Origin of the sequence: Burkholderia territorii, assembly GCF_902833055.1 — a bacterium.
Classification (GTDB): domain Bacteria; phylum Pseudomonadota; class Gammaproteobacteria; order Burkholderiales; family Burkholderiaceae; genus Burkholderia; species Burkholderia territorii.
Map to the genome: position 1 here is coordinate 568761 of NZ_CADFEJ010000002.1, position 54340 is coordinate 623100.

Here is a 54340-nt window from a genome sequence, read left to right on the forward strand (position 1 = left end):
GCGAGAATGCAGCCGGCCGAACCCGCGCCGACGATGATGTAGTCGTAGATCATGCTTCGTCCTTCGCGGTCAGCCCTTCGCGGGCGCGAGATCCTTCACGTCGACGGGGTGTTCGCCCATCTGCAGGTGAAGCCGTTCGCCGGTGTAGGGGCTGTGGCGCCGCACGACGTCCATGTCGAGCTCGATGCCGAGGCCCGGTTCGTTCGACGGGATGATGTAGCCGTCCTCCCAGCGGATCGGCGTTTTCACGACCTCCGCATGGAAACCGCCCCAGGTCATGATGCTTTCCTGGATCAGGAAGTTCGGCGTACAGGTCGCGAGCTGAATGCTCGCGGCGGCACCCACCGGCCCGTTGTACAGGTGCGGTGCGATCTGCGCGTAGTGCACCTCCGCGAGCGTCGCGATCTTCTTCGCTTCGAGCAGGCCGCCCACGCGTGCCACGTTCAGCTGCAGGATCGATGCGCCGCCCGCCTGCAGCAGCTTGTGGAATTCGTACTTGGTCGTCAGGCGCTCGCCCGTCGCGATCGGAATCGACGTGTGCTTCGCGACCGACGCGATCGCTTCTTCCTGCCCCGGCGGCACGGGCTCCTCGAACCACAGCGGGTCGTACTTCTCGAGCCGCTTCGCGAGCCGGATCGCCGACGACGGCACCATCTGCCCGTGCGTGCCGAACAGCAGGTCGGCCTTGCTGCCGACCGCTTCGCGCACGCGGCGGCAGAACAGCTCGCAGCGATCGAGCACTTCGAGCGACAGCTGGTGGCCCGAATAGGCCGTGTACGGGCCGGCCGGGTCGAACTTGACCGCCGTGAAGCCGAGCTTCACGTTGTCGGCCGCGCACTCGGCGGCGAGATCGGGATCGTCGTAGTCGTATTCGCCGTTCGCATTCTTCGGATACAGGTACGTGTACGAGCGCAGCCGTTCGTGGATCCGGCCGCCGAGCAGTTCGTACACCGGCTTGCCGGCGGCCTTGCCGATGATGTCCCAGCACGCCATCTCGAGCCCGCTGACGACACCCATCATCGTCAGGTCCGGTCGCTGCGTGAAGCCGCTCGAATAGGCCTGGCGGAACAGCCGCTCGACGTGGTGCGGATCGTGGTTCAGCAGGTAGCGGTCGAACACGTCGTCGATGATCGGGCCCATCGCCTTCGGATGGAACGTCGCCGAATAGATCTCGCCGACGCCTTCGATTCCGCAGTCGGTCTTCAGCGTGACGAAGATCCAGTACATCCCGCCAACGTGCGGCGGCGGTACGGCGACGATATGCGTGTCGAGCGAAACGATTTTCATACGGACTCCTTGATGCGGTCGAGGCGATGTTTGAGGAACGCGGCGGCGCCGGCGCCGCACAGCGCGATGGCCGCGATATAGCCGAAATAGAGCTGGTAGCCGTGCGCGCCGGGCCACGTCTGCGTCACGTAGCCGTTGATCAGCGGCACGAACACGTCGGGCGAATAGCCGAGCACCGAGATCAGGCCGATCGCGAGACCGGCGCAGCGCGTGGGCACGCGGCAGTCGTCGAGCAGCGACCAGTAGAGGCCGCGGATCGCATAGGTGAGGATGCCGATGAACAGCACGAGCACGACGAGCATCGCTTGCGGGCTGTGCGGCGGCGCGGCGATCAGCCCGACGAGCGACAGCGCCGCGAGCAGCAGCGCCCAGAACAGCACGGACACTTTCGATACGCGGTCGCCGAGAAACCCGCCGCCGATGCCGCCGACGGGGCGCATCCACAGCTTGAGCGTCGTGATGAAGCCGGCCGCCGTCGCGCTCAGCCCGAAATTGCCTTCGTGCAGATAGGCCGAGAAGCTGTAGGTCGCCCAGAACACCTGGTAGCCGCAGAACACGATGGCGGCAACGAGCCACAGCTCGGGGATCGCCGCCAGCGTCTTGAGGTCGGTCAACACGTTGCCTCGGCGGCCGCCGTCGCGACGGCGTTGCGCTGCCGTGCGGCCGTCGTCCGCATGCGCGGGATCCTTCACCAGCGCGAGCAGCACGCCGAGCGCGATGCAGAAGAATGCGTACAGATGCACGACGAGCGTGAAGCCGGCCGCATCGGTGCCGCCGCGTGCCTGCGTCACGTACGCGAAGAGCGTGATCGCGACGGTTGCGAGCAGCGCCTCGACGAGCCCGCGCCCGCCGTCGAGCAGCCCGAAGAAGCGGCCCTGTTCGTCGGGGCCGGCGATCATGTTCACGCGCTTGATCACGGCCGCCCAGAACGTGAGACCGGTCGTCAGCCCCCAGCCGCCGAAGATCAGCACGAGCGCGTTGAACGACGGCCCGGTCGCGTAGACCAGGCCGAGCGCGCCGGTCGCAAGCAGCGAAAAGCAGATCAGCCAGCGCGGCGACAGGCGGTCCGCGAGCCAGCCGCTCGGCAGGTAGCTCACGAGGAAGATCGTGCCGAGCGACGAGTACAGATAGCCGAGCTGCACGTCGTCGATACGGAAGAACTGCAGCATCGTCGGCTGGTACACCTGCCGCAGGTACAGCATCGGATAGATCGCGCCGGCGGCAATCACGAGCAGCAGCAGTTGCAGATAGCGTTGCGCGCGCGACTCGTGCGCCGCGCCGGGCGACGCGAGCGACGCGACGGGCGTCGACGGTTGGGTCGTCATGATGTCTTCCTCCATCAGGCGTGCCGGATGCGCACGCCTGCAGATTTGTTATGTGTGGTTCGATCTTTGGGCGGCGCGCGGCGTGGTGCCGTGGCCGCGCGCGACGGAAATGGCGCCGGGGCGCGCGTCAGTACTTCATGACGACGAGGCGCGTTTGCGTGAACTCGAGCATCCCGTGCTTGCCGTCGTCGCCGCCGAGGCCGGAACGTTTCCAGCCGGCATGGAAGCCCTGGTATGGATCCGCCGGCGTTCGGTTCACGTACAGTTCGCCGGCTTCGATCGCGTTCGCCACCTTCATCGCGGTGCGGTAGTTCTCGGTGTAGAGCACCGACGACAGCCCGAACTGATGATCGTTCGCAAACGCGATGGCCTCGTCGATCGTCGCGTAGCGCAGCACCGGCATGATCGGGCCGAAGGTTTCCTCCTGCACGATTTCCATGTCCTGCGTCACGCCGGTGAGCAGCGTGGCCGGGTAGAAGAAGCCGGGGCCGTCGGGGATCGCGCCGCCGGCTTCGAGCGTCGCGCCGGCCGCGATCGCGCGTTCGACCATGCCGTGAATGTGCGCGCGCGCCGATGCGCTCACGAGCGGGCCCATCCGCGTGGCGTCTTGTGCGCGGTCGCCGATGCGCACGGCCGCCATCTTCTCCTTCAGCAGCGCGACGAAACGATCGTGCACGCTGTCGTGCACGTACACGCGCTCGATCGCCGTGCAGAGCTGGCCGCAGTGCGTGGTTTTCGATGCGACGAGCGCGGCGGCCGCGCGTTCGAGGTCGGCGTCCGGCTCGATGATCGCGGGCGTCTTGCCGCCGAGTTCGAGCGACGGCTTCGCGATGTTCGCCTTGCAGTAGTCGAGCACCTTGCGACCGGCGTTCACGCTGCCCGTCAACGTGATCATCCCGACCGCCGGATGCGTGCACAGCGCTTCGGCCGTCGCGTGATCCATCGTCAGGATGTTGACGACGCCTGGCGGGAAGCCGGCTTCGTCGACGGCCTTCGCGATCTCGAACGCCGACACCGGCGTATGGTTGCTCGGCCGCACGACCACGGTATTGCCGGCGATCAGCGCGGGCGCGATCTTGCGCAGCAGCGTATAGACGGGGAAGTTGAACGGGATCAGGCACGCGACGACGCCGATCGGCTCGCGCTGCAGGAAGAGATTCTCGTCGGGTGTATCGCTCGGGATGATCTCGCCCTCGATCCGGCGCGCCCACTCGGCGTGGTAGCGCGTGATCTGGCCCGCGTAGACGGCTTCGTTCGATGCGTCCTCGATGCTCTTGCCGGATTCCCGCGCAAGCGCCGCGCCGATGTCGGGCGCGCGTGCGCTCAGCGCGTCGGCAAGCTTGTGCAGAAAGGTCGCGCGTTCGGTGCTCGGCAGCTTGCGCCACGTTTTCTGCGCGGCGGCTGCGGCGGCTGCGGCGGCGAGCGCGTCGGCCGGCGTCGCGGCCGGCACGCGCGCGAACGGTGCTTCGGTGGCGGGATCGTGGACGACGATCGTCGCGTCGCTTTCCGGGACGACGAAACGGCCGTTCACATAGTTGCGTTCGGTACGCATGAAGTGGCTCCTCCGATGGGTGCGGCGGATCGCTTCTGGCGGCGAAACGCGCGGCACGGGACGGAAGCCATTCTGCTCATGCGTTTATTGCACGACAAACGACTTATTTTCGCGTCGAGCATGAGAAAAACGCACGTTACTCAGTCAATCGGCCGGAATCGCCCGTCCGGCAAGACTGCGAGGCGGGTGGCGGGGCGGCGGACGGCGATCGGGCCGCCAACGCAGCCGAGGCTGACTGCACACGCGCGTGGAAGCCGCTTGGGCGTTGCCCGCGCCCGTGGCCAACGCTCGACCGGGCGGCGCCAGGCGGGGACGGATCGCCCGTCAGGCCAGGGGCACCTGCGGCAGCGGCGACGACGGCTCGAGATGGCGCTTCGCGAGCCACACTTCCTGCTGGAGCCAGTCGCGGAACTGCACGATGTGCGGCAGGTTCGTCTGTTCGGGCCGCGTGACGAACCAGTAAGACTGGTGGCCGTCGACGTGCACGTTGAGCACCTGCATCAACTGCCCGTTCGCAAGCTCGCGCGCGACCATGTGGCGGTCGGCGATCGTGATCCCGAGGCCGTCGATCGCCGCGCGAATCGCGTGATCGAGCAGGTCGAACTCGTAGCCGCCGCGCGTGTCGACGTCGGCGATGCCGGCGGCCTTCAGCCAGTGCTGCCAGGTCAGGTAGCGCTGGTCGTCGGTGGCGAGCACGTGCAGCAGCGTGAAGCGGTTCAGGTCGATCGGCGCGCCGTCCTGCCTCAGCCGCGCATAGAGCGCGGGGGCGCAGACGGCGATATGCTGCTCCTGCATCAGCAGTGCGTTGTCGAAGCCGTCCCATTCGCCGTCGCCGAAGCGGATCGCGCAGTCGAGCACGCGCGATTCGCCGAGGCTGTCGTGGATGCGCGTCGTCAGGCTGAGCTCGAATTCGGGATGCGCGTCGCGCAGCCGGCCGAGGCGCGGCATCAGCCAGCGCGCGGCGAAGGTCGGCGGGACGTTCGCGCGCAGGCGGTTCAGATGGGTTTTCTCCTGCAGGCTGCGCACGGTCAGCTCGATCTTGTCGAACGATTGCTGCAGCGCGCGCAGCAGCACACGCCCGGCCGCCGTGAGTTCGAGCTGGTGATGGCGGCGCTCGAGCAGCGTTTCGCCGAGCTGGCTTTCGAGCTGGCGCACCTGGCGGCTTACCGCGCTCTGCGTCACGTTGAGCAGTTCGGCCGCGCGCGTGAAGCTGCCGGTGCGGCCGGCCATCTCGAAGGCTTTCAGCGCATTCAGCGCCGGCATCTTGCGTCTCACGGGGCGGTGTCGTTGTGGTGCGGGATGCTCATTGTAGGCGGGCAGACGGCGAGACGGGAACGCCGAATGCAGCGGCCGTGCGCGCACCGGATATCGGGGTTTTCACGGCCTGCCGGGGCGCGCGCTTTTCTGCGATAAAGCTGCGCTCGACATTGCCGGCACGCCGGCTTGCCAGCCAGACGGAAGACGGAGAGGGACACATCTATCATGCGACGCCTGCCATCGTTGATCGCGTTGCGATTTTTCGAGGAGACCGCGCGTCACCTGAGTTTCAATCGCGCGGCGGTTTCGCTGTGCGTGACTCAAGGCGCGGTGAGCCGGCAGATCCGGTTGCTCGAGGACGCGCTTGGCGTGCGGCTGTTCGAGCGCGATCACAAGGGCGTGCGGCTGACGGAGGCCGGTGAGCGGCTGCTGCCGTTCGTCGGCCAGGCGTTCGATACGATCGAGCGCGGCATCGGCGGGATTGCCGTCGCGCGGCCGGACGCGAAACGGCGTCTCGCGGTATCGCTGCCGCCGACGTTCGCCACGCAGTGGTTTTCGCCACGGCTCGGCACGCTCGCGGAGGCACTCCCGGACGTCGAGCTGTCGATCCGCACCGAACCGACCGACGATTGTCATTGCCATATTCGTTTCGGGCGCGCGGCGCGGCCCGGCATGCACTCGGAACTGCTGATGATGGAGCGGCACGCGCTCGTCGGTGCGCCGCGTTATCGCGGCGATACGCTCGATGCGTTGTTCCGCAGGTTGCCGTCGCTGCATGTGCTGCACGAGGGCAAGCGCTTGACGCTGTGGGCCGACTGGTGCGAGCAGGCTGGCATCGCAGTCGAGCGGATCGGCGACGGCATCGAGTTCTCGACGCTCGAACAGGCGATTCGCGCGGCCCGCAAGGGCGCGGGGCTTGCCGTGGTCGACCTCACGATGATCGAGGAGGAGATCGGCGAGGGCAGCCTCGTGCGGTTGTCGCCGGTACAGCCGATCGGTCCGTTCGGCTATTGGCTCGACATCGCGCCGGAAAACGCGATGGTCGAGCATGTGGGCGCATTCGCCGCGTGGCTGCGGGCGCAAGTGGTGAGGAAGGGGTAGGCATGTCTGCACTGAGCGTAAGTCGTGTCCGATTAATCCGGGCCGACAATCGGTTCAGTCCATGTACGTCGCGCAGCGATTCGGCTTTCCGTTAGCGTCAGAGATCGTTACAAAACCGGAATCGACACAAGCGTTGTCGCCTCCGCCGCGTGATTGCATGTCGCCGCCGGCTACGAGTCGGGATCCTGACCGAAGTGCGAGAGCGTTTCGCGACGCGCCATGGCTTCCGCTTCTGCATCCGAGATGAGCGGCAAGCGACATTTCGCGAGATCGATGCGTCCGACGTTGAAGACGACCGGCTTGGGCCTGGATGCCGATGCAGCGACCACCTGCTCGCCTTGCTCGATGGCGGACGTGCGCATGATTCGAACCACCCTGTGACGAAGCTCGCGCGAGACGATCGCGTCGAGGAGGCGGCGGGCCTCCGAGAGGCGCACGGGACGATGCTCGGCCATCGGGCGGCGATGCTTCCCCGGATGCCGAGTGACGCGGAATCCCGCAATCGAAGAGCGTTTGGCGTTCATTCGTAGATTCCCTTTTCGATCAGGTATGTCTGCAAAGCCCGTACGGATTCGCTACGCGGTGCAACGTCAAATGTCATCCAGCGATGCGAGCCCGCCACCAGCCAGAAGTCCCGCCCGAATCGCGTCGTATAGAGCGCGCGCAGCGACTTGAGCGACCCGTCGGCCAGGCCGGCCGGAAATGTCGGGAAGTACCGGAACAGTGCCGCTTCGTCGCCGTGCGGGGCGGGAATAGCGGCGTCGAAGCCGAGCCGTGGCCACGCGTAGTATCCAAGCAGTCGACGTCCACCGGGTATCGGTGCCGCTTTGCGACCGCCGACCGCCAATGCCTTGATACGGCCGATCCCAAGCGTATCGCAGGCGCGGACGATTCGCCAAAGCATGGCCGCCGCGAGCCCGGCGACAGCGCTATCGGCCAGATCGATCGTCTTGAGTTCGAGTACGGACGTGTCAGATTCGCGGAAAATCGAAATACGATTCTCGGACTCGATCAATGACGAATGAGTCACGCTGAGCGTCAATCTGCCCGAGCTGTCGAGATACGCCTGCACCTCCGATCCGGCCGGCGCGCCGCACAACGAAACAAGCAATTCGTCGGTAACGTCGCCGTCCACGCCAAGCAAGGCAGCAATGTCCAGATCGTTCCGCTCGACCGCGAGCCCGTTGTCGAAATACGCTGTTTCGTACGGGAGAGCATGGCTGAGATCGGCGGGCGCGGGGAGCATGGCTGCGTGCGGAAGCGGAAAGTCCCAGCATAGCGCCACGTTTTCTGTCGGCCGAGTCCACCGGACGGCCAGGTCGAACATGAGGCGGCTCCCGGGGAACCAGGCAAGCGCGCGCTCCGTTCAACACCCGACCGCCTCCTCCCGCACCAGCGGCCTCATCGTCGGCCCCCAAGCGATCGACACGATCTCCCCGACCCGCAGCACGCCGGCCAGCGCAAGCATCGTCGCGCGGCCCGCACCGCCCCCGGCGCGATCAGCGGCCGAGTCCTGCCATCAGCGTGTACTTGAGCTCCACGTACTCGTCGAGGCCGTACTTCGAGCCTTCGCGGCCGAGCCCCGACTGCTTGACGCCGCCGAACGGCGCGACTTCGGTCGAAATGATCCCGTCGTTGACGCCGACCATCCCGCTTTCCAGCGCGCCCGACACACGCCACGCGCGGCCGAGGTCGCGCGTGTAGAAGTACGCGGACAACCCGAACGGCGTGTCGTTCGCCGCGGCGATCGCTTCTTCTTCGGTCGTGAAGCGGAAGCAGCCGGCGACCGGGCCGAAGGTTTCCTCTTCGGCGATCAGCATGTCGGGCGTCATGCCGGTCAGCACGGTCGGTTCGTAGAACGTGCCGCCGAGCGCGTGGCGCTTGCCGCCCGTGACCACGCGAGCGCCCTTCGACGTTGCATCGGCCACGTGCCGCTCGACCTTGTCGAGCGCCGCTTCGTTGATGAGCGGCCCCTGATCGACGTCGCTCGCGAGCGCGTTGCCGACACGCAACGCGCGTACCGCGTCGGCGAGCTTGCGCGTGAAGGCGTCGTATACGCCGTCCTGCACGAGAAAGCGATTCACGCATACGCAGGTCTGGCCCGTGTTGCGGAACTTCGATGCGATCGCACCCTGCACGGCCGCGTCGAGATCGGCGTCGTCGAACACGATGAACGGCGCGTTGCCGCCGAGTTCGAGCGACAGCTTCTTCAGCGTATCGGCCGATTGCCTGGCGAGCAGCTTGCCGACGCGGGTCGAGCCCGTGAACGACAGCTTGCGCACGACCGGCGAATGCGTGAGCGCCTCGCCGATTGCGATCGCGTCGCCCGATACGACGTTGAACACGCCGGCCGGCACGCCCGCCCGTTCGGCGAGCACCGCGAGCGCGAACGCCGACAGTGGCGTTTCCTCGGACGGCTTGAGCACCATCGTGCAGCCGGCCGCGAGCGCGGGGCCGGCCTTGCGCGTGATCATCGCGAGCGGGAAGTTCCACGGCGTGATCGCCGCGACCACGCCGACCGGTTCGCGCGTGACGACGATCTGCGCATCGGGCTTCGGGCTCGGGATCACGTCGCCGTACATGCGCTTCGCTTCTTCCGCGAACCATTCGAGAAAGCTGGCGGCGTACGCGACTTCGCCACGCGCCTCCGCGAGCGGCTTGCCCTGCTCGCGCGTGAGCAGCTCGGCGAGCGCGTCGCGATGTTCGAGCATCAGTTCGCCCCAGCGCCTGACGCGCGCGCCGCGCTCCTTCGCCGTCAGCGCGCGCCACGCGGGCAACGCGTGCGCGGCGGCGTCGATCGCGCGCTGCGCGTCGTCGGCATCGCCTTTCGCGACTTTCGCGATCGTCTCGCCCGTGGCGGGATTCAGCACCGGATAGGTTGCATCGCTCGCGCGATGCGGCTCGTGCCATTCACCGCCGATGTAATGGCCCGTTCTCAGAAATTCGCTCATTGCGTGTCGTTCCTTCAGTCTGCCGCGAAGCTGCCCTGCGCCGGGCGCGGCTCGCGTGCGATGCGCTTGCCGGCGGTGTAGTCGTTGATCAGGTCGCACGGCGTGTAGTTGCGCTCGAGCTCGTACAGTTCGTCTTCGCCGAGCTGCGTCTCGAGCGCGCCGAGCGCGCTGTCGAACTGCGCGACGGAATCGGCGCCGACGAGCATGCTGGCAATCCCCGGGCGGCTCAGCACCCAGGCCTGCGCGATCTGCGCGGGCGGCACGCCGCGCCGCTTCGCGACCTTCGCGACCGATTCGGCGATCGCGAGCGACGACGTGTCGCCGTACATCTGCGCGGTGAAGAAGTCGGTCTGGTTGCGCGTCGACTGCGGTTCGCAGGTCAGCAGGCCGCGCGCGAGCGGACTGAACACCGACACGCCGACGCCCTGGTCGATGCAGTACGGCACCATCTCGCGCTCTTCCTCGCGATACGCGAGGTTCAGCTGCAGCTGCATGTTGATCGGCTTGTCCCAGCCGTTGCGCTCGCACGCCTGCATGATCTTCGCGAATTGCCACGTGTACATCGTCGACACGCCGATGTAGCGCGCCTTGCCCGCCCGCACGATGTCGTGCATCGCGCTCATCGTTTCCTCGACGGGCGTGTTTACGTCGAAGAAGTGCAGCATGAAGATGTCGACGTAATCCATGCCGAGACGCTTCAGCGACCCGTCGATGCCGTCCAGCACGTGCTTGCGCGAATGGCCGCCGGCGTTCGGATAGCTGCCCATGTCGTAGCCGACCTTCGTCGTGACGACCAGCTCCTCGCGGCGCGCGTTGCGCTTCAGGATGCGGCCGACCACTTCCTCGCCGACCCCGGTCGAATAGAAATCCGCGAGATCGATGAAGTTGACGCCGGCATCGAGCGCGCGGCGCACGATCGGCTCGCTCTGCGCTTCGTCGAAGATCCACGGCTTCCATTCGGGCGTGCCCATGTTCATCGTGCCGAGACACAGGCGGGACACCTTCAGGCCGGACTGGCCGAGGCGGACGTATTCCATGCTTCCTCCTGATACGGCCTTGCCGGCCGCTCGTTGTCGGTCAGTTCTTCGCGGGCGTGTAGAACGGGTTCGAGACGTCGCGCGCGGCGGCGAACACGGCATCGCGATGCGGCAGTCCTTCCATCGCGGCGACGATCGCGTTGCGGCATGCGCGGTAGTTGTTCTCGAACACGGCGTCGAGATCGTCGGTTTTCGGGTTGACCCAGTTCGCCGATACGACGACCCAGTCGTTTTCCGCTTCGGGCGGCAGCGTGCCGTTCTCGAGCGCTTCGGCCACGGCCTTCGCGATGCCGGCCTGCGAGGCGCCCCAGGTCGCGTTGCCGTGGAAGTCGCCGTCGATCTGCGCCTTGTTCACGTAAAGCGTGAGCGGCTTGGTCGGGATGCCGGGTTGCGCGATCACGACGAACGGCGCGTGGCCGGCCGACGGCGTCGCGAGCGCGGTCGCGAACGCCTGCCCGGCGGGGCCGTTGCGCGGGCCGATCAGCACGTTGATGTGCGCGAGGTTGACGCCGGGGCCTTCGAAGCCTTCGCCGATGAAAAGCTGTCTGGGTTGCGGTGCGGTCATTGCGTTGTCTCGTCGATGAGGTTGTGTGAGGCGATTGTCCGGGGCCGCGATGCGGCCGGTGAATCGATGTTTCCTGATCGAGGTATGCGTTTTCGTCGTCTCCGGAAAAGCCCTGATCGCCGCGCGCGAACGCCCGCCGGCCGGGCCGCCGCCGCCGCCCGACGATGTCGCGCGACGGGCGGTGCGGGTGGGCGGCGGCATGCCGGCTCCGGGTTTGTCATACCCGGGCGGGGGTTGGAGCGCCGCGCGCGTCCGGACAACAATCGGCGTACCCCGGGCCTTATCTTTCGACGCCCCGTCCTTTTTCGAAAGCGAGTAATTCCGATGGCAGCCATTCAGAGACCCGATTGGTCGAAACTCAGCTCTCTCGACCCGGAGCTGATCCGCGCATTCGTCGCCGTCGTCGAGAGCGGCGGCTTCACCGCGGCGGCCCGCCAGCTGCATCGCACGCAGTCGACCATCAGCCTGCGGATCCGCACTCTCGAGGAGCGGCTCGACACGCACCTGTTCATGCGCAACAGCCGGCGGCTCGAGCTGTCGCGCGATGGCGAGAACTTCCTGATCCACGCGCGGCGGATCATCCAGGTGCAGAACGACGCGATCATCGCGTTGAAGCAGACGAGCACCGACCGCGGCGTCGTGCGGTTCGGGCTGCCCGAGGATTACGCGGAGCTGTGGCTGCCCGACTTGCTGAAATCGTTCTACGCGCTGCGGCCGGGCGCGCGCCTGCACGTGCATTGCCGGATGTCGCTGGAGCTGGTCGAGCGGCTGCAGGCCGGCGAGCTGGACGTCGCGCTCGTCGTGCGGCACGGGCCGAACGCGGCCGGGCGGCTGCTGGGCCGTCACGACGTGGTGTGGGCCGCGCATCGCGACTTCGCGCTCGACCCGCGCGCATCGCTACCGCTCGCGCTGTTTCCCGAAACGTGCTGCTATCGGCAGCGCGGGCTGCAGGCGCTCGCGACCGCCGAACGGCCGTATCACGTCGTCTATACGAGCCAGAGCCCGACCGGCATCAAGATCGCGGTGAATCACGGCGCGGCCGTGACGATGATCGACCGCTGCACGCTGCCCGGGAACTGGCGCGTGCTCGACGAAGCGGACGGCTTGCCGCCGCTGCCGCCCGCCGACCTCGAACTGCATCGCTCGCCGGGGATCTGCGATCCGCTGACCGACGATCTGGTCTCGCTGATCGAGGCCATGGTCGACGAGCGGCGGCGGGCGTCGCTCGAGGCGTTCGCGTAGCGGTGCCGCCGGCACGCATGCCATTTTTTCACTGCAAACCCGTTTTTTTGCACGGTATTGATGCAGTGCCTCCTAAGCTCGGGATGTGTCCAGTATCCGGGACGTCGTCCGTCCGGGCCATGACCCTCGTCCACTCCGGTACCCGGATTCGGCATCGCCCAGGAGGCGCTCGACGTCGCGCGGCACGGGCCGATCGCGCGCCAGATGGTTGCCGTGCCCGGTCCCGTTGCGCGCCGTTTGCGCGTGGCGATGCAGGATCGTTCTGCAGGGAACGCGGATTGCTCCTTCGGTATGGTTTGCCGCGAATTCGCCGGCTACCGTGCTGTCCGCGGGCTGGTCGCGGCCAAGGTTTGTGCGCCGCATCGTAAGCGGCGCAGGCCGTTGAGAGGGAGGAATCCATGCACCTCATGGAAGAAGTGCAGGCCACGCGAGCGGCAAGCGGCCGCGTACGCGTGGCGACGTTGCCGTCCGGCACGCAGCTCGCGCTGCAGTTGCGCGTGACGGTGCGCGCGGCGGACGTGTTGCTGCGCCAGGCGATCCGGCTGCCGGATCGCCATCATTGGTCGGTCGACCTCGAGCGTGTCGACGCAGCCGGCGGCCCGCTCGCCGCGTGGGATTCGCATGTGACGCTGCGCATCGCGAAGACGTTCGCGCCGTCGGTCGATGCGAACGCGCGCGCCAGCGATCCCGACCAGGTTGCCGTGGAGATTCGGCTGTTTCTTCCGGAACAGGCGTATCTGCGCGAGCAGCGCGTCGGCGTCTTCGGCCGGCGGCACGGCAACCGGTTCGGCGCGACGCTGTCGGTGACGGCCGGGTCGCAGTGGGGCGGCCGGCGAATCGAATGCATTCCGCCTGCCGGGCGGTACGTGCATGGCGACACGCTGGAAGCGCTCGTCGACAGGATCGCGGGCATCGTCAACGCGGCGTTGCTGACGGCCGGCCATTCACGGGCCGGCGGTTCGTGACGGCACGGGCGGCGGCGGGCGCCCGGCGCCGGTTCAGGCGTCGCCGGTCTGGCCGGTTTGCCGCTGCAGGTCTTCCATCAGTTGTTCCGCGAGAAAGTCGCATGGCGGGCGCTTCGATTTCGTGCTGCGCGCGAGGATCAACTCGAGCGGCGGCAGATCGGGCAGCCCGTGCGAGCGGCCGAGCATCGACAGTTGCGCGGGAATCGCGCAGCGCGCGAGCGGCGCGACCGCGAGCCCGGCCTCGACCATGCTGAGCAGCCCGAGCAGGCTCGGGCTTTCGTAGGACGTGCGAAACGGCAGCTTCGCGCGTTCGAGGCTGCGGATCGCATTCTCGCGCGCAACGCTGCCCGGCATGAACACCGCGATCGGCAGCGGCCGTTCTTCCCACACGCGCGGCCCGTTCGTCATCGCGGCCCACGCCATCGGCTCGTGGCGGATGAAGTCGCCCGACAGCCCCTTGATACGCGTGCCGCACACGAGATCGACGGTGCCGTCCTTCAGGAGCGGCGCGAGCGCACTGCTCGGCAGCCCGATCACCTGGATCTCGACCTTCGGATAACTCGCCGAGAACTTCTTCAACACCGACGGCAGCAGCGACGATGCATAGTCGTCCGGCACGCCGATTACGACCTTGCCGGTCACTTCCGGCCGTACCACGGCCGCCCACGCCTCGTCGCGCAGCGCCAGCATTCGTCTGGCGAATCCCAGCAGCACCTCGCCTTCGCGCGTCAGCACGATGCTGCGCGGCTTGCGCACGAACAGCGGCCGGCCGATCGCATCCTCGAGGCTCTTGATCTGCATGCTCACGGCGGACTGCGAGCGGTTCACCGCTTCGGCGGCACGGGTCATGTTGCCGGTTTCCGCGACGGCGACGACGGTGGCCAGCACGTCGTGATCGAGCATCTTCATCGGTATCAGGAAAACTGAATGTAACGATCAGCATTATGCGTTTTTATTGTCGCTGTGTGTCTGCCATAGTGGCATCGAGCCTGCCGTATCGTTCGATGCGGTGCGGCGATTACGCCGGCACGTCCGGCACGCAGCGTCGAACAGGAAGAGTGGTGTACCGATGATGGATCATCCGTTGCGCGCCGCACTGGCCGCGGAATTGCATGCCCGGCCGTTCCTGCGGCTCGCCGAAGCCGTGTCGCTCACGCACTACGCGATCTACGCGGACGGCCAGCCCGACATCCACGAAGCGCTGCTGCACGCGCTGTGCCGCGACACCGGCATTGCCGTGCCGCAGGACGGTGCGACTCACCTTGCAGTGCAGTCGCCGTGCGGCTGGCATCTGAAGTGGGAGCGCCACACCGAGTTTTCGACGTTCACGTTCGTCGCGCCGCGCCGCGACACCGGCTATTTCGACGATCTCGCAATCGAAGGGATTCCGGCCGCGTGGTTCGCGCGGCTCGCGGGCATCCGCTTCGTCGCGGTGCGCATGGAGTTGCTGTCGGGCGATGCCGCGCGGCTCGCATGCGGCGACCTGCGCCGCTGGATCGACGGGCCCGCGCTCGTCGGCAGCAGCGTGCTGGGCGGCGGCAAGGTGTTTTGCGACTGGCATGTGCGTGACGACGGCTTCATGCGCTTTCTCGTCGTCGACGAGGATTTTCGCGAGGAGCAGGGCGGCCGGCTGCTGCAGCGTCTCTATGAAATCGAGACGTACCGGATGATGGCGCTGCTCGCGTTGCCGGTCGCGCGCCGGATGAGCCGCGAGCTCGACGAGATCCACGCGGCGCTGCATGCGCTGATGCAGCAGATGGACGCGAGCGGCGCCGACGGCGACGACGCGGCGTTGCTCGTGAAGCTTACGCATCTCGCGGTGCGCGTCGAGGCGCTGTCGGGTTCCGGCGGCCGCTTCAGCGCGTCGCGTGCGTACGAAAAACTCGTGCTCGCGCGCATCCACGAATTGCGCGAGGAGCGTATCGAAGGAATGCCGACGATCGCCGAATTCATGGAGCGGCGCTTCGCGCCGGCGATGGAAACCTGCCGCAGCGTGTGGGCGCGTCACGAGCAGATCGCCGCGCGGATCGCGCGGGCGGTCGACCTGTTGCGCACGCGCGTGAACCTCGCGCAGGAAAAGGACGTGACGCGCCTGCTGGCCGGCATGGAGCGCACCGCACGCAATCAGCTTCATCTGCAGCATGCGGTCGAAGGGCTGTCGGTGGCCGCCATTTCGTACTACGTGCTGTCGCTCGCGACGGCGGCGTTCAAGGCGCTGCACGTGATGAACCTGCCGGTCGATCCGGAGCTGGCCGAAGGGCTGTTGATCGCGCCGGTCGTGTTCGCGGTGATTCACGTCACGCGGCGCACGCGCGCGCAGCTCGCACGGTCGGAGGGCGCGCACGACGGCGCGCCCGGGCAGGCAGTGGTGTTGAAACAGGCAAATTAGAACATCGACGACATATCAAAAGGAGTGGAGATGACTTTTACGCAAACGCAACCCGGCTTTTTCAGTGACGTCGACACATTCGACGAACCGGTATGGGACGAAGCCGGCGCGCCGGAGGGCGCACACGTGACGTCGTACCACGCCGTGTTGCAGGAACCGATGACGTCGCTCGTCGGGAATACGGGCGACCGGCCGGATGTCGCCGCGGTGGCGATTCTCGGGTACAACTGACGCGCGTTCGCGGCGCGTCGATTCGACGCAACGGAGGCGTTCATTTGCCGGCACGTCCTGTGATGTGCGGGACGTAAATCGCCGTCCCCGTCGCTTTTCCCGCCCGTTGCGCGAGCGCAGCTCCGACGAATGGTGCGTGATACGGAGTGCGATGTGAACCGGGCGGCCGCCGGTACACCGGGACGGGCCGCTCGGGTCGCCTTCGCGCGTCGCTTCAGCTCTCGAATTCCTGCCGGAACAGCTCGACCAGCATCTCCGCCGCGAGCGACAGCGGTGCGTCGCGCAGCTTGAGAATGCCAAGCGTCAGCGGCGGGAGCGCCATGCGCAGCGGTATCCGGCTTGCCTGCGTGCCGTAAGGCTCGACGTCGAGCATGCCGGCCGGACATGCGAGCAACGCGTCGCTGCGCGTCATCAGGTTCCAGCCCACGCCAAACGAGCTGATCCTGACGATGGAGGTCGGGAGTGCATGCCGCGTTCTCCGCAGATGGTCGAGCCAGTTGCTGTGCTGGCTGCCTGGCGACAGGTTCATGACCCACGTGCAGTCGACGAGCTGATCCCATTCGGTGGCGGTCGCGCGCGGATGCCCGCGCCGGCATGCCACCACGATTTCCAGTCTTTTCAGCGGTTCGAACTGAAACTCGCTGCCGATTTCCTCTTCCGCCGGCGCTGCCACCGCAAAATCAATCGAGCCGTCGCGCATCGCGTGCACGATGTGCGGCATCATCCCTTCCTCGACCGCGAGATTCGCGAGCGGCATGCGCCTGCGAAAGCGCTCGATCACTGCAGGCAGCACACCGATAAACACGATCGGCGTCACGGCGACCGAGACCCGTCCATGCTTGCCGCCGAGAATCTGCCGGATATCCTGGCGAGCCAGCGCGAGTTGCGCATGAGCGAGCCGCGCCCGCACGGTGAGTTGCTGGCCGCATTCCGTCAGCGTGACGCCGCGCGTACTGCGCGATATCAGCGGGGCTTCCAGGTCCTGCTCCAGTTCACGGATCGCCTTCGTGACCGCGGCTTGGCTCAAGTGGAGCTGTCGTGCCGCGCCGCGAATGCTGCCGGTTTCGACCAGCGCAAGCCACGCTTTCAAGTGGTGATCCTTCATGTCTCCTTCCGCGCGTCTGTTTTCCGGCGTGCAACGCCGTGCCATGGCTGTTGACCGGACGCTCTGTCGTTCGAATCGGATTCTAGCCGGTAACCCGTCTGACGTACCTCATCGGCGCCACGGCGACGCGATTCATCCGGCGGCGGCACTGACAACTTGTGGTTGTCTTCGCCGAGAAGCGTTCGTCTTATGCGATCAAAACTGGCCGGTTAGTCTTTCTTCGTCGTGAGTCCGCGTCGGGTATTCGCGGCGATCCATTCGATGAAGAACAAGGAGGAGCAACACGTGGAACAGCAACTGTGGCGCCTGAGCGCGACCGAGATGACGGCGCTCGTCACGCGCCGGGACGTCTCTTCGAAGGAACTCGTGCAGAGTTGCCTGCAGCGGCTCGAGGACGTCAATCCCCGGATCAACGCCATCGTCGACGTGCTCGCGGACAGTGCATTGTCGGCCGCCGCGGCAGCCGATGACGCGATCGCGCGACGCGAGCCGATCGGCCCGTTGCATGGCGTACCGGTCACCGTGAAGGTGAACGTCGACATGGCCGGCTTCGCGACGACAAACGGCGTGCAAGCCTTCCGGGATCTCGTCGCGCGCGAGGACAGCCCCGTGGTGTCGAACCTGCGCAAGGCAGGCGCCATCATCATCGGGCGAAACAACGCGCCGGCATTCTCGTATCGCTGGTTCACCGACAACGACCTCTACGGCCGCACGCTCAATCCGTGGCATCCGGGGCTGACGCCAGGCGGCTCGAGCGGCGGTGCCGCCGCAGCCGTCGCGGCGGGCATCGGCCCGATCGCACACGGCAACGATCTCGGCGGATCGATCCGCTACCCGGCCTACGCGTGCGGCGTCGCCGGGTTGCGACCGACGACGGGACGCGTTCCGGCCTACAATCCGACCCAGCCGACGGACCGGACACTCGCTGTCCAGCTCGCGTCGGTCCAGGGGCCGCTGGCGCGCACGATCGGCGACCTGCGTCTGGCGCTGTCGGCGATGGCCGCGGGCGACTCGCGCGACGCGTGGTGGATGCCCGTCGCACCGACCGGCGGCGATGCATCGTTTCCCGCGCGCGTGGCCGTCTGTGCGTCGCTCCCGGGCGTGCCGGCCGACGACGCGGTGACCGACGCGGTGCGTCAGGCTGCCAGCTGGCTCGAAGATGCGGGATGCGTGGTCGAGGAGGTCGTTCCGCCGAGGCTGAACGAAGCGAGCGAACTCTGGCTTGCCCTGGTCACCAGCGAGGCGATGGCGGGGCTGGGCAAGACGATCGAAACGTACGGCGACCAAGCGATTCGCACCACGTTCGCGAGCCAGCGCCGCGCCGCGCCGCAGCTGGACATGGCGGGCTACATGAACGGTCTTGCGCAACGCACGGGCCTGCTGCGCGAATGGCAGGCGTTTTTCCAGCAGTACCCGTTGTTGCTGATGCCCGTTTCGTGCCAGCGTCCGTTCGCCATCGACGAGGATCGGCGAGGCGACGCCGCGTTCCGGCGCATCCTCGACGCGCAAGGCCCGTTGCTCGCGACGGCGCTCCTCGGCCTGCCGGGGCTGTCCGTGCCGACCGGGGTTCGCGAGGGCGTGCCGACGGGGGTTCAGATCGTCGCGGGCCGGTTCCAGGAAGCGCTGTGTCTCGCGGCCGGCGAAGCGATCGAGAGCCGCGCGGGCACCTGCACGCCGATCGATCCGGTCGACGCTGCACTGCACGAGGCGCGATAGATCCATGGTCAAGTTCCTGATCGGCCTCGCCGTGCCTTATCTCGGCGTGTTGGGCTTGCTGCCCTGGGTCTCGTCCGTCGATGCCTACGTGTTCGGCGTGCCGTTCGTCTACGCGTGGATGTTCGCGTGGTTCGTCCTGACGTCCGCGTGCCTGTTCGTCTGCTGGCGCTGTTTCGACAAGCCGGCGGCCGATGCGGCCCGGCTCGAAGTCTGATTTCCCGGGGGCATACATGTCGACAGTGGTATTCGTGGGGTTCGTCATCCTGTCGTTCTGCCTCGCGCTTTACTCGCGCCGTGGCGTGGGCAAGCAGAGCGTGCACGACTTCTTCGTCGCTTCGCGGCAATTCGGCGCTTTTCTCGTCTTCTTCCTGGCGGCGGGCGAGATCTACAGCGTCGCAACGATGGTTGGCTTCGCGGGCGGCATCTATGCGAAAGGGCCGACCTACGGCGTCTGGTTTCTCGGCTACATCCTGCTCGCGTATCCGCTGGGCTATTTTCTGGGGCCGATGATCTGGAAAGCGGGGCAGCGCTACAACGCGATTACGCTCGCGGACCTGTTCGGCGGCTATTTCCGCAGCCGCTCGATCGAACTCGTCGTCGCGCTGTCGTCGATCCTGTTTCTCCTGCCGATGGCCCAATTGCAGTTCACGGGTCTCATTGCCGCGTTTCGCGGGATCGGCTGGCAGTTCGAGCCGCTGCACATGGTACTGATCGCCGGTGTGCTCGCGTTCGCCTACATCATGATCGCCGGGATCCGTTCGTCGGCCTACGTGGCGGTGTTGAAGGACATCCTGATGGTCCTGGCGATCGTGGCGACGGGCCTGGCCGTAGCCGGACATGTCGGCGTGAAGGAGGTTTTCCACGCGGCAAGCCTGCGCGTCGGCAATCAGATGAACGCGGAGCAGCTTCGTTTTGCGATGAGCACGATCCTGCTGCAGTCGCTCGGCTTCCTCGCGATGCCGTTCGGCGTGCAGATGTTCTTCACCGCGAAAAGCGCCGACACGATCCGGCGATCCCAGATCGCGATGCCGCTATACATGCTGATGTATCCGTTCCTCGTGATCGCCGCGTATTACGCGATCAGTCAGAACGTACACCTGCATTCACCGAACGAGGCGTTCTTCGTCGCGGCGAATGCCCTGCTGCCGTCCTGGCTGATCGGACTCGTTGCCGCCGCCGCCGCACTCTCCGGTTTGCTCGTGCTGACCAGCATGTGTCTCGCGATCGGGCCCATCGTGAGCCGCAACCTGCTGCCCTCGCTTCCGGCGCAGCGGCAGACAGGCGCGGCGAAGATCGTCATCTTCGTCTATCTGGCGATATCCATCGCGATGACGTCTTCGACGCCGACGCTGATGCTCACGCTGATCAACGTCACGTACTACGGCGTCGCTCAGTTCTTCCCCGGCTTGATCGCGGTGCTGTTCTCGCTGCGTGTCCGGCCGCTGGCAGTGACGGCAGGCATGCTCGTCGGTCAGGCTCTCGCATTGATGTTGTATCTGGAAAAGTTCCAGCTCGGTGGCATCAATCTCGGGTTGCCCTGTCTCGCCGCAAACGTGGCCGTCGTCGCGGCGGTCCATTACCTGCTCGGCGCAGCCACGCCCCGCCCGGTAGTGTCGCGGTAAGCGCGCCGGCCTCGACGCGCCCGATCGACTGGCAGTCGTCACGCGGTCGACGGCGCGTCGCTACTCTCCGTCACCATCGAACACGGCCAGTTCCACCGGCCTGCATCGGTCGGCCGGAAATCCAGCGCGTTCGCATTCGCTCAGGCTTCGCCAATTGTCATATGAAATGCTTCGCATTCCTTCTTTTATCGTCGATTTCAGGATTGGCGACGGCACAAGGGGCCGTGACCTTGTACGGTGTCGTCGACACGGGGTTTCAATTTCTGACCAACGCCGATGACACGGGACATCGATCGGTCGGGATTGCGCAGAGCGCATATTTGCCGTCCCGCGTCGGCCTCAGGGGCGTGGAAGAGCTGGGCAGCGAGCTGAAGGCCGTGTTCCAACTGGAGAACGGCTTCAACTCGGCGACCGGGGCAATGATCGTGGCCGATACGCCTTTCAATCGACAGGCGTGGGTCGGCCTTGACGGGACCCTCGGGAAGATGACGTTCGGACGCCAGTACAGCGTGCAGTTCGACAGGGGGATTTACTACGATCCGACCTATTTCGCGGCCTACTCCGCTCTCGCCCTCAATGCCATCCCGCAGGCGACGATCCGCGTGAACAACTCGGTGAAGTTTACGTCGCATCGGCTTGCGGGCTTCACGACCGAAGCCATGTACGGCTTCGGCCAGCAGATGCCCGGCAACACGTCGGCCGGGCGGTATATCGGCGCCGCGCTCGAATATACGGCCAATCGCTTCACGACGACTGCGACGGTCGAGCAGATGGACGGCACGGTTTCGGCGGCGAGCGATCTTTCGTCCCGCGTCGACCGGCGCTACGCGTTCGCCGCGCGCTACAACGCGCCGACGTGGGCGGTGATGGCCAACGTCACCCGGATTACGGGCGACCTGCAATTGACGCCGCGCGGCACCGTGTACTGGCTGGCCGGCAACATGTTCGTCACGCCCACGGTTCAGGTGTATGCGATCGGCGGCCGCTACGATTACCAGGGCCGCGTGGAGCATCCGATGATCTTCGTGGCGGGAACGCTCTACGTGCTGTCCAAGCGCACGTTGCTTTATGTGAACGTCGGCACCGCGCGGAACCAGGGAGGCAGTTCGCTCGGCGTGAACAGTTACGCGTCCGTCGGGCAGCCTGGCCGGAGCCAGCTCGGTGTCTCGTTCGGTGTCGATCAGAAGTTCTAGGCGGCCCGGCATGGCGGGACGGCCGGACCGGACGAAGGCGGGTCGACGACCCGGCAATCTGCCACCAGCTCATGCGGAGCGGCTTATCCCCGTTCAGGACGGCTGCCGCATCGATTCCGGATCGACCGTCCGGCTCTTCGCGGACTGCCCGTCCCGCAGATCCTTGTACCAGAAGAGGGCGACTTCCCCGTCGTTCGCGCCGTCGGCGTACAGGAAGCGGTCGTGTCCGCCGATGACGAAGCCGGCGCGCGCGTACGTGCAGCAGGCCGCGACGTTGTTCGCCTGCGTTTCCAGCCGCATGAAGCCGAAGCCGCGGTTGCGCGCCCACGCTTCCGCGGCCGCCAGCAGGAACTGGCCGATCCCTTGGCGCCGGCAATCGCGGTCGACCGCGAGTTCCGCGATCTCGGCCATCCCGTTCCAGCTTTCGGTGATTGCGATGAATCCCGCGAGGCGCCCGCCCGCGCTCGCGCGGAACAGCGCGGTGCCGCCGGACGCCTCGCGCGCCCAGCCGGCCGGATCGAAGCCGTAGTCCTTGCGCCGCACGGGCAGCGCGCGCAAGTCGAGCAGATCCTGGTACGGCGCATTCAGCTCCCACGCGATCTCGAACGAAAAGTCGCATCCGTTCAGTTCGTCGGCGGGCAGATCGACCGCCTGTTCGATGCTGATGTGCTCGGCTCGGTGCATGTGTCGGTGTCCTGTCTTCAGCGGGATTGCCGGGTGTTCTTTCCGGGGCGAGCGCCGTCGCGTCGCGGCGGGTTGGATCGCGCCCGTTCCAGTGTCGAATTGCTGCGCTCGCACAATGCTTCCCCCCGCGGCGCGGTTCAACGCCCGATTATGCGGGATATCGGCGCGGGCGCCGCACCTGGAACGCGCATGCAACGTCGCGATGCATCGGCACCGCCCGCGATATATTCAGCGCTGCATATCGAAACGACGAGCGATTGGACGCTCCGGATTCAGCAGCACGGGAGCATCGAGTTGAATTCGATGTGGCGGGAGCAACCCGAAGAGAGGGGAGACGCGAGGCCGAGTGGTTCGCTGGGCAGGTACGGGCGCGGAGTCGAGGCACATTGATACACGAACTCCCCCGGATTTTGCGAGCACGCCGACGCGGTATCACGGCTGGCTGAATGAGGATCGGGCTCCGCCGTGTTGGCGCGTGGCGGCCGATGAAGCCGTCTGGAGTCAAGCAGTCGGCGAAACAGGTGCCGTGTGGAGTCGATATGCCAGTCTTGGTGTTCGTTCGTCCTCCGCATGAGTGCGCACGGGTGGCGCACTCATGCGGTTGCATCGCGAAGACCGGCGCGACTCGCGACATCGCATCATGGCTTTCCAGACTGGCTCGATGGCAGTTCGATCAGGTCATCGACAGGAACATCAAGTGCGCTGGCCAGCTTCGACATCGCGTCAGTAGTGCCAACACGCTGACGGGTTTCCAACTGGCTGAGATAGGGCTTGCTGATCCCCGCTCGTGCTGCAAGCACGTCTTGGGTCATGCGGCGATGATTGCGCCACGCGCGAACGGGATGATCGCCTGCCAGTTCGGCATCGAGTACGGCGGCCGGGATGCGGTGGCCGTCGTCGCTTGCCTTGGCGTGCGCGAACAGCGCTTCATCTTCGAGATCTTCCAGCAGGCCCTTCACGCGGTCCCACAGTTCGATCGGAACCACCGCAAAGGCTCGGTGGCCGTCCTGCTCGATAAATTGAACTTCGGTCATTTGTAGGCACCTCCACGGGGTTTGACGGCCAGCACAATGATTACAACGCGGCCATCTTCGATTTCATACAACACGCGCCAATCTCCCACTCGGAGCCGGTAGCCGGGCTGGCCCGCCAGCTTCTTCGCGTTCGGATTCGGTGCGTAGGGATCGGCGCCAGTACGTCGATCTTTGCCCGAATCGTCACCGAAATATTGCGCGGCATCGCCTTGAGGGCTTGGGCGGCTTGTTTGGTGAATTCGATCGAGTACATAGCCCGATTGTTAGCAAATTGCTAACAATAATGCAAACAAAGTTAGCTGAGGTTTGGCGCGTGGCGCGACAACCGATAAAGCCCGCAGGCACTGTGGAAGGTGTTCGTCGTCGCGAAGGCGGTTACATGAGAAATGCCCGGGACCATCGGAACCAAGCTCGGCGTCGTCCGAGCCGAGCACGAAGGCGGCGCTGGCGCGACCTTCGTTCACGGCGACCATCCGGACATGCACGCATGCACGTGCGCCCGCACGCGCCGCGCGTCATTCACGGCCGGTCGTGCCGCACCGGCGCACCACCGGATGCGCGGGCATCGCCCTGTACGAATCAGCGGCGACGCGCGCCGCGAACGCGCGTCGCCTGCCGCTCGTCAGATGCTGATCGCGACCGGACCGGCCAGCGGCGTGTAGCCGTCGTCGAAGAGGAACCACGCATCGTACTGGCCCGACGGCAGCGCGCTGTTCGCCGTCGTCGAGAACAGCAGCGACCCGGTGCTCTTCGGCAGATATGCCCACGACTTGTAGCCGCCCTTGGTCGGTTGCGCGCCGCGCGGGTAAATGCCGACCCAGTTCTTCGGGCTGTGGCGCCACGGCGGCACGACGTAATCGAACCGCAGCGTGCCGTACGACGCCCCCTGCGACGACAGCGCGGGCACGTACTTCCCGTTGGTATTGCCGATCGCCGAATCGGTCAGCAGCGCGCCCGCTTGCGTTTGCACGCAGCCGGCCACGCGGCGCAGGAAGTTCGGATCGTTCGCGTCGCGGATGCTCGCGTCGTACCAGCCGGCGTCGCCATACCACGTGACGGCCTGCGTCGCGCCGGCCGGCACGCTGACCGACTGCGGCGTGTTCATCCCGTACGCGTTGTCGACGAGCTGGAACGTCGTCGCGCTTGCTCCTGCGGTGTTGTCGAGCGTGATCTGCACGTTGCCGTTCTGCACGTCATAACAGAGGCTCACTTCGGCCGACGAACCGGCATTTCCCGACGCGCCGACGTTGCCGCGGAACGTCTGCACGAATCCGTTCGGCCCGTAGACGGAATAGTCGTAGCCGCCGGCCGAATTCAGCGCGAGCGAATCGGACAGCGTCGTGCACGCGCTCGCGCCCGCGCCGATCGTGTATTGCCTCGGGATCGTGCTGGTGCCGTCGACCCACACCTGCAGATGCACGCCCGCCGCGCCGGTATTGGTCATCGTCAGCGCAAGCGCCTTGCCGGACCGGTTCACCTTGCCCTGCACGAAGAACTCGTACGGCAGCCGGCATGCGGCATTGCGGCCGGCCGTCTGTGCCGGCACGGCGGTGGTGGTCGCCGGCGGGATGATGACCGTCCAGCCGTTCGGATCCATGTTGCTGGCCGGGCTCGGGATCGCGGGCACCGTCTGGTCGGGATTGGTGAAGTCGAACGCCGACGTGAGATCGCCGCACACGGTGCGCCGCCACGGCGTGATGTTCGTTTCCTGGAGCCCGAAGCGCGTTTCCAGAAAGCGGATCACCGACGTGTGGTCGAACACCTGCGAGTTGACCTTGCCGCCTTTCGACCACGGCGAGATCACGAACATCGGCACACGCGGGCCGAGGCCGATCGGCACGTCGCCGCTTGCTGAACCGTCGGACGCCGCGCCACTGCCGCCGACGAATTCGGCCGCGGTCGAGACCGTCGACTTTCCGGTGCCGGCGTATGCGCTGGCGGGCACGGCCGGCGGCACATGATCGAACAGGCCGTCGTTCTCGTCGTACATCACGAGCAGCACCGTGCTGGCCCAGACCTTCGGATTCGACGTCAGCACGTTGAGGACGTTGCTCACATACCATTCACCGCCACTCGCGGCCCACGACGGATGTTCGCAGTACGCGTAGGGCGCGGCGATCCACGATACCTGCGGCAGCGTGTCGTTCGCGACGTCCGCCTGCAACTGGCTGAACAGGCGCGTGTCGTACTCGGTGCCGCCGCCCGTCGGATCGATTTGCGTGCCGTTCAACGCCGGCGCGAGCGGATCGTTCGGGCCGAGATTCTGATACTGCTTGAAGTTGAGGATGACGTTGTCGCCGTAGTTGCCGTTCCACCAGAGATCCTTGCCCGAGCCGTTGTATTCGCCGTGGCCGTGGGCGGCGTCGAGCCCGTTGCCCTTGTCCTGGTAGAACTTCCACGTGACGCCGGCCGAGTTCAGCCGCTCCGGCATCGTGGTCCAGCCGGTGCCGGTCATCGTATTGGTCGTATACGGCGCATAGCCAGGCACGTTGCCGCAGCAACCCGTCCACAGATACAGGCGGTTCGGGTCGGTCGGCCCGAGCATCGAGCAGTGGTAGCTGTCGCACACGGTGAAGGCGCTCGCCAGCGCGTAATAGAACGGGATGTCGTTCTGCGTGAAGTAGTACATCGTGCCGCTGGTCTTCGCGCCGGCCCAGTTGTCGTAACGGCCGTTGTTCCACGCGCTGTGCGTGCCGCTCCAGCTGTGGTCGAGGTCGCCGTAATAGGTGTCGCCGTTCGCGCTGCCGGCCGGCGGAGACGGGTTGAACGGGAAGACGTACGACAGCAGCCATGGCTGGCGCCAGACCGGGTACCCGCTCGAGATCACGACCGGGCGCGGATCGCCGAAGCCGCGCGCGCCGCGCAGCGTGCCGAGGTAATGGTCGAACGACCGGTTTTCCTGCATCAGGATCACGACGTGCTTGACGTCCTGGATCGTGCCGGTGACGGTCGCCGCCGGAATCGACTGCGCGCGCAGGATGCTTTCGGGCAGCATGCCGGTGACGGCCGTGGCGCCCGCGAGCTTCAGCGCATCGGTCAGGAACTGACGTCGTGTCGTGGATTTGTTTTGCATGTTCGCTCTCTGTCATGAGTCGCCGGACGGACAGCCGGACGCAGCCGCGCTTCACGCGCCGCGCGTTGCAACGGCAGTCGCGCCGGGCAAGGGCACGTGCCCGTCAGTGGCAAGCCGTGGCGCAGTGCAGCACCGGCGCGGCGGCCGTGCTCGACACCGATGCGCGATTCGCGGCGAGGTTTCCGGCCGCGCCGGAATCGCCATCGCCGCAACCGGCGAGTGCGCAGAGAAGCGCGATCATGAGCGCGCCACGCCATTGCGGAACATGACTTTCGTTGCTGGCGCGTGGAGCGGCGTTGTCGCGACTCGATTCGAGTCGGATTCCTGAGTGATGGATGTGCGTCGTTCCTGTTCCTGCTTTCATTGCCCCTCCAGAAATGAAATGAACAGCGGAGAATATCGTCCGAACCGGAACAACTTCATGACAGGCCGGACGCGCGTGCCGGCGACGTGCGGCAGCCTTGCTTCATGATGGGTCGCGCCCGGTTGCGCGGCGTACTACGGCAACGGCACGCCGTCGATCGAATCGCCGTGGAAGCGGGTTCGTTCGACATCCGACGGCATATGGCCGGGCGACACGCGTCGTGTGTTCGTGCTCGCGCGCCCTTCTTCGCGACAACGCAAGCACGCCGGTGCCGCGTCCGGGGAATCATCCGCCCGGCGTGCCGCCTTCGGTATCGAGCGCGACGCCGAGTAGATGCTCGATTCCATACCGGGCAGCGATCGGCTCCGTGACGAACGCGTTGTCGTCGATCACCCGATCGCGCGCATCGCGTGACGCAGTTCCTGGTAGCTGCGCAGGCCCGTCACGCCGAGTTCGCGGCCGATCCCGCTGAGCCCGAAACCGCCCCAGCACACGTGCGGGTAGATGAGCTGCGGTGCGTTGATCCACACGAGGCCGGCGCGCACGCGTTTCTGAAACTGCTTCGCGATGTCGGCGTCGCGCGTCACGACCGTCGCGACGAGCCCGTAGCGCGTGTCGTTCGCGAGCGCGATCGCCTCGTCGTCGGTGCGGAACGACTTCACGCACGCGACCGGGCCGAACACTTCGTCGGTCCACAGCAGGTTGTCGGCGGCCGGCTCGGCGACCACGACCGGCGCCATGAAGAAGCCCTTGCCGCCGCTCTCGGCGACGCGGCCGCTGAACGCGACGCGCGCACCGGCCGCGATGCCTTGCTCGAGCAGCGCCTCGACGCGCGTGCGTTGCGCGGCGGAGATCAGCGGCCCCATCGCGACGTGTTCGACGGAAGGCGGCGCGACGACCAGCGCGCGCACGGCCGTTTCGAACGCGGCCATGAAGCTGCGGTACAGGCTGTCGTGCACCAGGATGCGCGCGGTGGCCGAGCACATCTGGCCCGCGTTCGTGAACGCGCCGGCCACGGCCAGCGACACCGCCATGTCGAGATCGGCGTCGTCGCGCACGATCAGCGACGACTTGCCGCCGAGTTCGAGCGTCACGCGCTTCATGTCTTCCGCCGCGGCCTGCATGACCTTGCGGCCGGCGGCCGTGCTGCCGGTAAACGAGATCTTGTCGATCAGCGGATGCGCGGTCAGCGCCGCGCCGACTTCCGCGCCGCCGTTCACGACGTTGACGACACCGTCCGGCACGCCGGCTTCGGCGATCAGGTCGAGCAGTGCGTGCTCCGCCGGCGACGTCAGTTCCGACGGCTTCATCACGACCGTGCAGCCGGCCGCCAGCGCGGGCGCGAGCTTCCACGCGGTCGTGACCATCGGGAAGTTCCACGGCATGATCAGCGCGGCCACGCCGACCGCGTCGTGAAAGCGCTCGGCCGCGACGGCGTCGCTCGGCAGCGCGACCGGCTCGGCCGCGAACAGCGCCGGGTTCTCGCACAGTTGCGCGTAGTACGCGAACGTCGCGGCAACGTCGCCGACGTCGGCGTCGGCCTCGAACGGCGGCTTGCCGCTCACCTGCATCTGAAGCGCCGCCAGGCGTTCGCGATTGGCTTCCACGCGTTCGGCAATCGCCGCGAGCAAGCGGCCGCGCTCGGCGGGCGGCGTGTCGCGCCAGCCCGCGAACGCATCGCGCGCGGCGCGGACCGCGGCATCGACGTGCGCGGCCGTCGCGAATTCCTGCCAGCCGATCGTCTCGCCGGTCGACGCATTGAAGATCGGCGCGCCGGCTTCATCGGAGTGCATGCGCACGGGATGGCCGGCGATGCGTGCGGCAGGCAGCACGACGGGCGAGGTGGAAGAGGAAAGATCAGCGGTGGTCATGAACGTTTTCCTGTCGATCGGGTTAGCGGCACGCGACGCCCGGCATCACGCAGAGCATCTCGAACGCGAGGTTCGCGCCGACGAGCGCGGTGGTGCCGTTCGGATCGTACGGCGGCGACACTTCGACGAGATCCGCGCCGACGAGGTTCAGTCCTTTCATTCCGCGAATGATCTCGAGACCCTGCTGCACCGACAGCCCGCCGATTTCCGGCGTGCCGGTGCCGGGTGCGAACGACGGGTCGAGACCGTCGATGTCGAAGCTGAGGTAGACCGGCGTGTCGCCGATGCGTTCGCGCACTTGCGCCATCAGCGGCGCGAGCGACTTGTTCCAGCACTCCTCCGCCTGCACGACGGTGAAGCCCTGCTGGCGGCACCAGTCGAAATCCTCGGCGGCGTAGCCGGTGCCGCGCAGGCCGATCTGCGTGACCTTGTCGCATTGCAGCAGGCCATCCTCCACCGCGCGGCGGAACGGCGTGCCGTGCGCGATCTTCTCGCCGAACATCGTGTCGTTCACGTCCGCGTGCGCGTCGACGTGCACCACTGCGAGCTTGCCGTACTTTTTATGCAGCGCGCGCAGGATCGGCCATGCGATCGTATGGTCGCCGCCGAGCGTGATCGGCCGGCAGCCGTTCGCGACGATCTCGTCATACGCGTGCTCGATGCGACGCACCGAATCCTTCAGGTCGTAAGGGTTGGTCGCGACGTCGCCGATGTCGGCGACCTGCAGCGAATCGAACGGCGCCGCGCGCGTGGCCATGTTGTACGGGCGCAGCAGCACGGATTCGGTGCGGATCTGACGCGGGCCGAAGCGCGAACCCGAGCGGTTCGACGTGCCGAGATCGAGCGGCACGCCGACGAAGCATGCGTCGAGGCCGTCGGTCGTGGCGGCCTGCGGCAGGCGCATCATCGTGGCGATGCCGCCAAAGCGCGGCATCTCGTTGCCGCCCATCGGCTGGTTCAGTTCGCGGTGCATGAAGCCGTCTCCTCTTTCTGATGAAAAGCGATCGGCCGATGGTAGAGGAGAACGCGGACGCGAAGATCCTGAAGTCGCGACGTTTACATCGACGCGATTCGATGCGAGTGGCGCCGCCGCATCGACGCGGCGTGACTCGGCGGGCGATCGGCGGCCGGTCGGCGGGCCGTCGGCGTCGGAGCGGATCAGCGCGCGATCGCGGGCGGGGGCGTGTCGTCGCCGTCGTGCGCCGGGGCAACATGAAACGCCGGCGCGGCCGATCCCCATGCCACGAGCTCGCGCTTCGTGCGCACGCCGAGCTTCGCGAACGCGCGCTTCACGTACGACTCGGCCGACGCGACCCGCACGCCGAGGATCTCGGCGGTTTCCGGCACGGTCTTGCCGGAGATCAGATGCTTGCAGGTCTCGTATTCGCGCTTCGACAGCTTTACGCCGTCGGCCGCGATCCGTGCGTCGAACTGCGCGAGCGGATGCACTTCGGGCGTCGGATGCGCGACGCGCCGCGCCGCGGTGGTCGACGCGTGCAGCTCGAGCAGCGGGAACAGCACGTCGCTGATGCTGCGAAAGCGGTTCATCTCGGCGAGCGTGAACGGCGGCCGGTCGCGGCCGCGTTCCAGCGCGATCGAATGCTGCGCGTAGCGGGTGCCGCGTGCGAGCACGCATTCGTGGCCGATATGCACGTCGTCGAACAACCGTTGGCGGAATTCGCCGGGCGGAATCGCCGCGATATCGCGCACGACCAGCATCGTGCCCGTCTTGCCGCGCAGCCCCGCGAACAGCGGGTCGCTGTCGAGGAAGCGCTCGTAGTAGAGCGTCATCACGTCGGAGATCCCGGCGGTCGCGGTGCCGATGCCGCTGCTGCCGATCCATTCGCAGCGGTAGCCGGTGGGCATCGTGCCGTCGACGCGCGACCGTTCGACATGCGCGACGTCGAGCGGCACCACGTCGTTCAGCAATTGCGTGAGGCGCGGCACGAAGTGCGGCGTGCCGACCGTCTCGATCAGCTCGCCCAGCGCCTTGAACGACACGTCGAAGCGGTCGGTGTCGCGGTGGAAGGGGTTCACGTTGAGCAGCATGCGGTTCCCCGGTGAAAAGCGGCGGCGATTTTAGCGTCGCAAGCCGAACGCGTCATTAGGGGGAAATACGGTACGGAGTCCTGCGACGTCGCGCGCCGGAAAAACGCGGCTTGTCCCCCCCGAAGGGGGGCATACCGGGGCAGTGTAAATGAGTAACTTTGTCTCTGCTTTTTTTCAATCGAGAGACGAAAGATTCAGATGACCAAACTGATCAAGGACATCCTGCCGCTCGGCGCAGGCATTGGCGAATTCACGAAGCTCGACTTCGGGATGGACGAAAGCGACTGGCGCGCGGCCGAAGGCAAGAGCGGCAGCTATCTCATCGGCTGGTGGGAAGGCAAGGTCGGCTCGGTGGAGTTTCCGGAAACGGCGGCGGACGAGGCGGTGTGGCTCGTCGAGGGCCGGATCGCGCTGACCGACGTGGAAGGCAATCGCAAGGAATTCACGCCGGGCCAGGGCTATCTGCTGCCGGCCGGTTTCGCGGGCCGCTGGGAGACGATCGAGGACGCGAAGAAGTTCTACGTGCTGCTCGAGAAGTCGTGATGCGCGGCCGCCGCCGTGGCGCCGTCGTCGGATCGACGCGGGCCCGGCGGCGGTTGCATGTTCGATCGGCCGCGATCACGCGGGATGGCTGGGATCATGGAAATGGAAGTCAACGAAACAACGCTGGCCGCGCCGGCACACGCGCATGACGCGCGTCGCGCGCCGGTCGCACTGAGCGCCGCCGAGGCGCTCGCGAACACGAAGCTGTTCCCGTACTGGCTCGACAACCCGGCCGCGCCGGCCGCCGAGCCGGAACTCGTCGGCGACGCGACGGCCGACCTGCTGATCGTCGGCGGCGGCTTCACCGGGCTGTGGGCGGCCGTGCAGGCGAAGGAACAGATGCCGCACCTGAACGTCGTGCTGATCGAGGCGGGCAAGGTCGCGCACGGCGCATCGGGCCGCGCGGGCGGAATCATCTCGACGTCGGTGATGCACGGGCTGCCGAACGCGGTGCGCGTATTTCCGAACGACATCGCGCAGCTCGAGGCTTTCGGCCATCGCAACCTCGACGGCTTCGAGGAAACGCTGAAACGCTACGACATCGACGCCGACATCGAATGGAACGGCGAGATGACGGTGGCGGTCGACCCCGCGCACCTCGCGCACCTGAAGGGCGACTACGACCTGCACCGCCAATACGGACACGACGTCGTGCTGCTCGATCGCGACGAAACGCTCGAGCAACTGAATTCGCCGCTGTTCGCGGGCGCGCTCTGGTCGCGCAATCGCAGCGGCATCGTGCATCCGGCGAAGCTCGCGTGGGGGCTCAAGCGTGCGGCGCTGTCGCTCGGCGTGAAGCTGTACGAACATACGCCGCTCGTCACGGTGACCGACGAAGGCGCCACGGTGTACGTGAAGACGCCGAAGGGCAGCGTGCGCGCGCCGCGGGTCGTGTTCGGCAGCGGCACGGCGAAGGTCGGCATCCCCGACATCAACCGCCGCGTGATGCAGGTGCGCGACCACGTGCTCGCGACCGAGCCGCTGACCGACGCGCAGCTCGCGCGGATCGGCTGGAAGAATCGCCAGGGCGTGTACGACACGCGCACGCAGCTCAACTATTTCCGGCTGACGAAGGACAACAACATCATCTTCGGCGGGCTGGTCAGCTATCACTTCGACGGCGATCCCGAGCCGCACCAGGACGGCGAGCGCGAAACCTACTACCGGCTCGCGGAGGCGTTCCACCGCACGTTCCCGCAGCTCGCCGACGTGCGCTTCTCGCACGCGTGGGGCGGCCCGATCGACTACTGCTCGCGCGGCTCCGTGTTCGCGAAGCGTTATCTTGGCGGCAAGGCCGTGTTCGTCGCCGGCTACACGGGCTTTGGCGTCGCGGCGAGCCGGTTCGGCGCGTTCATGGGTCTGAACATCCTGTTCGATCGCGACAGCCCGGAGCGCAAGCTCGACATCGCGAACCAGAGCCCGAGCTACATCCCGCCCGAGCCGGTGCGCTGGGTCGCCGCGAAGATCACGTTCCATGCGTTCGACGGCGCGGACGCCGAAGGCGGCTGGAAGCGTGCGTGGATCAACGGAATCAAGGCGATGGGCTTTCCCATGTGAACGGCGCGCGATGTCCGCGCGACGAGTATGGCGCGCGCCGTTGCCGATGGCGGCGCGCGTCCGGCAAGGTTCATCGGCGACGACGGCCGGTGTCGCGCCGGCCCGACAACGCGCTCACGCGCAGCGGCTCGAAGCATGTTTTCGAATACCACCGATCTCGATCTCCGGCTCATCCGGGTCTTTCTCGCCGTCGTCGACGCACGCGGCATCACGGCCGCCGAGGCCTCGCTCGGCGTGCGCCAGTCGACGATCAGCACGCAGTTGTCCGCGCTCGAAGCGCGCGTCGGTTTCAAGCTGTGCGATCGCGGCCGTGGCGGCTTTCGGCTGACGTCGAAGGGCGAACGCTTCGCGGCCACGGCGCGCACGCTCGTCGCCGCGACGTCCGAGTTCGTCGCGCGGGTGCGCGACATCGACCGCAAGCTGGTCGGCACGCTGTCGATCGGCCTGATCGGGCAGGCGCCGCTCGTCGAGAACGCGCGCCTGGCCGAGGCGATCGGCGCGTTCCGCAAGCGCGACCAGGCCGTCACGTTCTCGATGAAGGTCGCGTCGCCGCAGGAACTCGAGGAAAGCCTCGTCAACAACCAGCTCGATCTCGCGATCGGGTATTTCTGGCATCGCGTGCCGGGGCTTGACTACACGCCGTTATTTACCGAGCAACAGGTGATCTACTGCGGGCGCGGGCATCCGCTGTTTCATGCGTCGCGGCCCGTGTCGGCCGACGACCTGCAGGCGCACGACTGGGTATGGCGCACCTATCCGGTGCCCGAGGAGCAGTATCCGCTGCCGGAGCGGCGCGTGACCGCGAGCGCGGACAGCATCGAGGCCGCGACGATCCTGATCCTGTCGGGCGGCCATCTCGGCTATCTGCCCGCGCATTACGCGGAGCCGTTCGAGCAGCGCGGGCTCGTGAAGGCCATCGGCCGCACGACGTTCAGCTTCGATGTGCCGCTGCATCTCGCGATGAAGCGCAGCGCGAACGGCAAGCCGATCGTCGACGCGTTCTGCGAGGATCTGCTGCGCGCGTTCAACATCAAGGCGATCGCGCTGGCCGCGTAGTGCGGCGCCTGTTCAGGCGTCGATGCGCTCGACCTTGCCGACCAGCAGCCCGTACGACAGACTGCCCGCGAGCGCCATCGCCGCGATATAGGTGATCGCGCGCGAGAAGTCCGCACCATCGACGAGCAGCCCGATCACGATCGGCGTCGCGATCGCCGCGAGGTTGCCGACGAGGTTGAACACGCCGCCCGTGAGGCCAAGCAGCCGCGCGGGCGCGAGGCCCGACACCAGTGACCATGTGATCGACGCGAAGCCGTTGCCGAAGAAGGCGATCGTCATGAACGCGATCACCCAGCCCGTCGACGTCACGTAGTTCGCGCCGATGATCGAAGTCGAGATCAGCAGCCCCGAGATGATCGGCAGCTTGCGCGCGAAGCCCTGCGCCGCGCCGCGCCGCATCAGCCAGTCCGACAGCAGGCCCGAGCACAGCACGCCGACGAACGCGGCGAGAAACGGCAGCGACGCGAGAAAGCCCGACTTGATGAAATCCATCCCGCGATACTTGACGAGATACGTCGGGAACCACGTAAGGAAGAACCACAGCGTCGAGTTCAGCGCGAACTGCCCGAGATAGATGCCCCACAGCTTGCGCCGGCCGAGCACGACGCCGAGGTCGCGCCACGTCGACGGCGTGCGCGCGCTGCGCGCGGCGACGCGGTCCTCGAGGTCGACGAGGCCACCGCCGTCGCGGATCGACGCGATTTCGGCCGCATTGATGCCGCGAAACGCGCGCGGCTCGCGATACACCGCATACCAGACCGCGGCCCACGCGATGCCCGCGACGCCGGTCGCGACGAATACCATGTGCCAGCCGAGATGCACCTGCAGCCACGCGAGCACGGGCGTGAGGAACGCGAGGCCGACGAACTGCCCCGACGTGTAGCCGCCGATTGCGCTGGCGCGCTCGCGAGTCGGGAACCACGTCGTGACCACGCGATTGTTGATCGGATAGGCGGGCGCTTCGAGCGCGCCCACCGCGAGGCGCAGCACGATCAGCCCGACGAACGATCCGGCGAAGCCGAGCAGCACGGTCGCGGCCGACCACAGCGCGAGCGCACCCGCATACAGCACGCGCGGCGACACCTTGTCTACGAGCCAGCCGCCGGGGATCTGCATCAGCGCATAGGTCCAGCCGAATGCCGAGAACACGAGGCCCGCGCGGACGGGATCGATGTTCAGTTCCTTGAACAGCGCGGGCGCGGCGATCGACAGGTTGCTGCGGTCGAGATAGTTGATCACGACCGTGACGAACAGCAGCGCGAGGATGATCAGGCGCTTGCGGCTCGGCGGCGCGGCGACGGCGGCAGCCGCGGACGCCGACATGCGGCCGGTGGAATCGGGTGCGGTGTCGGCATGCGCGGGCGATTGTGCCGACGGGTTGGCATGCGTGCGCGACGCGGAATGGGCCACGGTCGTCTCCTGAGTTCTGTGTCGGCCGTCGCCCGCGTGGCGGGGCGGCCGTATCCAATGGCATTGGGCGAACGTTAGGGCCGTGGCGCGTTGTGCGTCAACATTTGGGCAGGCATCCCCATTAATGGGACGTTGTGCGCTCGATATGTGGGCGTGTGAGGCGCGCAGCGCGAATGCGCGAGACGTGGGCGAGTGCCGCGCCGGCGCGCTTACGTGCTCGCGCTGTCGTCGCGATATCCGCTCTTGCCGTCGAAGATTTCCTCGAGCGCGGCACGCAGCACGACCGGATCGTGCTCGCCGGGGGCGAGATCAATCACGTAGTGCGTGTTGCCGTCGAGGCGCGCGGCGGTGCGCTCGTCGAGTTCGACTTCGATCGTGTTGCCCGTGAGCCGAACCTTCAGATCGTTCACGTTCGCGGTGAGCTGGTCGTGCACCATCACCTCGATCGACGTTTGCTCCGGAAAGCGCAGCAGCGAGAAGCAATAGTTGCGCTCCGCATCGTGGCAGTAGATGTTCGCGAAGCTTTCGTCGTCGTCGACGTCGGACGTGGCCGCGCCGACGGTGGCATGCAGTTCCATGTTGTTTCTCTCGATGAATGGGTTATCGGGGCGGCGTCGGCTTCGACCTCGTCGCGCGTATCGCACGCCTTCAGCCACGGCCCGAACTCGCGCATGAATTCGATGCGGGCCGCAGTCGGTTGTCCTGGGCGGTCAGATCGTACTCGATGCGCACCGGCACTTCCGGGTACACGGTGCGCCGCACGAAACCGGCGTCCTCGAGCGCGCGCGGATCGAGCGTCGGCATTCGCTGCGAATTACGCAGCAGGTCGACGCGTGGCTCAACACGTCGTGCTCGAAACGCACCGCATTTTCAGCGCGTCAGCGTCACGAACAGATAGCCGGCGTATCCGGCGCCGTTCGCCAGCAACGCCCATATCGCGAGCCCGCGCGCACGCGCATTGACGCGCAGCCAGACCGCCGCCGCGAGCGTGATGACCACGCCGGTCAGCACTTCGGGGCGCGGCTCCCACGGCGTCAGCATGATGCCGATCGCCGGCAGCAGCGTGCCCTGGAACACCATCGCGCCGGTGATGTTGCCGAACGCGAGCGTGTCCTTCTTGCGACGGATCCACAGCACGCTGTTGACCTTTTCCGGCAATTCGGTCGCGATCGGCACGATGATCAGCGACAGCAGCAGCGGCGAGATGCCGAGCAGGTGCGACACGCCCTCGACGCCATGAATGAAGCCCTTCGCCCCGCCGACGAGCAGCGCGACGCCGAGCGCGAGTTGCAGCGCGATGGTCGCGAGGTTGGTCGGCAGCCCGGCACGCGACAGGAACATCGCGTGCGGCGCCTCGGTGCCGTGGCCGGCATCGACGAGCTGCGTCGACGCGCGGAACGTCATCACGACATACATCGCATAGACGCCGACCAGCATCGCCGCGAGGAGCGCGCGCACCGCCCACACGTGATGCGGAACGAACATCGCAACGGTGGCGAGCGTGAACGCCGCGATGAAGTAGTTCAGGTCGCGCACGAAGCCGCTGCGCTCGGGGGCGATCGTTCCCGTCAGTCCGCGCGAGCGGATCACGGCGAGCGCCATCAGGAAGGTCGTCAGCGTCGCGAGCATCAGCGGCGCACCGAGAATCGCGCCGACGCCGATCTCCTCGTTGACCGCCGCGTTCGACGTGCCGCCGGCGAGCGCGAGCAGCGGCACCATCGTTTCGGGCAGCGCGGTGCCGACGGCGGCGAACAGCGACCCCGTCACGCCTTCCGAAATCTTCAGGCGCTCGCCGAGATGTTCGAGCGCATTCGTGAAGAGTTCGGCGGCGACCAGGATGACGATCAGCATGAACGCCAGTTCGACGAGCATCAACGTCATGCGGCACCTCCGCAGGCAGGCACGCAGGCAGTGGCGAATCGGACGCCGCGAACGAAATGCAGGGGGAAGGCTGAAAGGAACATGGGGGCTCCGTGGTCGGACGTGGACGAACCATGACGCATCTGCCGACGTCCGACCAGGAACGACGCGATGCGTCGATGGTCTCGCCAGACCAATGCGGCCGAACGCGCCACGGCCGCCGGCCGAGTGTGTTGACGCGTTCGCTTTCCGGGGAAGGAAAGCAGGCTACTCCCCAAAGACGAAGGGCAGTCTAGCCGAGCCGGCCGCTTTCGGCAAGCGCGTACGGCCATATCCGTTGGCGCGTGCGGTCGAGCCGCCGCGTGACGGATGTCCATGCGGTATCGGGAAGCATGCGGCGCGCGCGTGAGCGGCATCCTCCGCGCGTCACGAAACGCGGGCCGGGAAGTGAAGCGCGAAGGTCGTCCGTCCGTCGCGGCTCACGACCTCGACCCTGCCGCGATGCAGCTCGACGATCGACTTCACGATCGCCAGCCCGAGCCCGGCGTTGCGCGCAGCGCCGTGCCGCGACGAATCGATCCGGTAGAAGCGCTCGAAGATCCGCTCGATCTGCTCGGGCGGAATCGCGGCGCCGCGGTTCGTGACCTCGACGACCGCGTATTCGGGCCGGCTCGATACGGTCAGCTCGATCGTCGATCCGGCTTCCGCGTGTTCGAGCGCGTTCGAGACGAGATTGCTGACGGCGCGACGGAACAGTGTCGCGTCCGCGACGACGGGCGCCGCGCCGTGCACGTCGAGGCGCACGCCGGTCTCGTCGGCCAGCGACTGGAAATACGACGCAAGGCGGCGCAGTTCGTGGCCCGCGTCGAGTTCGACCGTCTTCAGGTGTTGTTGCGCATTGTCCGTGCGCGCGAGAAACAGCATGTTCTCGATCATCCGCTGCAACCGTTCGCATTCCTCGATGTTCGAATCGATCAACGCTTCGTATTCGTCGGCGGTGCGCGCACGCGACAGCGTGACCTGCGACGAGCTGATCACGTTCGCGAGTGGCGTGCGCATGTCGTGCGCGAGGTCGGACGAAAACTGCGACAGCCGCACGAACGCGCGCTCGAGCCGGTCGAGCATCCGGTTGACCGACGTGGCGAGCTCGCGCAGCTCGATCGGGCCGGCGCGCGCATCGAGGCGCGCGGCCAGGTTGTGCGCCTCGATGCGCGACGTTTGCCGGCCGAGGCTCTCGACCGGGCGCAGGCCGCGCGACGCGACCGCGTGGCCGAGCGCGCCGACCAGCAGCGCGCCGATCGCGGCCGCGAGCCAGATGTCGACGCGATAGCTTTCGAGCAGCGACTGGCGATCGGCCGCCGTGCGTGCCAGCGCGACCTGAACGGCTTCGCCCGACGGCAGTGTCGCGCGCGCACGGACGCAGCGCGACGTGCCGATGCCGGGCGGCGAGCACGTGAACGGGCTGGCGGTCTCGCTCGCCGCGCCGGCCGGCTGCGGCCGCGCGATCACCGACGCGAGCGTATGGCCGGCTTCGTCGGCGTGTTCGACGAGCGGACGGTTCGCATCGTCGTAGATGCCGAGATAGACGCCCGGATGCGACAGCAGCACCTCGTGAAAGACAGCCGGATCGGCACGCAGCGCGGCCGTCGAGCCGCTCGCCCGCGCGAGCTGCAGGAACTGCTTGAGCTTGCCGGTGATCTCGATGTCGTCGCGCCGCGTCAACTCGGCGGACAGCGAGCGGTACAGGTACGCGCCGGTCAGCGCGAACACGAGTGCGGCCACGACCGCGAACGCGAGCGTGAGGCGCCGGAGCAGCGAATAGGGCGCGGCGCCGCTGCTCACGCGCGATCCTCGAACACGTAGCCCATTCCGCGGATCGTGTGGATCAGTTTCTTCTCGTAAGCGTTGTCGATTTTCGCGCGCAGGCGCTTGATCGCCGCATCGACGACGTTCGTGTCGCTGTCGAAATTCATGTCCCAGATCTGCGACGTGATGAAGGTGCGCGTCAGCACCTCGCCCTCGCGTTCCGCGAGCAGCTGCAGCAGCGCGAACTCCTGCGCGGTCAGGTCGATGCGGGCGTCGGCGCGCCGCACGCGGCGCTTGATCAGGTCGACTTCGAGATCGGCGATGTGCAGGATGTCGCGGGCATTGCGCGGCACGCGCCGCAGCAGCGAGCGGATGCGGGCGAGGAATTCCGCGTATGCGAACGGCTTGAGCAGGTAGTCGTCGGCACCCAGTTCGAGGCCGGTGACCTTGTCCTCGGTCGCTTCCCGGGCCGTGAGCAGCAGCACCGGCGTCTGCTTCTGCGCGCGCAGCCGCCGGAGCACCTCGAAGCCGTCGAGTTCCGGCAGCATCACGTCGAGCACGACGAGATCGAAATCCTCGTGCAGCGCGAGGAACAGCCCGTCCTGGCCGTTTTCGGCCACGTCGACCGTGTAGCTCGCCTCCGTCAGCCCCTTGCGGAGGTACGACGCCATCTTCGGTTCGTCTTCGACTATCAGTATCCGCATGGTGAAGCAGGCCGTTCGTGATTCCAGCCGGTGAGTGTAATGCGTGAGTTTACGGCACGGCGCGTGCCCGAAAGATGACGGCCGGATGACGGAATTTTCATGAAGCGCGCGAGCGATGCGGCGATCGCGCTTCATGAAAATCCGGTCATCTTTCGACCATGTCGCCGTCACGGCGGTGGCGATAAGCTGCGGCCGTCTCGTATCCGGAGCGCGTCGTCGCGGCGCCGCTCCCGTTCATTCGGTCATTGTTTGCCTGATTCCGCATCCATGTCGTACTGGCGCAAATTCATCCTCGTCGTGTTGCTGGCGCTGTGCGTGCCGATCCAGTCGTTCGCGGCCGTGTCGACGCAATGCGCGGGCGCGGCCGTGCCGCATGCGGGGGCCGATGCGTCGGCTGCATCGCAGGCGATGCCGAGCGTGCACGGCGAACGGCATCGGCACGGCGAACACGCACGCGATGCTACGCGTTGTTCCGCTTGCGGATCTTGCTGTTTCGGCTCGGGTATCGCGCAGGTGCCTGCCGTGCCCGTGACGTCGGACGGCGGCCGCGCGATCGTTTCCTCCGTGCCGTCGGTGGTCGCCGTGTCGTTCCTGACCGGCGGTATCGACCGGCCGCCGCGCCGGAATCCCGTCTAGTCCGTGTCCGTGGCCGACCGGCCGCGATCCGCAAACCGTGCCGGCGAATGCTCGACGCCGGCCGCACGATTCACGACGAGATACATCCATGCGATCGATAACTGCGGCGCTGCTTGGCGCGGCGGCCCTCGTGCCGTCGCTCGCGCCCGCGCAAACCAATTTTCCCGATCCGGCCGACGCGGCCGCATCGGTGCCGGACGTCACGGTGACGTCCGCGTTCGACGGTTACACGCCATATCGGGACGATGCAGGCCCGGGCTGGAAGCAACTGAACCGGGACGTGATGGCACGGCCCGCGAAGGGCAACGTCACCGGACACGCGAGACCCGGAAACGCGGCAGGCGGCACGGCCCATTCGATGCACGGAGAGGCCGCGCGATGACGAGACTGGCGATTTCACCGCGAATCGGCACCGCGGCGCTCGTGCTGACATTCCTCGCCGGCTGTACGACGTTCTCGAAGGATGGCGGCTTCGACACCGTGTCGTCCGTTGCATCGGAGCGCATCGGGAAGGACGCCGTGATCGTCAGGACCGACGCCGACCGCGCCGCCGTCGACCAGCGGACGAAGGCGTTGCTTGCGACGCCGTTGTCGATGGACGACGCGGTGCAGCTCGCGCTGCTGAACAACCGCGGGCTGCAGGCGTCGTACGCGGAGCTCGGGCTGTCGGAGGCCGATCTGGTGCAGGCCGGCCGGCTGCCGAACCCGCGCTTCTCGTTCAGCCGCACGCGGGCCGGCGACGGCGAACTGAGCCTCGGCCGCACGTTCTCGGCCAACGTGTTCGCGCTGCTGACGTTGCCGCTCGCGACGAACATCGAGCGCCGCCGTTTCGAACAGACGCGGCTCGAAACGGCCGACGCGATGCTGAAGGTCGCGGCCGACGCACGCCGCGCGTATGTCGAAGCGGTCGCCGCCGAGCAGGCCGCGAACTATGCGCGACAGGTCCGCGACGCCGCGAGTGCCGGCGCCGAACTCGCGCTGCGCATGCGCCAGGCCGGCAACTTCAGCCGGCTCGACTACGCGCGCGAACAGGCGTTCCATGCGGACGCGGTCGCGCAGCAGGCGAAGGCACAGCAGCAGGCCGTTGCCGCGCGCGAGAAGCTCACGCGCGCGATGGGCCTGTGGGGCGAGCACACGCGGTACGCGCTGCCCGAGCGCTTGCCCGATCTGCCGAAGTCCCGTCCCGATCTGCCCGATCTCGAACGCTATGCGATGCGCAACCGCCTCGACATCCAGGCCGCGAAGCTGCAGACGCAGGGCGTCGCGTCGTCGCTTGGGCTCAGCAAGGCGACGCGCTTCGTCAACGCGGTCGATCTCGGCTACGTGAACAACTACGAGACCGGCAAGGGGCACGAGCACGGCTACGAGATCAGCGTCGAGATTCCGCTGTTCGACTGGGGCAGCGCGAAGGTCGCGCGGGCCGAGGCCATCTACATGCAGTCGGCGAACCGGCTCGCGCAGACGGCGATCGACGCGCGCTCGGACGTGCGCGAATCGTACGCGGCATACACGACGAGCTACGACGTCGCGAAGCACTATCGCGACGAAGTCGTGCCGCTGCGCAAGACGATCTCGGACGAGCTGCTGCTGCGCTACAACGGGATGCTCGCGAGCGTGTTCGAGCTGCTGGCCGATGCGCGGGAGCAGGTCGGCGCGGTCAACGGCTACATCGATGCGTTGAAAGATTACTGGCTCGCCGAAACGGATCTGCAGGCGGCCGTCGGCGGCCGCCTGCCGACCGCGCAGCCGACACAGCCGACGCAGCCGACTCAGCCGACTCAGCCGACCCAGCCGACCCAGCCGACAAAACCGGCGCCAACGCCCGCAGCACCCCCGACCGACGCTGCGCCGCAGCCGGCTTCTTCACCCGTGGCGCAACTGGCGCCCGCAACGCATCCGGAAGGTCATTGACATGGTGTCCCGTCGACAATTTCTCAGCGGCTCGGGCGCCGCGCTGCTCGGTGCGGCGATGGTCAGCAAGGCCGGCGCCGCATCGCTGCCCGAAGCGCCCACGATGGCGAAGGCCGGCACGCAGCCGCCGCTCGTGCCGCCCAACGGCCGCCCGTACACGCCCGTCGCGACGCTGAACGGCTGGACGCTGCCGTGGCGGATGAAGAACGGCTGGAAGGAGTTCCACCTGACGGCCGAGCCCGTCGTGCGCGAGATGGCGCCCGGGATGAACGCGAACCTGTGGGGCTACAACGGCCAGTCGCCGGGCCCGACGATCGAGGCCGTCGAAGGCGACAAGGTCCGGATCTTCGTGACGAACCGGCTGCCCGAGCACACGACGATCCACTGGCACGGGCTGCGGTTGCCCAACGGGATGGACGGTGTCGGCGGCCTCACGCAGCCGCACATTCCGCCCGGCAAGACCTTCGTCTACGAGTTCCAGCTGCAGGCGCACGGCACGTTCATGTATCACCCGCACGCCGACGAGATGGTGCAGATGGCGATGGGCATGATGGGCATGTTCATCGTGCATCCGAAGGATCGCGCGACGATGCCCGTCGATCGCGACTTCGTCTTCCTGCTCGCCGCGTACGACATCGATCCGGGCAGTTACACGCCGCGCGTGAACGAGATGACGGACTTCAACATGTGGACGTTCAACTCCCGCGTGTTTCCGGGCATCGACCCGCTGCCGGTGCGCGCGGGCGACCGTGTGCGGATTCGTTTCGGAAACCTGACGATGACGAACCATCCGATCCACCTGCACGGCTACAGCTTCGAGGTGGCCGGCACCGACGGCGGCTGGATTCCGCCTGCGGCGCGCTGGCCGGAGGTGACGGCCGACGTCGCGGTCGGCCAGATGCGCGCGATCGAGTTCACCGCCGATCGCCCGGGCGACTGGGCGTTTCATTGCCACAAGTCGCATCACACGATGAATGCGATGGGGCATCAGGTGCCGAACCTGATCGGCGTGCCGCAGAAGGATCTCGCGAAGAAGATCGGCAAGCTCGTGCCGGACTACATGGCGATGGGCAGCACGGGCGGCGCGATGGGCGGCATGGACATGCCGCTGCCCGACAACACGCTGCCGATGATGACGGGCACGGGACCGTTCGGGCCGCTGGAGATGGGCGGCATGTTCACGGTGCTGAAGGTTCGGCAGGGGCTCGGCCGGGACGACTATCGCGACCCGGGCTGGTTCCGGCATCCGAAGGGCACCGTCGCGTACGAGTACACCGGCGAATTGCCGGACGGTTGAGCCGCGGGCAGCAGGCGGCGGCCGCGACGATCCGGCCGCCGGTTTTCGTTTCATTCACTCAGGAGCACATACGATGAAGAAGACACTGGTTTCCATTGCAACGGGTTGCATGCTGGCATTTTCCGTCGCGTCGTACGCGGCCGGCGACATGGCCGGCATGGACATGACCGGCGGCGCGATGCAGGAGATGTCGCACGGCGAGATCCGCAGGATCGATACGAGCACGGGCAAGCTGACGATCAAGCACGGCCCGCTGGACAACCTCGGGATGGACGCGATGACGATGGCGTTCAAGGTGAAGGACCCGGCGATGCTGTCGCAGGTGAAGGTGGGCGACAAGATCGACTTCGTCGCCGAGGACGTAAACGGCACGTTGACCGTCGTCGAGTTGAAGAAGCCGTGACGCGGGCATGACCATGAAAACGACCACTTTCGGGCGGCTGGCCGCCCTTGCCGCGGCCGGCGCGATCGCCGCCGCCGTGCCGGCCGCGGCATTCGCGCACGGCAAGCTGGAAAGCGCCGTACCGGCGACGGGCAGCGCGCTCGACACCGCGCCCGACACGTTGCGGTTGACGTTCAACGAAGACCTCGAAGCGGCATTCAGCTTGGTGAAGGTGTCGGACGGGAGCGGCAATCCCGTCGCGCACGAGAAGGCGAAAGTCGATGCGTCGAACCCGCGCGTGATGACCGTCGCGATGCCGAAGCTCGTGCCCGGCGCATACACGGTGCAGTGGGTGGCGATGACCGCCGACGCGCATCGCACCAAGGGAACCTATTCGTTCAGGGTGAAGGGATGAACGAGGGTTTCGTCGGCCTCCTGAGGCTCGTGGCGGTGGCGATCCAGAACACCGGGTTCGCGGTGGTCGTCGGCGCGCTGCTGGGCAGCCACTGGCTCGCGCGCGGCGAGTCGGCGTGGCAGCACGGCATCGCGCGGCGTCTCGTTGCGACGCTGCGCATCGCGTCCGTCGTGTCGCTGCTCGCGAGCATCGTCGCATTCTGGGCGCACTGCGCGTTGATGAGCGACGTGTCGATGCTGGACGCCGGGCCGGCCGTGTGCTCGATGCTCGCCGGCACCGGCTTCGGCCACGCGTGGCTGGCCGGCGCGGTGTTCGCGGCCGTCGTCGTGTTGCTGTCGTTGCTCCGCGATGCGAACGATACGCGCTTTCCGTTCGCGATGTGGACGGCGCTCGCGGGCGTCGCACTCGCGCGCAGCAACGGCGGGCATCCGGTCGATGCGGGGTGGTTCAGCGTGCCGGTGTGGGTCGACTGGCTGCATCTGCTGGCGATCAGCGCGTGGGTCGGGCTCGTTTTCGTGACGGCGTTCGGCGTGATGCCGCGTCTTGCCGGCATGCCCGCGCGCGAACGCACGACCGGCGCATCATTCGTCCAGTCGTTGTCCGATGCGTCGACGTACGCGTTGATCGTGCTGTTCGCGACCGGTGCTTACAACGGCTGGCGCGGTGTCGATACGCCGGCGAACCTGCTTGCGTCGACATACGGGCAGATCCTGCTGTTCAAGCTTGCGCTCGTGCTGATCGCGGCGGCGCTCGGCGGGCACAACCGGTTCTTCGAGATGCCGAAGCTGCTGGCCGCGCTGAAGGACCCGGACGCCGCGACGCCGGCCGGCCCGTTGCGCCGCTTCGGCGCGGTATTGCGGATCGAGGCGGTCGTGCTGGCCGGCGTGCTGATGGTGGCCGCCGTGCTGGTGTCGAGCGCGTTGCCGGGGACGGTCTAGCGGCACGGTCGGCGGGCGAGCCCGGCGTCGGGAAATCGTCGGAGAAAGGGCGGTTTTGATCAGACGATTTCCGCTTTCGCCTCGTGAGCGCAAGACCGATCGCCATCGTAGCGCGCTGCGGAAATTACAACCATCTGTCTTTTGGTTACTAAAAACTGTCACCGAGCGCCGCTAAGCTTTCGCCACCCTCACAACCGGGATTCCCCGTCATGCGCTCGACAATCCGCCTGTTTGCCCCGCTATTGCTGCTGCCCACGCTTGCCGCTCCCGTCTTCGCCGCCACCGCCGCGCCCATCAGTCCGAACTGCGGCGGCAGCACGACGCCGATCGCCGACATCCAGGGGCCCGGCGCGCCGTCGCCGCTCGCGGGCCAGAACGTGTCGATCGAAGCAGTCGTCACCGCCGATTTCGGCGGCACGGACGGCTTCGGTGGCTTCTTCGTCCAGCAGGCCGACGCGCAGCGTCGCAACCAGCCGGGCGTGTCCGAAGGCCTGTTCGTCTATGCGCCGAAAGTGCGCGCGAAGGCCGGCGATCTCGTGCACGTGACGGGCAAGGTCGAGGAAAAATACGGGCAGACGCAGCTCACGCTGTCGGGCGCGATCGCGGTGTGCGCGAACGGCCAGACGGTCACGCCCGCGACGCTCACGCTGCCGGTCGACAGCCCGAGCACGTTCGCCGCGTATGAAGGGATGCGCGTGCGCCTGCCGCAAACGCTCACCGTCACCGAGAACTACGAGCTGGGCCGCTACGGCAGCGTGATGTTGAGTAACGGCCGCCTGCGCACGCCGACCAGCGTGGTGCCGCCGTCGCAGGCACAGACGCAGATCGATGCGAACGCACGCAACCGGCTGATCCTCGACGACGGTTCGAACAAGCAGAACCCGGCGACCGTGCCGTATCCGGCGCCGGAACTGTCGGCCGCGAACACGCTGCGCTCGGGCTACACCGTGCGCGACGTCGAGGGCGTGCTCGAGGTGCGCTACGGTGCATGGCGCGTGCAGCCGCTGCCCGGCGCAGCCGCGCCGACGTTCGACACGCGTTCGAATCCGCGTACCAACGCCCCGGCACGCGATCCGAAATCGAACCTGCGCGTCGCGTCGTTCAACGTCCTCAACTATTTCAACGGCAACGGTCTCGGCGGCGGCTTCGACGATCCGAACAACCGCGGCGCGAAGACCTATCAGGAATTCCAGCGCCAGGAAGCGAAGATCGTCAGCGCGCTGAAGGCGCTCGACGCCGACGTGATCGGCCTGATGGAAATCCAGAACAACGGCTATGGCGAATTGAGCGCGGTGCGCCAGCTCGCCGCGAAGCTCGGCAGCAACTGGCGCGTCGTCGATCCGGGCACGTCGCGCCTCGGCGGCGACGCGATCGCCGTCGCGATGATCTACGACAGCCGCGCGGTCGAACCCGTCGGTCGCGCGGCGACGCTCGCGATCGACGACAAGAACCGCCAGCCGCTCGCGCAGTCGTTCCGCCGGATCGGCGGCAAGCAGGCACTGACGATCGCGGTCAACCACCTGAAGTCGAAGAACTGCCCCGACGCGGCGAACGACGACCTCGACCAGGGCGACGGCCAGGGCTGCTGGAACCCGACGCGCACGCGCGCGGCCGCGAAGCTGGCCGACTGGCTTGCCAGCACGCCGACGGGCGTCGCGGGGCAGGGCACGCTGTTGATCGGCGACTTCAACAGCTACACGTATGAAGACCCGATCCGCCTGCTCGAATCGCGCGGCTACCGCAACCTCGTGTCGCGCTGGATCGGCGCCAACGCGTACAGCTACGTGTACAACGGCGAAGCCGGCTACCTCGATCATGCGCTCGCGTCGCTGCCGCTCGCGTCGCACGTGAAGGCCGTGCACGAATGGCACATCAACGCGGACGAGCCGCTCGCGCTGCAGTACACGCTCGCGTACAAGTCGGCCGAACAGCAGAAGACGTTCTATGCGCCGGATGCGTATCGTTCGTCGGATCACGATCCGGTGCTGATCGATATCGCGCTGCCGGGCGGCGGGCGCTGATCGCTGAATCGGGTATCGGCATCACGGCGTGCGGCGTGACCGCGCGTCGTCGCGCGGGCGGCGGCAGCGCTGCTCGCGCGATCTCTCTGCGTCGGACATGACGTGCCCGCTTCGTGATCGCTGCAATCCGATCCGGAAAGCGCGGCGCGAATAAGCGCGTCACCAGTGCGAATACCTGCGTATTACGCATCAATGCCGTTCCGCGCACCTGCGGTTTCATTCTGGCATCGAGTAAATAATTCCGTCACGTGTCCCTTGAATAATCGAAATCGGTATTTTGTGGATGGCGCTCGTCTTTATTCAATGAATCGCGCTAATCGATCGGAGATAATTAAAATGAAAGAAAGCTCCTGTCGATTTGAAGGGTTTTCGCGCGCGATTCAAATACCCGCCGCCCGCTGCGGGAAATACGCAAAACCGGCCGCAGTTCAAGAATATTGATCCCCCGCTACCTGCCCGATTCGAACATTCGTTTTTCTTTCAAATCCCAGACACTGATCGCCGTTCGCATCATAAGAGATTTTTTAATATCCGAATGATCTTTGACAACGCGGCGCAGCACCGCCTATTTTTGTGATGTCGTAAATTTTGGTAATACGATAAGTCGTAGAAACTGCAAGGGGGCGGCGTTCCCGCATCATTCTCCGCCAGCAGTTTGCTGTGTCTGTATCAAGTTCAGTGTCTCGAAGAAGTCCAATCCCCAACCGCCGTCTGCCGACCGTGCAACGCGAGTGGCGGGTACGCCTGCGCGTTTTTCGGCGGCGATGGCGGCCTGTGTGAAGCGATATCCGACCCAACACAAGGACCGAGATGAAACCAGACAGAAGCAGTACCGGCAGCAGGCGCGAACGTCGCGTCCGGCTGGCCGGGCTAGGCGCAGTGACGGCCGTGACGCTCGTGCTCGCGGGCTGCGGCGGCGACGATTCGTCGTCGGTGGGCGCGTCGAGCCTCGCGCAGGCCACCGCGAGCCAGCAGGCCAGCGCGCAAGCGGCGGCCGGCAACCAGTCGCCGACGGCGAATCAGCCTTACGTCGACCCGGTCGCCTATTCGATGAACGCGACCGACGGCCTCGCGCCCGGCCAGGTCTCGGAGAAGGCGGCAGTGATGCATTACCAGTGGAAATCCGGCGGCACGACGGTCAACTACACGACGACCACCGGCCACCTGACCGCGCAGGACGCGAGCGGCAATGCGGAAGCATCGATGTCGTACGTCGCGTACACGGCACCGAGCACGAACGGCAAGCCGCGCCCCGTCACGTTCGTGTACAACGGCGGCCCCGGCTCGTCGTCGATCTGGCTGCGCCTCGGCTCGTTCGCACCGACGCGCGTCGCCACGCCCGATCCGCTGTTCGGCAACAACTGGCCGAACTATCCGCTCGTCGACAACGCGGAAAGCCTGATCGACACGACCGATCTCGTGTTCATCGACCCGCCCGGAACCGGGCTGTCGGAAGCCGTGTTGCCGAACACGAACCAGAAGTACTGGGGGGCGGACGCGGACGTCAACATCATGCGCGACTTCATCCAGCGCTACCTGAACGTCAACGGCCGCGGCACGTCGCCGATCTATCTGTACGGCGAATCGTACGGTACGCCGCGTACCGACATGCTCGCGCTGGCGCTCGAATCGGCCGGCGTGCACCTGACGGGGATCGTGCTGCAGTCGGCGATCCTGAACTACTTCGCCGATGCGATGGAGGCAGTGGCGATCACGCAGTCGACCGAAGGGCTGCTGCTCGACACCGATACCGTGGCCGGCTACCTGCCCGGCTATGCGGCGGTCGCGGCGTACTTCAACCAGGTGTCGCCGGCGCCGGTCAATCCGTATCTGTATGCACTGCAGACGGAGTTGTTTACGACGCTGATCTACAACCAGCTGCAGCAGTACTCGCAATCGTGGGTGCTGAGCCAGCTCGGCATTCCGGATGCGCTTGGCACGCCGGTGTTCCCGAGCGACGCGACGCTGAAGCTGTGGTCGCTGCCGTCGAGCCTCACGCAGCAGGCGCTGCGCGGCTACTTCAACGCGAATCCGTTCGGCACGAGCCTGCTGCCGGGCACGACGATCGGCCGCTATGACGGGCGCGTATCGCTGCCGAACTCGGATCCGCGGCTGCAAACGGACGGCGATCCGTCGGACATCCTGATCTCGCAGCCGTTCACGAACGCGCTCGCGACGCAGATGCCCGATTACCTCGGCTACACCGCGCCGAACGCGACCTACCTGCCGTTGAACGACAACATCATCCAGGTGTGGGACTTCTCGCATGCCGGCCAGCCGATGCCCGACACGATCCCCGATCTGCTCGGCGCGCTGCAGCTCAATCCGAAGCTTCAGGTGCTCGCGGAGAACGGCCTTCACGATCTGGCGACGCCGTTCTTCAACACCGAGAAGCAACTCGCGCGACTGCAGACGGTGAAGGGCCTGAATCCGAAGCTGCAGGTGAACTTCTTCCAGGGCGGGCACATGACGTATCTGGACGACGTCGCACGTCCGCAGATGAAGCGCGATCTGAAGCTCTTCTATCAGGGCAGGCGGATTCCGACCGCGCTGACGCTGCGCACGCTGCCGCCGCCGTGGCCGGACGAGAACCCGGCCGGCACGCCGACCGGCAGCGTGCCGGGCGCGACGGCCGCGACGACGCTGGCGGCGGCGCCATAAGCGACGGACTCCTTGCTAAAAGGAACCCTCTATTCATCCATTGAATGCGAGTGATCATGTCCCTAATCAATTTGATGCGGCGTATGTCTCCGTTGATCGTCCTCGGTGCCGTGATGAGCAGCGCCCATGCACTGCCGCCGCAGGCGGTGGCGCCGGTGAAGCTGCCGCGCGGCGGGCACGGCGTCGACGGTCCGTTCTTTCCTTCGACCCGCGCGGCGCCGGTGCTGCCGTCGACCGGCGCCACGCTGCAGCAGCAGGCGCAGACCCGCGTCGATGCCCGGCTCGGCGGCAACACGGTGCTGAGCAACGGCGCGGCGGTGACGAAAGCGCAGGCGCAGAGCAGCGGGCTCGGGTTCGTCGCGAAGCACTTCGACGAGATCGATGCGAAACACACCGGTCGCGTGACGATGAGCGATGTGCGGCAGTTCATCCAGCAGCGGCAGGTGCAGGCGGAGCAGGAACAGCAGGAGTGACTGTGTAGCGAGGTCGCGCGCAGGGTGATGGCCGATGCCGGCCGTCTCCTTGCGCCGGCGTCTGCTATCAACACGCCGCGGCGCACGTTCGGCCGCGGCTTTCTTCATCGAGGCCCGATTATTGCGCCGGCAACGCGACGCGCGCGTCACGCATCGCGTGATCGAGATTCGGCTTCCCGGTGCGCGTAACGCCGCGCCGTCGCCGACGGCAACTCGCCGAACATCGCGCGGTAGTCCTGCGCGAAGCTGCTCAGGTGCCAGAAGCCCCACTTCGTCGCGGCCGACGTCACCGATGCGCCGAGCCGCAGCTCGCGACGAACGTGATTCAGCCGGACGGCGCGCAGGTACGCGATCGGATTCAGGTTGAGCGTGTCGTTGAACGCGTATTGCGCGGTACGTCGACTGATGCCGAGCTGCACGCACAGTTCGGCGATCGACAGCGGACACGTCGACGCATCCTGCAGCCGCGCCTGCACCGCGTTCACGAGCGACCAGTACTTCGTCGGTCGCGCCGGGGCGCTGTCCGCGTCCGGCGCGGGCACCGTCATCGCCTCGGAAATCGCATACAGCACGGTTCGCTCGAGCAGTTCGATCCGCTGCTGCGTCGTCACGTCGTCGATCGGTGTCGTTTTCGCGGCCGCCGCCATCGTGTGGCGCAGCAGGTCGCGCAAGCGGTCCGCGACCTCGGGCGTCATCGGAATCAACGGCGCGAAGGTGCGCGCGCGCAGCGACGCGGCGAGTGCGCGCATGGCTGCCGTGGACAGCTTGTCGGGCTCTATCTCGACGTTCACCAGCACGTGCCGGTCGGGCGAATAGAACTCGAACACGGGCTGGCTCGAGAACACGTGCAGGCTGTCGCGTCCGCTCTTCTCGCCGCACATGCGTGCATGGCCTTCGAGCTCGAGCGGCACGGCCACCGCGATGCGGTCCGGCGGCACCGCGCCCTGCTGCAGGATCACCTTGTCGAGATCCTCGACCAGCAGCCGGATGCCGCCGAGCGACACGATGGACGACGAGCCATGAAAGCGGCCACCCGAGATCTGCGTGTAGTTGAGCTCCCAACCGTCGAAGATCCGTGCCTGTTCCTCCACGTCGGTGAACGCGCAGAACGCCACCGTTCGCGCAAACGGCGGGGCACCGGATAAATCGCTCGGAGCGGCGGACGGTGTCATCGGAGTCGGTAAGGGCGGGCCGGATCGATGCATTGTAGCCGCTGCAAGAGGCGGTCAAAAACCCTGGCGGCCCGATTCTCCGAGCAAACCCTCGCTTGCCGAAATCCGATAGTGAAAAGCCGGCTGACGCAATACCTTTGGCACGAACGGACACGACGCATCGCATCGCGCTGCGTTGCCCGACGAACCGAACGGCTGCCGGCAACGCCGGCGGCACACTTCTGGAGAGACGACGATGGAGCTTCCTCGTGGCGGGTTCTGGCGGAACTGGGTAGGCAATCAATCGTGCGTCGCCGCTCACATGGCGTCGCCGACCAGCGAGGCCGAGATCGCCGAGCTGGTGCATGCCGCGACGAGCCAGGGCAAGAACGTCCGGTGCTCGGGGTCGGGGCATTCGTTTACGCCGATCGTCGCGACGAGCGGCCTGCTGCTGTCGCTGAAGGACTACCAGGGCATCGTCGCGGTCGACGCGCAGCGCAAGCGCGTCACGGTGAAGGCCGGCACGCGGATCAACGCGGTGACGCGTCATCTGAAGGAGATCGGCTTCTCGCTCGTCAACCAGGGCGACATCGATTCGCAGGCCATTGCCGGCGCGCTCGCAACCGGCACGCACGGCACGGGGACGACGCTGAGCAATCTGTCGTCGCAGGTGGTCGGGATGCGGATCGTTCGCCCCGACGGCTCGATCATGGAAGTGAGCGACAGGCAGGACCTCGACCTGCTGCATGCGACGCAGGTGAACCTCGGCCTGTTCGGCGTGGTGTCGGAGCTCACGCTTCAGGTGACCGATGCGTTCTGGCTGCACGACCGTGTGTGGCGGGAGGACTTCGACGCGTTGATGGAAAAGTACGACGACCTCGCGGCCACGCACCGGCATTTCGGCTTCTTCTGGTGCCCGACGTCGGAGAGCCGTCACCTGTACTGCCTGCCCGACACCGCGAAGGTGTCGAACTCGAGGAAGGATTACGACGTATGCGAAATCAAGGTGATGGACGTCACCGAAGAACGCACGTTCTTCGAAGGCGAGCACGAGAAGATCGCGTACAGCGCCGAGGTCTATGCGATCCACTACGTCGCGAACTTCCACGAACTCGAATACGCAGTGCCCGCCGAACACGGCAAGGAAGCGCTGCGCCGTGTGCGCGACCTGATCCTCACGAAGCATCGGGACTGCATTTTTCCGGTCGAATACCGCTTCACGAAGGGCGATCCGGCGTGGATCAGCCCGTTCAACAATCAGGATAGCGTGACGATTTCGTGCTCGGGCGGTCCGAACGGCGTCGACTACTGGCCGTTCCTGAAGGACGTCGACGACATCCTGCGCGATTACGGGTCGCGTCCTCACTGGGGCAAGCTGCATTTCACGAACCGCGACGACGTCGATCGCTGGTTCCCGAAGGCCGAAGCGTTCCGCGAACTGCGCCGCAGCGTCGACCCCGAAGGCCGTTTCCTCAACGATCATCTTCGGACGCTGTTCAGTTGAGCGGCCGGAACCAACCAGACTGGAGAACGACGCATGAATGCGAAGATTGACGGACGCCTGGCCGGCAAGGTCGCCATCGTGAGCGGCGGCGCGGGCGGATGCGGCGGCGCCGCGTCCGAACTGTTCGCCGCGCAGGGCGCGAAAGTGGCGATCATCGACCGCGACGGCGACGCCGCCGAAACGCTCGCATCGCGCCTGCGCGATGCCGGCTTGCAGGCGATCGGCCTCGGCGCGGACGTGTCGAAGCAGTCGGACGTGCGGAGCGCGGTCGATGCCGCCCGCGAGCAGTTCGGCAATGCGGACATCCTGTTCAATCATGCGGGCACGCTGATCGTCAAACCGTTTCTCGACATCGACGAGTCGGAATGGGACTGGCTGATGGGCGTGAACGTGAAGAGCATGTTCCTGATGACGAAGGCGGTCCTGCCGCAGATGCTGGAAAAGGGGCGCGGCAGCATCGTCTGCACGTCGTCGATCTCCGCCGTCTGCGCGACGCCCGGCGAGGTGCTGTACGACGCGACCAAGGGCGCGTGCCACATGTTCGCGCGGGCGATCGCCGTCGAATACCGCGATCGCGGCATCCGCTGCAACGCGCTGGCGCCCGGGTTCATCCGCACGCCGCACGGGATGCGCGAGCTGAAGGATCTGCAGGCGATGGGCGTCGACGCGACCGAGGCGGCCATCGCGGTGCAGCAGGGCCGGCTGTGCGAGCCGGCGGAGGTGGCCGCGGCCGCGCTGTTCCTTGCGTCCGACGAATCGAGCTTCGTCAACGGCACGCATCTGTTCGTCGACAACTGTTTCTCCGCGGTCTAGGCCCGGTTATTCGAGGAAGCCAACGGGCAGGCGCGATTCCTCCAGGAACGGCAGGTTCGGTCGAAGGTCCCGCAGCGATGCGGGCCTTCGATTTTTTTTGCCGGTGCGACGCGCGATGCGTCCTAGCGGATTGTCGGAATCCTTCTATCTGAACGATTTTGCGTCTGCTGGAATGGCAATGTCGAATCACAGTTCAGCCGGCATCGCGGGGCGGCAGGGTCGATGACGTCATCGCGCGCCGGTTCGGCGCTCGACTTTCGCACGCCCGTGCAGGTCCGGGATACCGCGGTCAATTCATCACTTTCTTTCGATCAATCATCATGTTCAATCGCACTACCAGCACCGTCGCCAACGTCGATCCGGAACTCTGGAGCGCCATTCAGGACGAGAACCGCCGCCAGGAAGAGCACATCGAGCTGATCGCGTCGGAAAACTACACGAGCCCGGCCGTGATGGCCGCACAGGGCTCGCAGCTCACGAACAAGTACGCGGAAGGGTATCCGGGCAAGCGTTACTACGGCGGCTGCGAGTACGTCGACGTGGTGGAGCAACTGGCGATCGACCGCGTGAAGCAGCTGTTCGGCGCGGA

The 54340-nt window shown here is 66.6% G+C and carries 49 protein-coding genes, 2 pseudogenes and 1 riboswitch (1 of these 52 running past the window's edge); of the genes and pseudogenes, 25 read left to right on the forward strand and 26 right to left on the reverse strand.

Going from position 1 to position 54340, the window contains the following annotated elements:
* From HW466_RS07135 to HW466_RS07155, 5 genes are all read right to left on the reverse strand, one after another.
* Positions 1–53, reverse strand: partial view of a GMC family oxidoreductase gene (locus HW466_RS07135; RefSeq protein WP_151005214.1) — the 5' portion only. Its footprint begins 1618 nt before the window's first position; 53 of the gene's 1671 nt are visible here — the first part of the coding sequence; it begins with the start codon at positions 51–53; the stop codon falls past the left edge of the window.
* Positions 54–69: 16 nt separating this feature from the next.
* Positions 70–1287 carry a mandelate racemase/muconate lactonizing enzyme family protein gene (locus HW466_RS07140; protein WP_059447592.1) on the reverse strand — a complete coding sequence of 406 codons (1218 nt, stop codon included), beginning with the start codon at positions 1285–1287 and terminating at the stop codon, positions 70–72.
* On the reverse strand, positions 1284–2612 hold the full coding sequence (locus HW466_RS07145; protein ID WP_151005211.1) for an MFS transporter: 1329 nt from the start codon (positions 2610–2612) through the stop codon (positions 1284–1286). The genes HW466_RS07140 and HW466_RS07145 overlap by 4 nt, the downstream gene beginning before the upstream one ends.
* 127 nt (positions 2613–2739) lie before the next feature.
* Positions 2740–4164 (reverse strand): aldehyde dehydrogenase, encoded by a 1425-nt coding sequence (aldA, locus tag HW466_RS07150; protein ID WP_174905495.1) that lies wholly within the window; start codon positions 4162–4164, stop codon positions 2740–2742.
* A gap of 324 nt (positions 4165–4488) precedes the next feature.
* A complete protein-coding gene (locus HW466_RS07155; protein ID WP_151006189.1) occupies positions 4489–5427 on the reverse strand; it encodes a LysR substrate-binding domain-containing protein in 939 nt (312 codons plus the stop codon).
* Between the two features lie 219 nt (positions 5428–5646).
* On the opposite strand from HW466_RS07155, the gene HW466_RS07160 reads away from it, so the two are divergent.
* The gene (locus HW466_RS07160; protein ID WP_059508097.1) at positions 5647–6522 is read left to right on the forward strand and encodes a LysR substrate-binding domain-containing protein; all 876 of its coding nucleotides are present in this window, start codon (positions 5647–5649) and stop codon (positions 6520–6522) included.
* A gap of 170 nt (positions 6523–6692) precedes the next feature.
* On the opposite strand, the gene HW466_RS07165 is transcribed toward HW466_RS07160, so the two are convergent.
* The 5 genes from HW466_RS07165 to fae form a co-directional block, all read right to left on the reverse strand.
* Positions 6693–7046, reverse strand: coding sequence for a hypothetical protein (locus HW466_RS07165; protein ID WP_059798922.1), 354 nt, complete (start codon positions 7044–7046; stop codon positions 6693–6695).
* Entirely contained in the window at positions 7043–7849 is an 807-nt protein-coding gene (locus HW466_RS07170) for a hypothetical protein (RefSeq protein WP_230943551.1), read from the reverse strand. Before HW466_RS07170 ends, HW466_RS07165 begins: the two co-directional genes overlap by 4 nt.
* 172 nt (positions 7850–8021) lie before the next feature.
* On the reverse strand, positions 8022–9473 hold the full coding sequence (locus HW466_RS07175; RefSeq protein ID WP_174905496.1) for an NAD-dependent succinate-semialdehyde dehydrogenase: 1452 nt from the start codon (positions 9471–9473) through the stop codon (positions 8022–8024).
* 14 nt (positions 9474–9487) lie between these two features.
* On the reverse strand, positions 9488–10510 hold the full coding sequence (locus HW466_RS07180; RefSeq protein ID WP_059770932.1) for an aldo/keto reductase: 1023 nt from the start codon (positions 10508–10510) through the stop codon (positions 9488–9490).
* A gap of 40 nt (positions 10511–10550) precedes the next feature.
* Positions 10551–11075 (reverse strand): formaldehyde-activating enzyme, encoded by a 525-nt coding sequence (gene fae / locus HW466_RS07185; protein ID WP_059447599.1) that lies wholly within the window; start codon positions 11073–11075, stop codon positions 10551–10553.
* A 324-nt stretch (positions 11076–11399) separates the two neighbouring features.
* Here fae and HW466_RS07190 point away from each other — a divergent pair, with 324 nt between their 5' ends.
* On the forward strand, positions 11400–12317 hold the full coding sequence (locus HW466_RS07190) for a LysR family transcriptional regulator (protein WP_059870471.1): 918 nt from the start codon (positions 11400–11402) through the stop codon (positions 12315–12317).
* Between the two features lie 398 nt (positions 12318–12715).
* Positions 12716–13282 carry a hypothetical protein gene (locus HW466_RS07195; RefSeq protein ID WP_060271704.1) on the forward strand — a complete coding sequence of 189 codons (567 nt, stop codon included), beginning with the start codon at positions 12716–12718 and terminating at the stop codon, positions 13280–13282.
* A gap of 33 nt (positions 13283–13315) precedes the next feature.
* Here HW466_RS07195 and HW466_RS07200 read toward each other — a convergent pair whose 3' ends face one another.
* Positions 13316–14191 carry a LysR family transcriptional regulator gene (locus HW466_RS07200; protein ID WP_151004310.1) on the reverse strand — a complete coding sequence of 292 codons (876 nt, stop codon included), beginning with the start codon at positions 14189–14191 and terminating at the stop codon, positions 13316–13318.
* Between the two features lie 160 nt (positions 14192–14351).
* Between HW466_RS07200 and HW466_RS07205 the strand changes: the two genes are divergently transcribed.
* Together HW466_RS07205 and HW466_RS07210 are read left to right on the forward strand one after the other, a co-directional pair.
* Positions 14352–15671 carry a DUF3422 family protein gene (locus HW466_RS07205; protein WP_151004312.1) on the forward strand — a complete coding sequence of 440 codons (1320 nt, stop codon included), beginning with the start codon at positions 14352–14354 and terminating at the stop codon, positions 15669–15671.
* Between the two features lie 30 nt (positions 15672–15701).
* Positions 15702–15902, forward strand: a complete 201-nt coding sequence (locus tag HW466_RS07210; RefSeq protein WP_151004314.1) for a hypothetical protein — start codon at positions 15702–15704, stop codon at positions 15900–15902.
* A gap of 214 nt (positions 15903–16116) precedes the next feature.
* Here the strand turns inward: HW466_RS07210 and HW466_RS07215 are convergent, their stop codons facing one another.
* Positions 16117–17007 (reverse strand): LysR substrate-binding domain-containing protein, encoded by an 891-nt coding sequence (locus HW466_RS07215; protein ID WP_063551033.1) that lies wholly within the window; start codon positions 17005–17007, stop codon positions 16117–16119.
* Between the two features lie 285 nt (positions 17008–17292).
* Between HW466_RS07215 and HW466_RS07220 the strand changes: the two genes are divergently transcribed.
* From HW466_RS07220 to HW466_RS07235, 4 genes are all read left to right on the forward strand, one after another.
* A complete protein-coding gene (locus tag HW466_RS07220; RefSeq protein WP_151004316.1) occupies positions 17293–18723 on the forward strand; it encodes an amidase family protein in 1431 nt (476 codons plus the stop codon).
* 4 nt (positions 18724–18727) lie between these two features.
* Positions 18728–18937, forward strand: coding sequence for a DUF3311 domain-containing protein (locus tag HW466_RS07225; protein ID WP_063551035.1), 210 nt, complete (start codon positions 18728–18730; stop codon positions 18935–18937).
* Between the two features lie 16 nt (positions 18938–18953).
* Positions 18954–20345: a sodium:solute symporter family protein gene (locus HW466_RS07230; protein WP_151004318.1), complete on the forward strand. Its 1392-nt coding sequence runs from the start codon at positions 18954–18956 to the stop codon at positions 20343–20345.
* A 161-nt stretch (positions 20346–20506) separates the two neighbouring features.
* Positions 20507–21538 carry a porin gene (locus tag HW466_RS07235; protein WP_151004320.1) on the forward strand — a complete coding sequence of 344 codons (1032 nt, stop codon included), beginning with the start codon at positions 20507–20509 and terminating at the stop codon, positions 21536–21538.
* 93 nt (positions 21539–21631) lie between these two features.
* Here HW466_RS07235 and HW466_RS07240 read toward each other — a convergent pair whose 3' ends face one another.
* The 7 genes from HW466_RS07240 to HW466_RS07270 all read right to left on the reverse strand — a co-directional run bounded on the left by HW466_RS07240 (position 21632) and on the right by HW466_RS07270 (position 30613).
* Entirely contained in the window at positions 21632–22222 is a 591-nt protein-coding gene (locus HW466_RS07240; RefSeq protein ID WP_059508107.1) for a GNAT family N-acetyltransferase, read from the reverse strand.
* Between the two features lie 638 nt (positions 22223–22860).
* A complete protein-coding gene (locus HW466_RS07245) occupies positions 22861–23256 on the reverse strand; it encodes a helix-turn-helix domain-containing protein (protein WP_081060109.1) in 396 nt (131 codons plus the stop codon).
* Entirely contained in the window at positions 23253–23345 is a 93-nt protein-coding gene (locus tag HW466_RS32205) for a type II toxin-antitoxin system RelE family toxin (protein ID WP_338144974.1), read from the reverse strand. Before HW466_RS32205 ends, HW466_RS07245 begins: the two co-directional genes overlap by 4 nt.
* 533 nt (positions 23346–23878) lie before the next feature.
* Complete coding sequence (locus tag HW466_RS07255) at positions 23879–26329, reverse strand: phosphocholine-specific phospholipase C (RefSeq protein ID WP_151004322.1); 2451 nt, start codon at positions 26327–26329, stop codon at positions 23879–23881.
* A 753-nt stretch (positions 26330–27082) separates the two neighbouring features.
* Positions 27083–28564, reverse strand: a complete 1482-nt coding sequence (locus HW466_RS07260) for an aldehyde dehydrogenase family protein (protein WP_174905497.1) — start codon at positions 28562–28564, stop codon at positions 27083–27085.
* 22 nt (positions 28565–28586) lie between these two features.
* A complete protein-coding gene (gene speB / locus HW466_RS07265; protein WP_059508113.1) occupies positions 28587–29537 on the reverse strand; it encodes an agmatinase in 951 nt (316 codons plus the stop codon).
* A gap of 185 nt (positions 29538–29722) precedes the next feature.
* Positions 29723–30613, reverse strand: a complete 891-nt coding sequence (locus tag HW466_RS07270; protein ID WP_174905498.1) for a helix-turn-helix transcriptional regulator — start codon at positions 30611–30613, stop codon at positions 29723–29725.
* A 198-nt stretch (positions 30614–30811) separates the two neighbouring features.
* Between HW466_RS07270 and HW466_RS07275 the strand changes: the two genes are divergently transcribed.
* From HW466_RS07275 to HW466_RS07285, 3 genes are all read left to right on the forward strand, one after another.
* Positions 30812–31156: a cupin domain-containing protein gene (locus HW466_RS07275; RefSeq protein WP_059447616.1), complete on the forward strand. Its 345-nt coding sequence runs from the start codon at positions 30812–30814 to the stop codon at positions 31154–31156.
* A gap of 96 nt (positions 31157–31252) precedes the next feature.
* Entirely contained in the window at positions 31253–32713 is a 1461-nt protein-coding gene (locus tag HW466_RS07280; RefSeq protein WP_059809971.1) for an NAD(P)/FAD-dependent oxidoreductase, read from the forward strand.
* 135 nt (positions 32714–32848) lie between these two features.
* The gene (locus tag HW466_RS07285; protein ID WP_151004775.1) at positions 32849–33769 is read left to right on the forward strand and encodes a LysR family transcriptional regulator; all 921 of its coding nucleotides are present in this window, start codon (positions 32849–32851) and stop codon (positions 33767–33769) included.
* A gap of 12 nt (positions 33770–33781) precedes the next feature.
* Here HW466_RS07285 and HW466_RS07290 read toward each other — a convergent pair whose 3' ends face one another.
* From HW466_RS07290 to HW466_RS07315, 6 genes and pseudogenes are all read right to left on the reverse strand, one after another.
* A complete protein-coding gene (locus HW466_RS07290) occupies positions 33782–35179 on the reverse strand; it encodes an MFS transporter (RefSeq protein WP_151004777.1) in 1398 nt (465 codons plus the stop codon).
* 209 nt (positions 35180–35388) lie between these two features.
* On the reverse strand, positions 35389–35757 hold the full coding sequence (locus HW466_RS31850; protein ID WP_239006051.1) for a hypothetical protein: 369 nt from the start codon (positions 35755–35757) through the stop codon (positions 35389–35391).
* Between the two features lie 29 nt (positions 35758–35786).
* Positions 35787–36013: pseudogene (locus HW466_RS31855) on the reverse strand (winged helix-turn-helix transcriptional regulator); the annotation flags it as partial.
* 36 nt (positions 36014–36049) lie between these two features.
* The gene (locus tag HW466_RS07305; protein ID WP_059447620.1) at positions 36050–37060 is read right to left on the reverse strand and encodes a sodium:calcium antiporter; all 1011 of its coding nucleotides are present in this window, start codon (positions 37058–37060) and stop codon (positions 36050–36052) included.
* 84 nt (positions 37061–37144) lie between these two features.
* A riboswitch (yybP-ykoY riboswitch) is annotated at positions 37145–37327 on the reverse strand.
* A 138-nt stretch (positions 37328–37465) separates the two neighbouring features.
* Positions 37466–38881 carry a heavy metal sensor histidine kinase gene (locus HW466_RS07310; RefSeq protein ID WP_174905499.1) on the reverse strand — a complete coding sequence of 472 codons (1416 nt, stop codon included), beginning with the start codon at positions 38879–38881 and terminating at the stop codon, positions 37466–37468.
* A complete protein-coding gene (locus HW466_RS07315) occupies positions 38878–39549 on the reverse strand; it encodes a heavy metal response regulator transcription factor (protein ID WP_059508121.1) in 672 nt (223 codons plus the stop codon). The genes HW466_RS07310 and HW466_RS07315 overlap by 4 nt, the downstream gene beginning before the upstream one ends.
* Before the next feature lie 267 nt (positions 39550–39816).
* Between HW466_RS07315 and HW466_RS07320 the strand changes: the two genes are divergently transcribed.
* From HW466_RS07320 to HW466_RS07365, 10 genes are all read left to right on the forward strand, one after another.
* Positions 39817–40185 (forward strand): hypothetical protein, encoded by a 369-nt coding sequence (locus HW466_RS07320; protein WP_059945185.1) that lies wholly within the window; start codon positions 39817–39819, stop codon positions 40183–40185.
* Between the two features lie 88 nt (positions 40186–40273).
* A complete protein-coding gene (locus tag HW466_RS07325) occupies positions 40274–40567 on the forward strand; it encodes a hypothetical protein (protein ID WP_151006143.1) in 294 nt (97 codons plus the stop codon).
* Positions 40564–42096, forward strand: a complete 1533-nt coding sequence (locus tag HW466_RS07330; protein ID WP_151006142.1) for a TolC family protein — start codon at positions 40564–40566, stop codon at positions 42094–42096. The genes HW466_RS07325 and HW466_RS07330 overlap by 4 nt, the downstream gene beginning before the upstream one ends.
* 1 nt (position 42097) lies before the next feature.
* Positions 42098–43393 carry a multicopper oxidase family protein gene (locus HW466_RS07335; RefSeq protein WP_059508125.1) on the forward strand — a complete coding sequence of 432 codons (1296 nt, stop codon included), beginning with the start codon at positions 42098–42100 and terminating at the stop codon, positions 43391–43393.
* Between the two features lie 73 nt (positions 43394–43466).
* On the forward strand, positions 43467–43796 hold the full coding sequence (locus tag HW466_RS07340) for a copper-binding protein (RefSeq protein ID WP_151006141.1): 330 nt from the start codon (positions 43467–43469) through the stop codon (positions 43794–43796).
* Positions 43797–43809: 13 nt separating this feature from the next.
* The gene (locus tag HW466_RS07345; protein ID WP_174905500.1) at positions 43810–44190 is read left to right on the forward strand and encodes a copper resistance CopC family protein; all 381 of its coding nucleotides are present in this window, start codon (positions 43810–43812) and stop codon (positions 44188–44190) included.
* Positions 44187–45128: a copper resistance D family protein gene (locus HW466_RS07350; protein WP_151006051.1), complete on the forward strand. Its 942-nt coding sequence runs from the start codon at positions 44187–44189 to the stop codon at positions 45126–45128. Before HW466_RS07345 ends, HW466_RS07350 begins: the two co-directional genes overlap by 4 nt.
* A 209-nt stretch (positions 45129–45337) precedes the next feature.
* The gene (locus HW466_RS07355; protein WP_151006050.1) at positions 45338–47149 is read left to right on the forward strand and encodes an ExeM/NucH family extracellular endonuclease; all 1812 of its coding nucleotides are present in this window, start codon (positions 45338–45340) and stop codon (positions 47147–47149) included.
* A gap of 810 nt (positions 47150–47959) precedes the next feature.
* Positions 47960–49810, forward strand: a complete 1851-nt coding sequence (locus HW466_RS07360) for a S10 family serine carboxypeptidase-like protein (protein ID WP_059546537.1) — start codon at positions 47960–47962, stop codon at positions 49808–49810.
* 44 nt (positions 49811–49854) lie between these two features.
* A complete protein-coding gene (locus HW466_RS07365) occupies positions 49855–50283 on the forward strand; it encodes a hypothetical protein (RefSeq protein ID WP_059447624.1) in 429 nt (142 codons plus the stop codon).
* A gap of 146 nt (positions 50284–50429) precedes the next feature.
* On the opposite strand, the gene HW466_RS07370 is transcribed toward HW466_RS07365, so the two are convergent.
* Entirely contained in the window at positions 50430–51398 is a 969-nt protein-coding gene (locus HW466_RS07370; protein WP_230938202.1) for a helix-turn-helix domain-containing protein, read from the reverse strand.
* A 292-nt stretch (positions 51399–51690) separates the two neighbouring features.
* Between HW466_RS07370 and HW466_RS07375 the strand changes: the two genes are divergently transcribed.
* The 3 genes and pseudogenes from HW466_RS07375 to glyA all read left to right on the forward strand — a co-directional run.
* Entirely contained in the window at positions 51691–52938 is a 1248-nt protein-coding gene (locus tag HW466_RS07375; protein WP_151006292.1) for a D-arabinono-1,4-lactone oxidase, read from the forward strand.
* Positions 52939–52971: 33 nt separating this feature from the next.
* Positions 52972–53751: an SDR family NAD(P)-dependent oxidoreductase gene (locus tag HW466_RS07380; protein WP_059447627.1), complete on the forward strand. Its 780-nt coding sequence runs from the start codon at positions 52972–52974 to the stop codon at positions 53749–53751.
* A gap of 320 nt (positions 53752–54071) precedes the next feature.
* Positions 54072–54340, forward strand: a pseudogene (gene glyA, locus HW466_RS07385) (serine hydroxymethyltransferase); the annotation flags it as partial.

Excerpts from the sequence above, each read along its gene's own strand:
- HW466_RS07280 (WP_059809971.1), top strand. The coding sequence starts at position 31,253 with ATGGAAATGGAAGTCAACGAAACAACGCTGGCCGCGCCGGCACACGCG.
- HW466_RS07205 (WP_151004312.1), top strand. The coding sequence starts at position 14,352 with ATGATGGATCATCCGTTGCGCGCCGCACTGGCCGCGGAATTGCATGCC.
- HW466_RS07145 (WP_151005211.1), bottom strand. The coding sequence starts at position 2,612 with ATGACGACCCAACCGTCGACGCCCGTCGCGTCGCTCGCGTCGCCCGGC.
- HW466_RS07235 (WP_151004320.1), top strand. The coding sequence starts at position 20,507 with ATGAAATGCTTCGCATTCCTTCTTTTATCGTCGATTTCAGGATTGGCG.
- HW466_RS07230 (WP_151004318.1), top strand. The coding sequence starts at position 18,954 with ATGTCGACAGTGGTATTCGTGGGGTTCGTCATCCTGTCGTTCTGCCTC.
- HW466_RS07165 (WP_059798922.1), bottom strand. The coding sequence starts at position 7,046 with ATGAACGCCAAACGCTCTTCGATTGCGGGATTCCGCGTCACTCGGCAT.
- HW466_RS07210 (WP_151004314.1), top strand. The coding sequence starts at position 15,702 with ATGACTTTTACGCAAACGCAACCCGGCTTTTTCAGTGACGTCGACACA.
- HW466_RS07360 (WP_059546537.1), top strand. The coding sequence starts at position 47,960 with ATGAAACCAGACAGAAGCAGTACCGGCAGCAGGCGCGAACGTCGCGTC.
- HW466_RS07200 (WP_151004310.1), bottom strand. The coding sequence starts at position 14,191 with ATGAAGATGCTCGATCACGACGTGCTGGCCACCGTCGTCGCCGTCGCG.
- HW466_RS07365 (WP_059447624.1), top strand. The coding sequence starts at position 49,855 with ATGCGAGTGATCATGTCCCTAATCAATTTGATGCGGCGTATGTCTCCG.
- HW466_RS07340 (WP_151006141.1), top strand. The coding sequence starts at position 43,467 with ATGAAGAAGACACTGGTTTCCATTGCAACGGGTTGCATGCTGGCATTT.
- HW466_RS31850 (WP_239006051.1), bottom strand. The coding sequence starts at position 35,757 with ATGGAACTGCATGCCACCGTCGGCGCGGCCACGTCCGACGTCGACGAC.
- HW466_RS07275 (WP_059447616.1), top strand. The coding sequence starts at position 30,812 with ATGACCAAACTGATCAAGGACATCCTGCCGCTCGGCGCAGGCATTGGC.
- HW466_RS07180 (WP_059770932.1), bottom strand. The coding sequence starts at position 10,510 with ATGGAATACGTCCGCCTCGGCCAGTCCGGCCTGAAGGTGTCCCGCCTG.
- HW466_RS07330 (WP_151006142.1), top strand. The coding sequence starts at position 40,564 with ATGACGAGACTGGCGATTTCACCGCGAATCGGCACCGCGGCGCTCGTG.
- HW466_RS07325 (WP_151006143.1), top strand. The coding sequence starts at position 40,274 with ATGCGATCGATAACTGCGGCGCTGCTTGGCGCGGCGGCCCTCGTGCCG.
- HW466_RS07380 (WP_059447627.1), top strand. The coding sequence starts at position 52,972 with ATGAATGCGAAGATTGACGGACGCCTGGCCGGCAAGGTCGCCATCGTG.
- HW466_RS07335 (WP_059508125.1), top strand. The coding sequence starts at position 42,098 with ATGGTGTCCCGTCGACAATTTCTCAGCGGCTCGGGCGCCGCGCTGCTC.
- HW466_RS07195 (WP_060271704.1), top strand. The coding sequence starts at position 12,716 with ATGCACCTCATGGAAGAAGTGCAGGCCACGCGAGCGGCAAGCGGCCGC.
- HW466_RS07170 (WP_230943551.1), bottom strand. The coding sequence starts at position 7,849 with ATGTTCGACCTGGCCGTCCGGTGGACTCGGCCGACAGAAAACGTGGCG.
- HW466_RS07260 (WP_174905497.1), bottom strand. The coding sequence starts at position 28,564 with ATGACCACCGCTGATCTTTCCTCTTCCACCTCGCCCGTCGTGCTGCCT.
- HW466_RS07140 (WP_059447592.1), bottom strand. The coding sequence starts at position 1,287 with ATGAAAATCGTTTCGCTCGACACGCATATCGTCGCCGTACCGCCGCCG.
- HW466_RS07240 (WP_059508107.1), bottom strand. The coding sequence starts at position 22,222 with ATGCACCGAGCCGAGCACATCAGCATCGAACAGGCGGTCGATCTGCCC.
- aldA (WP_174905495.1), bottom strand. The coding sequence starts at position 4,164 with ATGCGTACCGAACGCAACTATGTGAACGGCCGTTTCGTCGTCCCGGAA.
- HW466_RS07350 (WP_151006051.1), top strand. The coding sequence starts at position 44,187 with ATGAACGAGGGTTTCGTCGGCCTCCTGAGGCTCGTGGCGGTGGCGATC.
- HW466_RS07375 (WP_151006292.1), top strand. The coding sequence starts at position 51,691 with ATGGAGCTTCCTCGTGGCGGGTTCTGGCGGAACTGGGTAGGCAATCAA.
- HW466_RS07215 (WP_063551033.1), bottom strand. The coding sequence starts at position 17,007 with ATGAAGGATCACCACTTGAAAGCGTGGCTTGCGCTGGTCGAAACCGGC.
- HW466_RS07245 (WP_081060109.1), bottom strand. The coding sequence starts at position 23,256 with ATGACCGAAGTTCAATTTATCGAGCAGGACGGCCACCGAGCCTTTGCG.
- HW466_RS07315 (WP_059508121.1), bottom strand. The coding sequence starts at position 39,549 with ATGCGGATACTGATAGTCGAAGACGAACCGAAGATGGCGTCGTACCTC.
- HW466_RS07160 (WP_059508097.1), top strand. The coding sequence starts at position 5,647 with ATGCGACGCCTGCCATCGTTGATCGCGTTGCGATTTTTCGAGGAGACC.
- HW466_RS07255 (WP_151004322.1), bottom strand. The coding sequence starts at position 26,329 with ATGCAAAACAAATCCACGACACGACGTCAGTTCCTGACCGATGCGCTG.
- speB (WP_059508113.1), bottom strand. The coding sequence starts at position 29,537 with ATGCACCGCGAACTGAACCAGCCGATGGGCGGCAACGAGATGCCGCGC.
- HW466_RS07320 (WP_059945185.1), top strand. The coding sequence starts at position 39,817 with ATGTCGTACTGGCGCAAATTCATCCTCGTCGTGTTGCTGGCGCTGTGC.
- HW466_RS07175 (WP_174905496.1), bottom strand. The coding sequence starts at position 9,473 with ATGAGCGAATTTCTGAGAACGGGCCATTACATCGGCGGTGAATGGCAC.
- HW466_RS07285 (WP_151004775.1), top strand. The coding sequence starts at position 32,849 with ATGTTTTCGAATACCACCGATCTCGATCTCCGGCTCATCCGGGTCTTT.
- HW466_RS07305 (WP_059447620.1), bottom strand. The coding sequence starts at position 37,060 with ATGACGTTGATGCTCGTCGAACTGGCGTTCATGCTGATCGTCATCCTG.
- HW466_RS07190 (WP_059870471.1), top strand. The coding sequence starts at position 11,400 with ATGGCAGCCATTCAGAGACCCGATTGGTCGAAACTCAGCTCTCTCGAC.
- HW466_RS07155 (WP_151006189.1), bottom strand. The coding sequence starts at position 5,427 with ATGCCGGCGCTGAATGCGCTGAAAGCCTTCGAGATGGCCGGCCGCACC.
- HW466_RS07345 (WP_174905500.1), top strand. The coding sequence starts at position 43,810 with ATGAAAACGACCACTTTCGGGCGGCTGGCCGCCCTTGCCGCGGCCGGC.
- fae (WP_059447599.1), bottom strand. The coding sequence starts at position 11,075 with ATGACCGCACCGCAACCCAGACAGCTTTTCATCGGCGAAGGCTTCGAA.
- HW466_RS07225 (WP_063551035.1), top strand. The coding sequence starts at position 18,728 with ATGGTCAAGTTCCTGATCGGCCTCGCCGTGCCTTATCTCGGCGTGTTG.
- HW466_RS07355 (WP_151006050.1), top strand. The coding sequence starts at position 45,338 with ATGCGCTCGACAATCCGCCTGTTTGCCCCGCTATTGCTGCTGCCCACG.
- HW466_RS07270 (WP_174905498.1), bottom strand. The coding sequence starts at position 30,613 with ATGCTGCTCAACGTGAACCCCTTCCACCGCGACACCGACCGCTTCGAC.